The sequence below is a fragment of the Streptomyces kryoterrae genome, from assembly GCF_054072135.1.
The window spans coordinates 8,678,057-8,733,465 of sequence record NZ_CM133358.1 but is presented as its reverse complement, the minus strand read 5'-3'; the positions used below and the strand labels follow the sequence as shown (position 1 = coordinate 8,733,465).

Below are 55,409 nucleotides of genomic sequence, written 5' to 3'. Positions count from 1 at the left end.
CCAACGGGCTCTGGCTCGTCGTGGGTTGCTGCGCCGTGGGCACACTGCTCGTCTCCCTGATCCCCAGGAGCAAGCGCCTCGACGAGGTCCAGGCCGGCCAGGCGGCCGTCTGACACCCGACTTCGGCGCACGGTACGCGGGTGGGGCCCGCCGCTTCATCGAAGCGGCGGGCCCCACCCGCGTACCGGGGTGTCTCCCCGTGTGCGACGCGTTGAGAAGCGCTCGCCGGTCGGATGTGGGCCTTTCCGTCAGCGCCGAGGGTCAGACGGCACCGGTACATCGCGCCACCGCCGCACAGCACTGGGCCCGACCGTCCCTGGGGACCGAAGGGGAATGAGTTCGTCCAGCCGCGCGCCCCGAACGGTCCTGGACGCTCCCGCAGAGGGGGTACCCCCAGGTCCCCGGCGTACTCGCCCCCGAGGCGGCGACACACATCCCGTGCGTGGTCCGGGCCCGGGAGGCCGCCGACGGACACAGCCCTCTGCGACCTGGCCGCGTGAGTAGGCCGGAGGGAGGCGACGGGGGCCCTGAACCACCCACTGGTGGAACAGTGGCCCCGCGAGCGGACGATCACACGATCGAGCTGATCCGGCCGCGTGTGACTCCTTGGCGAGCGGCTCCCCCCGACAGACACCGGCCACCCCCCGACGGAGCGTCGGGGGGTGGCCGGTGGATCGGGCCCATGGTCGCCGGCTGACAGCTCGCCGGTTTGCCGCCCGCGCGCCTGCAAGGCAGCGGGACGGTCTTCGCCCTAGCCGAACTGGTGCTTGAGGAAGGACCCGGACCACGCCATCAGGTCGGACGGCACGTAGTAGCCCTTCTCGTCGTTGATGCTGTCCCAGTTCGCCGCGACGTCCTCGACGGTCGCCGGACCGTCCTGGTGGACGTATCCCTCGGTCGAGGCGATGAAGAGGCGTGCGAAGCGGCCGGCGCCGGCCGTGTAGATCTCCCCGTTGACCGGACAGCTCTCGTGTGCGAGGTACGCCACCATCGGCGCCACCGCCGCCGACGGCATGTGCGGCATACCGGGGACGGGCTGCGCGTCGTCCGGCTGCTCGCCCCCGCCCATGCGGGTCATCGCCGCCGGCGCGATCAGGTTGACCTTGATGTTGTGCGGCTCACCGGCCAGGCGGGCGCTGCGGGCCAGGCCGACCGTACCCGCCTTGGCCGCCGCGTACGACAGGTTGTTGTCGAGTCCGAACATGCCGCTGGAGGTGGTCAGTACGGCCCGCCCGTACCCCTGCTCGACGAAGTGCGGCCAGGCGGCCCGCAGCGTGTTGAACGAGCCGACGAGGTGTACGGCGAGGTGGCGCTCCAGGTTCTCCGCCTCGATCTCGGGCAGCCCGGCGTACCTGATGATCCCGGCGTTGTTGACGAGGACGTCGATACGGCCGAAGTCCTCGACCGCCCGGTTGATGATCGCCTCGGCACCGGACCGCGTGGACACGTCGTTGGTGTCGGCGACGGCCGTGCCGCCCGCGGCGGTGATCTCCTCGACGACGGTCTGCGCGGGGCCGATGTCCGCGCCGTCGCCCTCGATCGACCCGCCGAGGTCGTTGACGACGACCTTCGCGCCCCGCTCCGCCAGCAGACGGGCGTAGGCCCGGCCGAGGCCGCGGCCCGCGCCGGTGACGACGGCGACGCGTCCTTCGAAGCTGAACTCGCTCATAGGTGACTCCTGTTGTGCTGCGGTGGTGGGACGGGTCGCCGTCCGACGGGTACTACCAGGTGACGGGCAACTCGCTGATGCCGAAGGCGAGCGCGTCGGCCGGACGGAAGTCGAGCTCGTCACGGTCGACGGCGAGGCGCAGGGTCGGTACGCGCCGGTAGAGCGTGCCGTAGACGACCTGGAGCTCGATACGGGCGAGCTGCTGGCCGAGGCACTGGTGGATGCCCCAGCCGAAGGCGACATGGTGGCTCGCCTTGCGGGTGAGGTCGAGCTTCTCCGGCTCGGGGAAGGCCTCCGGGTCCCAGTTCCCGGCGGGCAGCGCGGCGATGATGCCGTCGCCCGCCTTGATCTCGACCCCCTCGAACTCGAAGTCCTCGGCGGCGATCCGGCGCTGCCCGAGCTGCGGGACGGTCAGATAGCGCAGGATCTCCTCGACCGCGTTCGCGACGGCCTTCGTGTCGTCGATCTCGCGCAGGTTCGCCAGCTGGCCGGGGTTGTCCAGCAGCAGCGCGGTACCCAGTGTGATCATGCTGGAGCTGGTCTCGTGCCCGGCGATCAGCAGGATCATGGACAGCATGACGGCCTCGGGAAGGGTGAGGTCACCGTCGTTGATCCGCGCGGCGAAGTCCGAAAGCACGTCCTCGGTCGGCTCCTCCATCTTCTCCTGGAGGAGTTTGGCGAGGTAGCCGCCCAGCGCCGCGTTGGCCGCCGTCTGCTGCTCGACCGTCTTGTCGCTCCTGGTGGCCCACTGGGCGTGTTCCTGGAAGAAGTCGTGGTCCGCGTACGGCACTCCGAGCAGCGCGCAGATCATCAGCGAGGGCAGCGGCAGCGACAACGCGGTCACCAGGTTCGCCGGCTTAGGGCCCGCGAGCATCTGGTCGATGAGCTCGTCGGTGAACTCCTGGATCTTCGGCCGCAGCGCCTCCATCCGGGGGCGTGTGAACGGGCGGGTCATCATGCGACGGATACGCGTGTGGTCGGCGCCGTCCGCGTTGAAGATCGTCAGCGGATGGTGGGGGGCCGACTCCGCCATGACGTGGTTCGGATACGGGAACCCGGGCTGCTTGTCGTCCGAGCTGACCCGGGGGTCCGACAGGATCGCCCGCTGCGCGGCATGACCGGTGACCAGCCAGGGGGTGCTGCCGTCCCAGATACGGACCCGGGAGACCGGAGCCTTTTCGTTCAGGGCACGCAGCCCGGGAGCCGGTGCGAAGGGGCACTTGGCGTCCCGGTCGTCCTGATAGAAGTACACCTGCTCGTCGGGGGCGAGCGGGGTCTCTGCCTCAGCCATGGATTCTCCTCAAGTGGTGGGGGCGGAACGCGCGCGGAACCGGGAGCGCTCTCCTCCTCGGTCCGTCACTCGGTCTGTCGCTGGGTCTATTCCTCGATGCGGATGGCGAGTGCCGGGCAGATGGCGGCGGCGTTGCGCACGTCCTCGGCCAGCTCGGCGGGCGGGTGCTCGTCCAGGACGACGACGATGCCGTCCTCGTCGCGCTGGTCGAACACCTCCATCGCGGCCGACACACACTGCCCGGCGGCGACGCACTTCTCCTCGTCGACGACAACCTTCATGGGAACTCTCCTGAACTTCAGTGGACGGGGGCGGGAGCGGGCTCGACGGGGGTCTGGAGTCCGTCGACGACTTCCTGGCGGCGCAGCCGGGTCTGTTTGGGCATGTTCCAGCCGAGGACGCCGGTGACCCGGCCGTCGACGCGGTAGCGGGCGACGAAGCGGCGGGCCGCCAAGTCGCCCTCCACGACGTCCACTTCGGCATCCGCCGGCAGGAAGCCGTGGACCTGGAGCTTGGCGTCGTACTGGTCGGTCCAGAAGTACGGCACGGGCGCGTACGGCTGGTCCTCGCCGAGGATCGCCCCGGCAACCGCCATCGCCTGCTCCGTGGCGTTGGTCCGGTTCTCCAGCCGGATCAGCCGCCCGAGCCCCTCGTGGTGCCAGCGGGCCACATCACCGACGGCGTAGATCCCCTCGGCCGCCCGGCACCGCGCGTCACACACCACGCCGTTGTCCAGGGTCAGGCCGCTGTCCGCCAGCCACCGCGTCGCCGGCACCGCACCGATCGCGACGACCACCACATCGGCCGGCAGCACCTCTTCCGAGGCCAGCCGCACCCCCGTCACCCGACCGCCCTCACCGGTCAGCCCGACGACACCCTCACCCAGCCGCAACGTCACCCCGCGCTCGGTGTGCAGCCCGGCCAGCACGCCCGACACCAACGGACCCACCTGCAACGCCATCGGCGCCGCCAACGGGCCCGCCAGCGTCACCTCCAGGCCGAGCGTCCGTGCCGTCGCCGCGATCTCCGATCCCAGCACACCCTCACCGACCACCACCAACCGCCGGCCCGGCACCAGATCCGCCCGCAACGCCAAGGCGTCATCCAGTGTGCGCAGCACATGCACACCGGCGAGGTCGCCCTGCCCGGGGAACCTCCGCGCCCGCACACCCGTCGCGATCACCACGGCGTCGGCGGCCACCTGCCGCCCGGACTCCGTATGAACCGTCCGCGACACCGGATCGAGACCGACCGCCGGATCGCCGAGCGCGAACTCGGCGTCCAGGGAATCCAGTTGCTCCTGCGCCCGCAACGCGGCCCGCGCCGGCTCCCACGCCCCGGACAGCACCTGCTTGGACAGCGGCGGACGGTCGTACGGAGCATGCGGCTCATCGCCCAGCACCGTCACCCCACCCACGTACCCCTTGCGCCGCAACGCCTCCACCGTGGACAACCCGGCCGCGGAGGCGCCCACCACCAGGACACGGCCCGTCATCCGGTCACCCCGCGGGTGCCGTTTCTGACGTCGTCGTCGATGCTCATGCGTGCTCCATTGCGGGTGTGGCTCGATACTTCGCTGAAAGTTATACCTGCCGGTCGGTACAAACAACCCTGCGTGGAGGAACGGCCGACAGCGACGCCCTCCGCCCGGGCCGCTCAGGCCAGATAGCGGCCACCGTTCGCACTGAGCGTCTGGCCGGTCACATAGCTCGCCTCCTCGGAGGCCAGATAGGCCACCGCGTAGGCGATGTCCTCGGGGGTGCCGGCCCGCTTCATCGGCATCATGGCGGCGACCGCGTCGACGTCGACGGGGCCCTGGCGCACCAGCGGGGTGTCGATGAACCCGGGCGGTACGTGGTTGACGGTGATCCCCTTCTCGATGTACTCGACCGCCAGTGCCCGGGTGAGGCCGATGACACCGCCCTTGGAGGCCGCGTAGTGGGCCATGGAGGGCGCGCCGGTCTGCGCGGACGACGAGGAGATGTTGACGATCCGGCCCCAGCCCGCCTCGACCATGTCCGGCACCAGTTCCTTGGTGACCAGGAACGGGCCCTTGAGGTTGATCCCGATCATGCGGTCCCAGGCCGCCTCGCTGATGCTCGTGAAGGGCTCGTAGGCGGTCGTTCCGGCGTTGTTGACCAGGATCGCGACCGGACCGAGCTCCGCTCGGGTGCGCGACGCCGAGGCCGCCACGGCCTCGGCGTCGGCCGCGTCACCGCCCACCGCGATCGCCGTGCCGCCCCCCTTGACGATCAGGGCGACGGTTTCCTCCGCGCCCTCGGTGTTCAGGTCCCAGACGGCGACCGCGGCCCCCTTGGCGGCGAGTACGGTCGCGATTCCACGGCCGATGCCACGGGCGCCGCCGGTGACGACCGCGACCTTTCCCTGCAGTGTCATGCGTGCTCCTTGAGTGATGTGCGGTGCCGACGGTTCACGCCCGGTCGGCGGCGATACAGGGGCGGAACAGGGGTTCCGTCAGCCCTCCAGGGCCTCGCGGGCCGCGGTGCGGGCGGCCACGGCCCGGGGGAAGCCGATGTAGCCACTGGAGTGGTAGATGACCTCGGCGATCTCGTCCTCGGTCAGTCCGTTCGTCCGGGCGATACGGACATGGGTCTTCAGCTCGGTCTCGGCACCGAGGGCGATGAGGATGCCCAGCGTCACCAGGCTGCGGTCCCGCGGAGCCAGTCCCTCACGGCCCCAGAGCCCGCCCCAGACGCCGAGCAGCCCGATGTCGACGAGGTCCTCGCCGAGGCGGCCGTCCCGCAGATCGATGTCGCCCTCGGGGAACACACCGGGCAGGGCGGCGCGCATGGCCTTCCAGCCGGCGGCCCGCAGATCGGCGGTCTCTTCGACACCCTTGTCGCTCATACCTGTACTCCCGTTGCGCGGCTTCACGTCCTTCAGCGAAAGTTAGATCAGACGGTCGGTACAATCAATGACCCGGCCGAGATTCACATCCATTGCCCGGACCCGCCCTCTCATCTACTCTCACTGAATATTCGACCGAGCGGTCGACATATGAATCAAGGCTCACGCGGGAGAGCACATGAGCGAGACGACGAAGTCGAGCCCGGACCAGAGCAGCGCAGGCAGCACGGACAGCACGGTCGACGTACTGGTCATCGGCGCCGGGGTCACCGGCATCTACCAGCTGTACCTGGCCCGGGAGGCCGGGTTCTCGGTGAAGCTGCTGGAGGCGGGGACCGGGGTGGGCGGTACCTGGTACTGGAACCGTTACCCGGAGGCGCGCTTCGACTCCGAGAGCTACACCTACGGCTACCTCTTCTCCAAGGAGCTGTGGGAGGAGTGGGAGTGGTCGGAGAAGTTCGCGGGCCAGCCGGAGATCGAGCGGTACTTCAACCACGTCGTCGACCGGTTCGACCTGCGCCGCGACATCTCCTTCGGTGTCAAGGTGACCGCGGCCGTCTTCGACGAGCCGTCCGGGACCTGGACCGTGCGGGGCAGTGACGGCACGGAGGTCCGGGCCCGCTTCGTCGTCGCGGCGACCGGCAACCTCTCGGTGCCGTTCATCCCGGCCATCCCGGGACGCGAGGACTTCCGCGGCGCGCAGCACCACACCAGCCGCTGGCCGAAGACACCCATCGACTTCACCGGGAAGCGGGTGGCCCAGATCGGCACCGGATCCAGCGGTGTACAGATCATCTCCGCGATCGCGGACGACGTGGCCCAGCTGACGGTCTACCAGAAGGACGCCGACTGGCTCACGCCGCTCAACAACGGGCCGATCACGCCCGAGGAGCAGGCGGAGCTGAAGGCGAACTTCGAGTCCATCCGCGACACGCTGAACACCTCGCCGAGCGGGTTCCTCCACCAGATCGTCATGCGTTCCGGCCTGGAGGACAGCCCGGAGGACCGCCAGGCGTTCTACGAGGAGCGGTGGAACGGGCCCGGCTTCACCAAGCTGACCGAGCACTACTACGACATGCTCTCGAACGAGACCGTGAACGCGGAGTGGTGCGCGTTCATGGCCGACAAGATCCGCAGCATCGTCAAGGACCCGGAGACGGCTGCGAAGCTGATCCCCAAGGCCCACGGCTACGGCGGGCGGCGGCCCCCCTTCGGGACCGGCTACTACGAGACGTACAACAAGCCGAACGTCTCCCTCGTCGACATCAACGAGACGCCGATCACCCGCATCACCGAGGACGGGATCGAAACCGCCGAGGGTGTCGAGGAGTTCGACATCATCATCTGGGCGACCGGCTACGACTTCGGCACCGGCGCCCTCAACCGGCTCGGCGTGCGGGGCCGTCAGGGCATCCCGCTGAAGGAGTACTGGTCGGACGGCCCGCGCACCTACCTCGGGGTCGCGACGGCCGGCTTCCCGAACTTCTTCTTCCCCGGCGGGCCGCACGGCGCGACGGGCAACAACCCGCGGTACGCCGGCGACCAGGTGGAGATCGTGACCGACGCGATCGTGCACGCGCGCGACCACGGTCACGACGTCATCGAGGTGACCGGGGCCGCCGAGGAGGAGTGGACGGAGAGTGTGAACAGCAGCACGATGTCGTCCTTCCTGGAGAGCAGCTACTTCTACGGGGGCAACATCCCCGGCAAGCCGGTCAAGCAGCTGCTGAACCCGAGCGGACGCTGGAAGCTCCAGGAGCTGATCCGCGAGGCGGTCCAGAACGACTTCCCCGCCCTCACCTTCTCCAAGGCGACGGAGCGGAAGAGCGAAGCCTGAGCCTGAGCACACGGAAAGCCGATGCTCGTGCCACCCGCCGGATCGGGTGGCACGAGCATCGGCTTTCCGTGACGCGTTGACATGTTGGTGCGTCGGCGCGTTGACACTTCGGCGTGTTACGGCAGGAAGGTCGTGACCCTCCGCTGGAACCGCCACGCGCCGTCGTGATGCCGCAGCGTGTCGTCGTAGCGGCCGACGAGCTGCACCGCCCAGCCCGACTCACCGCGCTGGAAGAACGCCAGGTTGCTGACCGCCGTGGCCTCCTCCTCGGTGTACGAGGTGACCACCGTGTTGGCCACCAGGTGCAGCTGCGGCTGGGTCGGCGCGAAGGCCGCGAAGCCCTCGCGGATCGCGTCCCGGCCCTCGAAGGTCGCGATACCGGCGATCTCGGCGACACCGTCGGGCACGAACAGCTCGGCGAGGTCGGCGTTGCGGCCGGTGTCCAGCGCCTGCGCGTAGGCGGCGATGGCGGTGTGCACACCGGTGGTGACCGACGCCTCGGCGTCGGCGGAAGTGGTGCTCATCTCTCTCCAAGGTCGAGTCGAAAGGGGGACACGCGGTCAGACCTGGTACGTCGTCTTCCGGCGCCGGAGCAGCCAGGTACCGTCGACCCTGGTCAGCTCGTCCTCGTAGTGGCCGACGACCTGCACCGCCCAGCCCGACTCACCGCGCTGGAGGAAGGCCACGTCGCTCGTGGCCGTCGCCTCGTCGTCGGCGGAGGAGGTGACGACCGTGTTGGTGACCAGGTGCAGCTGCGGCTTCTCCGGCGCCCAGCCCTTGAAGGCGGCGCGGAGGGCGTCATGCCCCTGAAGGGGGTCCGTGCCCGGCAGTTCCAGGACCCCGTCGGGCGTGTACAGCGCGACGATCTCGTCGGTGCGTCCGGCGTCCTGGGCCTGGGTGTGCGTCCCGATCACGGAACGGACGCCGGCAGCCACCCACGCCTGTGTGGATTCGCTCATCATCTCCCCAACAGTCGATGTTTCGACCACTGAGTCTATTGCTGAACGTGCACCAATAAAAAGGGCTGCGGCGACCCCAGTTCCAGTTGTTGACCGATCGGTATAATCTAAATAGCATGCCGACGACCGTCGACGAGGACCGTCGCGTGAGGAGGCGTTAGTCATGACGAAGCGTTGGAAGCAGCGTCCGCCGGGCTCGACCTGGGGTGACTGGGGCGAGGACGACGAACTGGGCCGGATCAACCTGCTCACCCGGGAGAAGGTCCTGCAGGGCGTGCGCGAGGTCGAGCACGGCATCGCCTTCAGCCTCAGCCTGCCGCTCGACTATCCCGGCGGGTCGGCCATGAACCAGCGCCGCTACCCGCCGATCCTGCGCCCCACCGAGGACCTCCAGCACAACCAGGACGTCTTCTACAACATCAGGGCCAGCGAACACTTCTCCCCCGACCTCATCGACGTGTGGTCCGACGACGTGGTCACCCTCTGGCTGCAGTACTCCACCCAGTGGGACGCCCTCGCCCACCAGGGCGCCGAGTTCGACGCCGACGCCGACGGCGTCGCCGAAGCCGTCTACTACAACGGCTACCGCGCCGGCACCGACCTCGTCGGACCCCAGGACGACGCCAAGGGCGACGGCAGCGGAAGCCTCGGCTTCGCCCGCCACCTCGGCCTCGAACACATGGCCCAGCACGGCGTCCAGGGCCGCGGCGTCCTCATCGACATCGCCCACCACCTCGGCACCGCATACCAGCCCGTCAACTACCGGCAACTCCGCGAGATCATGGACGCCGACAACGTCACCGTCGAACCCGGCGACATCGTCCTGCTCCACACCGGCTTCGCCACCCAGATCCTCGCCTGGAACAAGAACCCCGACCCCGTCGCGATCCACCGGACCGCCGCCTACCTCGACGCCCACGACCCCGAGATCCTCCAGTGGATCACCGACTCCCAGCTCGCCGGCCTCGTCGCCGACAACTACGCCGTCGAAGGCGTCGGCGTCGGCAACGAAACCGGCCCCCACTCCCTCCTGCCCATCCACCACCTCTGCCTCTTCAAACTCGGCATCCCCCTCGGCGAACTCTGGTACCTCAACGAACTCGCCGCCTGGCTGCGCGAACACCACCGCACCCGCTTCCTCCTCACCGCACCCCCACTCAACCTCCCCGGCACCCAGGGCAGCCCCCTCACACCGATCGCGACGGTCTGACACGGACTCCCCGAGGGAGAGGCCCCCAGGACTCGCTCCCGGGGGCCTCTCCCTTTTCCCTGTCCGTCCGTGCCGTCAGACCGCGGCGATCCGTCGCAGTGTCTCGGCGATCGTGTCCTGCGACGGCAGCCACACCCGCTCCAGGGAGGGCGCGTACGGCGCCGGAACATGCGGCGGGGCCACGCGTGTCACCGGAGCGTCCAGGTGCCAGAACCCCTCGTCCACGGCGAGCGCGGCCAGCTCGGCTCCGACGCCGAAGTCCCGTACGGCCTCGTGGGCGATGACCAGGCGGTTGGTCTTGGCGAGGGAGGCGAGCACGGTCTCCCGGTCCAGCGGGGCGACCGTACGCAGGTCGATCACCTCCACGCTCACTCCCTCGGCGGCCAGCACCTCCGCGGCGGCCAGGCAGTCCTGGACCATCCGTGACCAGGAGACCAGGGTGATGTCGGTGCCCTCGCGGATCACCTTGGCCTTGCCCAGCGGGATCAGGTGGTCGGCCGGCGGGCGCGGGCCCTTGAGTCCGTACTGGAGCCGGTTCTCCACGAAGACCACCGGGTTCGGGTCCTGGATGGCGGCGCGCAGGAGACCGTACGTGTCGGCCGGGTTGGACGGCATCACCACCGTCAGGCCCGGGATGTGGGCGAGCAGCGCCTCCAGGCTCTGCGAGTGCTGGCTGCCCGAGGAGCGGCCCGCGCCGAACTGGGTGCGGACGACGAGCGGCATGGAGGCCCGGCCGCCGGTCATGAAACGCAGCTTGGCGGCCTGGTTGAGGAGCATGTCGAGGGCGACCCCGATGAAGTCCATGTACATGATCTCGACCACCGGCTTCATCCCCGCCATGGCCGCCCCGACCGCCGTACCGAGGATGGCGCTCTCGCTGATCGGCGTGTCACGGACCCGGCCGGGGAAGGCGTCGGCCAGGCCTCGGGTGAGGCCGAAGACGTTGCCGCCCGCGCCGATGTCGATCCCGGCGAGGAACACGTCGGGGTCGGCGGCGAGTTCGTGTTCCAGGGCGAGGCGTACGGCGTCCATGGAGCGGAAGACCTCGCCCTCGGCGGGAGCCGGCTCGGGGATCGTGGAGCGCGGCGCCGAGACGAAGTCGTACAGGGTCTCGGGGGCCGGTTCGGGCAGGCTCCTGGCCCACTCCACCGCCGCCTCGATCTCCTTGTCGATCTCCTCGTCGACGGCGTCGGCCAGCACGGCCGGGACGCCGGCCGCCGCGAGGTGCCGGCGGGCGACCAGCAGCGGGTCGCGCTCCTTGGCGGCGGCGACCTCCTCGACGCTGCGGTAGCGCTCGGGGTCCCCCTCGTAGTGGCCGTGCCAGCGGTAGGTCTCGGCCTCCACGAGGACGGGCCCCGCGCCGCCGCGCAGGCGTTCCACCACGTCGTTCATCAGCCCCGCCACCGCGAGGACGTCGTTGCCGTCGACGTGCGCGTAGTCGATGCCGTACCCGGTGGCGCGGGCGGAGAGCGGGGCTCGGTGCTGTTCGGACGCGGGCGAGAACTCGGAGTAGTGGTTGTTCTCGCACAGGAAGACGACGGGCAGGTCCCATACGGCGGCCAGGTTGACGGCCTCGTGGAACATGCCCTGGGCGACCGCGCCGTCCCCGAAGAACGCCACGACCACGTCCCCCGCGGCGCGCAGCTTGGCCGCGGTGGCCACCCCGGTGGCGATCGGCAGGCCGGCGCCGACGATGCCGTTGGCGCCGTAGATGCCGAGGCCCGGGTCGGCGATGTGCATCGAACCGCCGCGGCCGTGACAGGTCCCGGCCTCCTTGCCCATCAGCTCGGCCATCATGGACGCCGTGTCCAGGCCCTTGGCCAGGACGTGGCCGTGCCCCCGGTGGGTGGAGGTGATTCCGTCGCCGGGGCGCAGCGGCCAGCAGGCGCCCACCGCGCTGGCCTCCTGGCCGATCGACAGGTGCAGGAAGCCGGGGATCTCCGTCGCCTTGTACAGGACGGACGCCCGCTCCTCGAAGCGCCGGATGCGTCGCATCCGGCGGTACATTTCCAGGAGCTGTTCCGCGTGCGCGGAGCCGGCGGAACCGGCCGAAAAGGCGTAGCCGGTCGTTGTCTGGTGGGGTGCCTCGGTCGTCATGCGCGTCCTCGCAATGATCGCGCGGGCGGTACAAGGCCGCGCCGCCGGAGTCCATCTTTTAATGTACCGTCTGGTCTAGCAAACTGGTCAAGCACAATAGAACGAGGTCCCGGACCCGCTTCCCCCCGGATGCGCCACCGGCCGTCCGGACGCGGACCCGGGGCCATGTCTCATCGGCACGTCGAAACGTCGACACATCAGGCGGGGAGAACCACATGCCACGACCACCGGGCCACGGGCCGGACTACGAGGTCCGACGCCAGAAGATCATCGACACCGCGGCGACCCTCTTCGCCCGTTACGGCTACGCGGCGACCTCCATCAACGAACTGGGCCGCGCGGTCGGGCTCGCCAAGGGCGCCCTGTACTACTACATCGGGTCCAAGGAGAACCTGCTGATCGAGATCCAGTCGCGGGTGATGGGCCCGCTGCTGTCCCGCGCCCGGGAGATCGCGGGCCTCGACGCGGACCCGCTGGTGCGGCTGCGGCTGCTGTCGGAGTCGCTGCTGACGATCATCTTCCGCAGGCTCGACCACATCTGGGTCTACGAACACGACTACCGCAGCCTCACCGGCGACTATCTCGACACGCTGCTCGGCCAGCGCGCGGAGTTCGAGCAACTGGTCCGGGGACTGCTCACGGAGGCCGTGGAGCAGGGCACCTTCCGCGCGGTCGAACCGCACCTGGCCACCCTGCAGTTCCTGAATCTGCACAACCACACCTACCAATGGGTGAAGCCGGACGGCGACTGGGACGCCTCGTACCTGTCCAGCGAGTACTGCGACACGCTCCTGCGGGGGTTCGGAGCACCCGGCGCCGCCCTGCCGGACGTGGAGCAGGAGGCCGCGGCCTTCAAGCGCGACCGGCCGGACCTGCCGCTCGACCCCGAGGCCGTGTGGCAGCCGGCCGCCCTGGCGAGCTGAGCCGGCCTGTACCACCAGCACGACCGATACGGCCGGTACAGCCGGTACAGGGGCCCGCGGCACGCGCCGCGGGCTTCTTCGTGTCCCGCACCGGCCTGCTCGTGCGACGCTCGCTCGTGTCACGCCTGCTTCAGCAACGCCCGGGCTATGACGTCGCGTTGGATCTCGTTGGTGCCCTCGCCGATCTCCAGGATCTTGGCGTCGGCGTAGAACCGGGAGATCTCCGACTCCCGTACATAGCCGTATCCGCCGTGGATCTGCACCGCCTGGGAGGCGGCCCGGTTGGCCACCTCGGAGGCGTACAGCTTGGCCATGGCGGCCTCCGTGCCGTACGGACGCCCCTGGTCGGCGAGCCAGGCGGCCCGGTAGACCATCCAGCGGGCGGCCTGGAGCTCCGTACCGATGTCGGCGATCTTGTGGGCGACCGCCTGGAAGGCCGACAGCGGGCGGCCGAACTGGTGGCGTTCCGTGGCGTGTTTGACGGCCAGCGTCAGCGCCGCCCTGGTCAGCGACAGACCCAGCGCGGCGACGCTGACACGGCCCTTGTCGAGGACGGCGAGGAACTGGCGCAGCCCGTTGCCCTCCTCGCCGATCAGATGGTCCTCGGCGATCCAGCAGTCCTCGAAGACCAGTTCCCGGGTGTCCATGGCGTGCCAGCCGAGCTTCTTCAGTTTGGCGCCGCAGCTGTAACCGGGCGTCCCGGTCGGTACGTAGAAGGTGGCGAACCGTTTCCGCCCGTCCTCGCCCTTTCCGGTCGTGGCCAGCAGGGTGACACCCTGGCTGATGTCGGTGCCGGCGTTGGTGATGAACATCTTGGTGCCGTTGATCAGCCAGCCACCGTCCGCCCGGCGGGCCGTGGTGGTGATGCCGGCCGCGTCGGAACCGGCACCTGGCTCGGTCAGGCCGAACGCCCCGATGGCCTCGCCCCTGGCCAGCGGGGCCAGCCAGCGCTGCTTCTGTGTCTCGGTGCCGTAGGTCAGGAGCGGCAGCGTGGCGATGGTCGAGTGCGCGTTCCAGGAGGAGGCGACCGACTGGTCGGCCGCGCCGAGCTCTTCCATCACCGCGACGTAGGAGACCATGTCGGAGCCGGCGCCGCCGTACTCCTCGGGCACGAGCATGCCCATCAGGCCGAGTTCGCCGAGCTTGGTGAAGATCTCGGTCGGGAACGTCTCGGTCTCGGACCACTGCGCGGCGTTCGGAGCGATCTCCTTCGCCGCGAACTCGCGGACCATCTCCTGGAGGTCCCGGGTCTCCTCCGGCAGGTCGAAATCCATGTCACAGTCCCTTCGGAGTCAGCAGCACCTTGAGGTGCCTGGCCCGGTCGGCGGCCAGGTCCGCGAAGACCCCGGCTCCGTCCGCGAGCGGAAAACGCCCGGTGACCAGAGCGGAGGCGTCCAGGCGCCCGGTGCTCATCAGGTCGATCACCCGGGGGATGTCGAAGTTGTAGCCGAGGGTCCCGACCACGGAGCGCTCGTAGAAGACCAGTTGCCCCATGTCGAACTCGACGCTGCCGTGCCCGACACCGGCCAGCACGACCCGTCCGCCGCGCCGGACCGTGGCGACGGCCTGCCCGGCGAGCGCGGGCACACCGGTCGCGTCGATGACGACGTCGGGGCCGATGCGGCCGGTCTTCAGGAACACCTCACGGCGTACGTCCGTCTCGCGCGGGTCGAACGCCTCGGTGACGCCGAGGCCGAGCAGCAACTCGCGGCGCCCTGCGAGGGGTTCGCTCACATAGAGCCCGGCGGCACCGGCGATACGGGCCGCGAGGACCACGGCGACGCCGATCGGGCCGCCGCCGACGACCAGGACGTTGTCGCCCGGCCGTACTCCCGCCCGGGTGACGGCGTGCAGGCCCACGGCGAGGGGTTCGGCGACGGCGGCCATCTCGTCGCTGACGTTGTCGGGCAGCCGGGTCAGCCCGGTGAGCGGCACGGTGACACGGTCGGCGAAGGCGCCGGGCGAGGCGAGGCCGACGGAGCCGCTCTTCGGACAGATGTGGTACTCGCCCCGGGCGCACCAGAAGCAGACGCCGCAGCTCCAGACGGGGTCGGCGGTCACCCGGTCGCCGACCGTGATGCCGGGTGTCGCGGTGCCCAACGCGACGACGGTGCCGCTGAGTTCGTGGCCGAGGGCGAGGGGTGGGGCGGCGCCGGTGAGGGGGTGCGCGCCGTCGCGGATCATGTGGGGGCCTTCGAGGAACTCGTGCAGGTCCGTGCCGCAGACCCCGCACCAGCTCACCTCCACAACGGCCTCGTGGGGACCTGGGTCGGGGGGGTCCGGTACCTCCTCCAGGCGCAGGTCTCGGGCGCCGTGCCAGCGCAGGGCTTTCATGCTTCTCCTCCTTTCGTGTCGTGGTGGTCGGTGCGGTGCGATGCGTTGCACGCTGCGGGTCCGGTGGGGGCTGGTCGCGCAGTTCCCCGCGCCCCTGCAAGGCGACCCCTTACGGGGCGCCTTGCCCGGGGCTCTCGAAGCGGGCCTTGCCCGGGCCGTGTTCCAGGAAGGACCGGAGGCCCGTCGTCGCGTCCTGCGTGCCGAACACCCCGGTGAACAGGGAGCGTTCGAGAGCCAGGCCGGCGGACATGGAGGTGTCGGTGCCGTGGTTGACGGCCTCCTTGATGGCCTCCAGGGCTGCCGCCGGTCCCTCGGCCAGGCGGTGGGCGTAACGGAGGGCGGTGGCGTGCACCTCCGGCGCCGGGACCACCTCGTCCACCAGGCCCAGTCGGAGTGCCTCGGCCGCGTCCACCCGGCGGCCGGTCATCAGCAGGTTCTTGGCGCGGGACGGGCCGATCAGACGGGTCAGCCGCTGGGTGCCGCCCGAGCCCGGGATGATCCCGAGCAGCACCTCGGGCTGCCCGAGGAGCGCGTCGTCGGCCGCGATGCGGTAGTCGGCGGCCAGGGCCAGTTCGAGGCCGCCGCCGAGCGCGTACCCGGTGATCGCCGCGACGACCGGCATGGGCAGCTGCGCGACCTCGTCGAAGGTGCGCTGCAGGGCACGGTTCCAGCCCCGCACCTCCTCGATGCCCATCGCGGCGAGCGCCTTGACGTCCGCCCCGGCGGCGAACAGCCGCTCACCGCCGTAGAGCACGACGGCCCGTACCCGGGGCGAGTCGGCCAGCTCGCGTACGCGGGCGGCCAGTTCGTCGCGCTGGGCGGTGTCGAAGGCGTTCATCGGCGGGTGGTCGAGGCGGACCGTGACAACGGGTCCGTCGGTGTCGAGACGGATGCGCGGCACCAGGGCCTCCTCAGCGGGGGAAACAAGGCGAACCCACCGGCGCGCAGATGGTTGTCGATGGGTTCGTGTCGTCGTACAGTTCGGCCAACAAGTTTTATAGACCAAGAGGTACACTAAATCATGGTAGCGGGCAACCAACCGGCCGGAACCCGCCTTTCCGCATGAGCGGTGGCAAGAAGCATTCGCCGTGCAGACACTGAGCGAGAGAGACCCGTGCACAATTTCGCGAGCATCCTCGATTACCACCTGACCCAGCGGCCCGAAGCCGTGGCCGTCACACAGGAGGACCGCATCCTGACGGTGCGCGAACTCCATGACCGGGTCAACCGGCTGGCCGCGGGCCTGACGGAGCTGGGCGTCCGGCGCGGCGACGTCGTCGGGCTGCTGCTCTACAACCGGCCGGAGTTCCTGGAACTCGTCTATGCGGCCAACCGCGTCGGGGCGGTCTTCCTCCCGCTGAACTACCGCCTGTCCGAGGAGGAATGGGCGTACATCCTGGGCCACTCCCAGGCGAAGGCGATCATCACCGAACCGGAGTTCGTCCGGGCGGCCGACCGGATCGCCGGGAAACTCAAGGATCTGGAGCACCGCGTCCTGGTGGACGGTGAACCGGAATCGGACGAGTGGACCCATTACGAGGCGCTGCTCGACCGGCACGAGGGCGCCCGGGTGGACCCCGTCGAGGTCGGGCCGGACGACCTCCAGCGGCTGATGTACACCTCGGGCACCACCTCACGCCCCAAGGGTGTGCGCATCACGTACGGCAATCTGCACGCGAAGAACGTGTCCCAGATCGTCCACTTCGGCCTCACCGCGGCGGACACCACACTCGTGGCCGGACCGCTCTACCACGTCGGCGGCCTCGACATGCCCGCCCTTCCGGTGCTGTACGCGGGCGGCGGTGTGGTCCTCCAGCGCAAGTTCGACGCGCCGGGTGTCCTGCGGGCCATCCAGGAGCACAAGGTCACCAACGCCTGGCTGGCCCCGGTGATGGTGAACGCCGTCCTGGAGGTGCCGGACCGGGAGTCGTACGACACCAGCTCGATGCGTTTCATCGTGGGCGGCGGCGAGAAGACCCCCGAGCCGGTGCTGCGGCGCATCATGACCGCGTTCCCGAACGCCTGGTTCGCGGATGCCTACGGTCTGACCGAGACGGTCTCGGGCGACACCTTCCTCGACCGCGAGCACGCCCTGTCCAAACTGGGCTCGGTCGGACGGCCCGTACCGCACACCCGGATCCGGATCGTCGACGACACCGACAAGGAGGCCCCGGCGGGCGAGCTCGGCGAGATCACGCTGCGCGGCCCGAAGGTCTTCGCGGGCTACTGGCGCGACGAGAAGGCGACGGCCGCGGCGCTGCGGGACGGCTGGTTCCACACCGGCGACATCGGACATGTCGACGAGGAGGGCTTCCTCTACATCGACGACCGCAAGAAGGACATGATCGTCTCCGGCGGCGAGAACATCGCCACCCCCGAGGTCGAACGGGTTCTGTACGAACACCCAGCCGTCTTGGAAGCCGCGGTCGTCGGTCTGACCCACCCGCGCTGGGGTGAGGTCCCGCGCGCCTTCGTGGTGTTCCGGCCGGGCACGGACGCCGGCGTCGACGAGCTGCGGGAGTTCTGTCAGGGGCGCCTGGCGAAGTTCAAGGTGCCGGCGCGTTTCGACGTCGTCGACGAACTCCCCCGCACCCCCTCGGGCAAGGTCCTCAAGCGGACGCTGCGCGACATCCCGGCGGAGAGCTGACCACCATCGCGGTCGCCCCGGCCCAGGCCTGGGCGAAAGTGGCGGTGACGGTGACGGCCGTACGGCGGCGGACCTGGACAGCCTGGAAGCGGAACCGGCCGGGGACGGCGGCAAGGCGCTGGTGCGGCCCGGCTCGGTCGACGATTCCACCGCCGTACGGACGGACCATGGTGGGGCGTCGTCGAGTGGACGGGCCGGCTCGACGTGGTGATCGACTGCGCCGGGGTCGGTCCGCGCTTCAGCCGGAGCGAGTGGGTCACCGACGAGGACTGGCAGCGTGTGATCGCCGTCAACCTCCAGGGCACCGTCCACTGCCGCCGGGAGGCCGGGCGGGTCATGCTGGAGCAGGGCTCCGGGTCGATCGTCAACCCCTCCTCGGTGCACGCGAGTACGGGGTTCGAGCAGATCGCCGCGTATGCGGCCGGCGAGGGCGGGGTCGAGGCGCTCACCGAGTCGCCGGCCGTGGGATGGGCGGACCGGGGGGGTGCGGGTGAACGCGCTCGCGCCCGGTTGTTTCCGTACGGATCTCAGCGCCGGCCTGTTGGACAGCCGCTGGGTGAGCGGGTTGTGCGGGGCACGCCGCTGGGAGGGGTGGGTGCGCCCGAGGAACTTGGGGGCGCGGCGGTGTTCCTTGCCTCGGACGCGTCGCGCTTTGTCACGGGGACGACTGTCACTGTGGATGGCGGCTGCACCGCCCGGCGAGAGACGCTGCGCGGCATGGGCGGTTCCCTGGCCGCGGGTCGATGAGGCTTGTCGCGCCCACGCGGCGGAGCCGCAGATCGGTACAGCCCCGCGCCCCTGTCGGGGGCGTTTCCGCTCAGCCGATTCCGAAGAGGTCCTCGGAGACCGCCTTTACCGCGTTCACCACCAGGGGGGCCACCAGTTCCAGGGAGGAGCTGCCGTCGCCGACGACCGAGATCGCGCCGATCGGGCCTTCGGGGCCGCGCAGGGCGAGGCCGACGCAGCCGAGGTCCGGGAAACACTCTCCGCGGTCGATCGCCAGGCCGTTGCGGCGGCGCACCGTGCGGAGTTCGCGGTGCAGGTGGTCGAGGTGGCCGATGCTGTGGTCGGTACGGCGCTCGATCAGCTGTGCGTACCGCGTGTCGATCTCCTCGGGGCTCAGCCAGGCGAGCATGGCCTTGCCGAGCCCGGTGCAGTGGGCGACCGCGCGGCCCCCGACCTTCGACGGGATGTCGACCGCCGCCCGGCCTCCGATCTTGTCCAGGTAGTAGATCTCGGGCCCGTCGAGCACGGCCAGGTGGACGACCATTCTGGTGCGAACGGCCAGGTCGAGGAGGTGGGGCGCGGCGGCCGACCGCAGCGCGCTGTGGCCGATCTCCCGGCCGCCCAGGCCGAGCGCCCGCTGTCCCAGCGTGTATCCGGCCACCGTGTGGCGCAGCCAGTCCAGGCGGACCAGCTGGTCGAGTATCCGGTGGGTGGTGGAGCGCGGGAGATGGGTCCGGCGCGAGACCGTTTCGAGTGTCAGATGGGTCTGCGGACGTTCGAAAAGGTCCATGATCAGCGTCACGCGCTCCATCATCGACGGAGGCAGCACCTGCCCGACGACCTCGGAGGGTCGCGAGTCCAGGCGAAGGGCAGACGTCATCGTCGGTGCCTCTCTGCTCAAACTGAAATCAATTCTAGTTCGGCTTCGGCGTCAAGGTACCAATGCCATGGGCCGCAGAGAAAGAGTCGTGCACCGACTAATTGGGGCGCTCGGTCTAATAATCCGGGACGTAAAAAGGTACCGCTCCCCGGAAGACTGCTTCCGGGGAGCGGTACGACGGCCGGTGTCAGCCCCGGGTGAGGTCCAGGGCGATGTCCACGATCATGTCCTCCTGGCCGCCGACGAGTCCGCGCCTGCCGACCTCCAGGAGGATCGTGCGGGCGTCGAGGCCGTAGCGCTCCGCCGCCGCCTCGGCATGGCGCAGGAAACTGGAGTAGGCGCCGGCGTAGCCGAGGGTGAGGGTCTCCCGGTCGACGCGCACCGGCCGGTCCTGGAGCGGGCGGACCAGGTCCTCGGCGGCGTCCTGGAGGGCGAACAGGTCGCAGTCGTGCTTCCAGCCCTGGAGGTTGGCGACGGCGATGAACGGCTCGATCGGGCAGTTGCCCGCGCCGGCGCCCTGTCCGGCGAGCGACGCGTCGACCCGGGCCACCCCCTCCTCGACCGCCACCACCGAGTTGGCCACCGAGAGGGACAGGTTCTCGTGCGCGTGGATGCCGATCTGGGTCTCCGGATCGAGCACGTCCCGGTAGGCGCGGATCCGGTCGCGCACCCCGTCCATGGTCAGCCGGCCGCCGGAGTCGGTGACGTACACGCAGTGCGCGCCGTACGACTCCATCAGCTTCGCCTGCCCGGCGAGGACCTCCGGGGACGCCATGTGGGCCATCATCAGGAACCCGGAGACGTCCATGCCGAGTTCGCGGGCGGTGGAGATGTGCTGGGCGGCGACGTCCGCCTCCGTGCAGTGCGTGGCGATGCGCACCGAGCGGACCCCGAGGGCGTAGGCCCGCTTGAGCTCGACGATCGTGCCGATGCCGGGCAGCAGGAGGGAGGTGAGGGTGGCTCGCTCGATGACGTCGGCCGCCGCCTCGATCCACTCCCAGTCGGTGTTGCTGCCCGGCCCGTAGTTGAGGCTGCCGCCGGCCAGCCCGTCGCCGTGGGCGACCTCGATGGCGTCCACGCCCGCCTGGTCGAGGGCCCTGGAGATCTTCGCCACGAACTCGGGGGTGATCCGGTGCCGGATGGCGTGCATCCCGTCCCGGAGGGTGACGTCCTGGACGTAGAGCCTGGGGGTGGCGGTCATGTGGTCACCTCGGTGGTCGCCTCGGAGGAGAATCGCTGGGCGATGCGCTCGGCGACGCGCAGGGCGGCCGAGGTCATGATGTCGAGGTTGCCGGCGTAGGCGGGCAAGTAGTGGGCGGCGCCCTCCACTTCGAGGAAGACGGAGACCTTGGTGGTCGCCTCGGAGGGGTCGCCGGTGAAGAGCGTGTGCACCGGGTCCTCGTCAGGGACCGGCGTGAACTGGACCCGCTGCTTGAGCCGGTAGCCCGGCACGTACTCGGCGACCGCCGCGACCATCTCCTCGACGGAGGCACGGATCGCCTCGTGGTCGGCGTCGCCGATCAGGCAGTACACCGTGTCCCGCATGATCAGCGGGGGTTCGGCCGGGTTCAGGACGATGATCGCCTTGCCGCGCCGGGCGCCGCCCACCTTCTCGATCGCTTCGGACGTCGTCTCGGTGAACTCGTCGATGTTGGCCCGGGTGCCGGGCCCGGCCGACTTCGAGGCGATCGACGCGACGATCTCGGCGTAGGGCACGGGGGTGACGCGGCTGACCGCGTGGACGATCGGGATCGTCGCCTGGCCGCCGCAGGTGACCATGTTCAGGTTGTCGACAGCGTTGTCGGCGGCGTTCAGGTGCTCGTCCAGGTTCACCGGGGGCACCACGAACGGGCCGATGGCCGCCGGGGTGAGGTCGACGAGGCGTTTGCCGTACGGGGCGAGCTTCTTGGCGTTCTCGACGTGGGCCTTCGCCGACGTGGCGTCGAAGACGATGCCGATCTCGTCGAAGCCGTCCATCCGGATCAGCCCGTCCACGCCCTCGTGCGTGGTGGGGACCTTCAGGCGGGCGGCGCGCGCCAGTCCGTCCGAGTCCGGGTCGATGCCCACCATCGCGGCCATCTCCAGGGTGTCGGACAGGCGCAGCACCTTGATCATCAGGTCGGTGCCGATGTTGCCGGAGCCGATAACGGCCACCTTGGTCTTCGTCATCCGTCTTCCTCAAGTCCCTTGGCGGAGAAGGTCGCTGTCACCGATCCCAGGCCCGGCATCTCGGCCCGTACGGTGCTGCCCGGCGGGGTGGGGACGAGCGGGCCCAGGGCGCCCGAGAGCACGACCTGGCCGGCGCGCAGCGGGTCGCCGAACTCCCGGGCGGTACGGGCCAGCCAGAGCAGCGCGGCAAGCGGGTCGCCGAGGCAGGCGGCTCCGGTGCCCTCGGACGCGAGCGCGCCGTCTGCGTACAACCGCATGGTCACGTCGCGGGGTTCGAACTCCTTGAGGCCGACGCGCTCGTCGCCGAGGACGAACAGGCCGCTGGAGGCGTTGTCGGCGACCGTGTCCGTGATCGCGATGTCCCAGTCGGCGACCCGGCTGTCCACGATCTCCAGCGCGGCCACGGCATGTCCGACCGCCGAGCGGACCCGCTCGATGTCGAGGTCGTCGTCGTCCAGGTCGGCGGCGAGCACGAACGCGATCTCCGCCTCGACCCGGGGCTGCAGCAGTCGTCCGCTGGGGACCTCCGGCAGCCCGGAGACGTCCATGTCGTCCAGCAGGACCCCGAAGTCGGGCCGGTCGACGCCCACCTGGCGCTGGACCGACTCGGACGTGAGCCCGATCTTGCGGCCGACGACCCGAGCTCCGGCGGTGATCCGGTCGCCGATGACGCGTTGCTGAACGGCGTACGCGAGGCCGATGTCGCTCGTGCCGAGCAGGTCCCGCACGGGGGCACACGGTTTGTGGTCCCGGGCCGCGCCGGCCAGTCGCGCTGCCGCCTCGGCGACGACGGCCGCGCGCTGCGCGACGGCCGTCGGTTCCCCAATGTCTGTCATTCGCATCCTCAGCTCGTACCGGGTCTCCAGCCTGAGCGGCCCCGGCGCGTGGCAGGCACGGACGTTCCGCTGAGCGGGACTGGGGTGTCGACCGGGGCGTCTCGGTGAGCGAGATGGCCGAACGCCGTCGCGGCGGCGGCTCGTTACCGTCGTCCGGCGCACCGCTGAACGGCTGGTGGCGAGAGGCTGTCGACCGTCTCCGTCCGGCGTCCCCCACCCTGTGGTCGCGGTCCCCCCACGCACCCCCACCAAGAACGTCGGCATTCATGAGGAGGTCATGGTGAGCATCAACGAAGATGTCTACGACGTGGTCGTCGTAGGGTCCGGCGGAGGTCTGGTCGGGGCGTATGTGGCTGCTTCGCGCGGCCTGCGCACGCTCGTCATCGAGAAGACCGACCGGGTGGGCGGCACCACCGCCTACTCCGGTGCCGGGCTCTGGTTCCCGGGCTCCGCACCGCTGCGGCGGGCCGGCGTCGACGACGGGGTCGAGGGTTCCCGGACGTATCTGCGCACCATCGTCGACGACCGTTCCCGGGAGAAGCGCCAGGACGCCTACCTGCGGGCGGGCGTCCAGCTGATCGACGAGCTGGAGCAGAACGAGTGGTTCAGGTCGTTCGTGTACGCGCCCGTGCCGGAGTACTACGCCGACGCCCCCGGCGCTTCCCCGGCGGGGCACACCATCTTTCCGCCGGAGATTCCCGCCGCCGAGCTCGGCGAGCACGCCCGGCTCGTGCGCGAGCCCGTCTCGATGGAGCGGTGGGGCGTCGACCAGGGTCCGGTGCTCAACGGTGGCCGCGCGCTGATCGGCCGGGCGCTGGCCGCGTTCCTGGAGACCGGCAACGGCACGCTCAAGCTCGACACCGCGCTGGAGAGCCTGATCGTCGAGGACGGCAGGGTCGTCGGGGTGAACGCCGTCAGCGAGGGTGAGCCCGTCCGGATCCGCGCCTCGCGGGGCGTGATCCTCGCCGCCGGCGGCTTCGAGCGCGACCCCGACCTGCGCAGGAAGCACCAGCCGCCGCTCACCGGCGAGTGGTCGCACGGTGCCCCGGGCAACACCGGCGACGCCCTGCTGGCGGGGATGGCGATCGGTGCCGCGACCGACCTGCTCGACGAGGCCTGGCTCGTGCCGGGCCTGGTGTGGCCGGACGGGCTGCCCGTCTTCCACACGGGCACGCGGGGCGGGATCTGGGTCAACGCCGCAGGTGAGCGCTTCATGAACGAGACCCGCCCGTACGACCAGGCCGGGCACGAGATCCTCCGGCTGCACAGGACGACAGGTGTCTCGCACATCCCCGCCCACTGGATCATCGACCAGCGCCAGCTCGACCGGGACAGCTTCGGCGGACCCGCCGACGAGCCGGTGCGCCCCGAGTGGTTCGAGTCGGGCGCGCTGAAGAAGGCCGACACCCTGGAGGAGGTGGCGAAGCTGATCGACGTACCGCTCGACACCCTGCGCGAGAGCATCGAGGAGTTCAACGGCTACTCGCAGACCGGGGTCGACGAGAGGTTCCATCGCGGTGAGTCGCCCTGGGACCAGATCGCCCACTACGTGCTGGGCTTCCCCGCCCTGCCCGCGCTGAACTACCCCGCGCCGCCCACGCCGGACTGGCCGAACCCGCTGCTGCTGCCGCTCGACACCCCGCCGTACTACGTCGCGACCATCCTCCCGGCCGACATCGGCACCAAGGGCGGCCTGACGACCGACGAGAACGCGCGGGTACTGCGGCCCGACGGCAGCGCGATCGACGGGCTCTACGCGAGCGGGAACACCGCGGCGGCGATGTCCGGACGCGTGTACCCGGGTGCGGGCACCCCGATCGGTTCGAGTCTCGCCTTCTCCTACCTCGCGGTGCTCGACATCGTCGGCGCGAAGGACTGACCCCACGGCTGTGCCCGGGACACCTGTCGTGTCCCGGGCACAGCCGCGTCCTCGTGTTCGTGTCCGCGTTCAGGGCGCGGCGATCAGTCGCGCGGCCAGGTGCAGGTCCGCCTCCGCCTGCTCGGTGGTGATCTCCTCGGTCAGCATGGACACGAACAGACCCCACCAGCTGTAGACGAGCAGCCGTACCCTGCTGCGCGCGGTCTCCGCGTCCGTGCGGCAGCCGAGCAGGTGCAGGAGGCGCTGTCCCAGGGCCCGCTCGACGATGTCGAACCGGGTCGGGACGACGCTCGCGTACTCCGTGAACGACGACACCGCCACCGCCGACGCCAGCAGGGGGCTGGCCAGCAGCTTTCCGCTCAGCGCGACGAGGGTCCGCGCCACCTCCGTCGCCGGGTCGTTCCCGTCGGCGGCGGAACCGGCGTCCCGGCCCCCGAGGAACTGCTCGATGTGCCACTCGAGAACGGACAGGAACAGATACGGCTTGGACGGGAAGTAGCGGTACAGCGTGGCGATCGCGACGCCGGCCTCCCTGGCCACGTCCTGCATCTGCACCCGGGCGAGCCCCTCGCGGGCGCCGAGTTCGGAGGCGGCGCGCAGGATGCGTACCCGGCGGGCGGCCTGGCGGCTCGACATGGGAGCGGCGGGTCGCCGTACCTCTGCGGGTCTCGCCACGTCGTCGGCCCCCCAGGTCGCATGTCGTCGAGTCTCCCCGCCGCGTCGCTCAGGAGGCTCAGGATGCGTCCGGGCGGGTCAGGAAGGCGAGCACCGCGCTCTCCCAGGCCGCCTTCTGCTCGATCATGGCCCAGTGCCCGCAGTCGGGCAGGACGTGCAACTCGGCCCTGGGGATGGTGCGCATCGGCAGCAGCGCGTTGTCCAGCGGGGTGACCCGGTCGTCGCGGCCCCAGGTCAGCAGCGTGGGTGCGGTGACCTTGTGGAGCGCCGCCCAGATGGGCTGGTCGGAGTGGGCCTGGGCGGCCATCATCGCGGCCATCGCCTGCCGGCCGTAGATACGGCGGGACGCCTCCAGCGTCGCCGGGTCGGTGGCGCTCGCCCAGCGCTCCTCGATCAGTTCGTCGGTGAGGAGGGCGGGGTTGTGCACCATCGACCGCAGCCACTGCACGAGGTTCTCGCGGGTGGGGTTCTCGGTGAACTCCACCAGCAGGTTGAGCCCTTCGCTGGGCGCCGGGGAGAGGATGTTGCGGCCCACTCCCCCGATGGTCACGACCCTGCGGAACAGGTCCTTGTGGGCGACCGCGAGGCCCACGGCCACGTATCCGCCCATGGAGTTCCCGACGACGTCCACCTGGTCGAGCCCGAGGCCTTCGAGGAAGCGCAGTACGGCCTTCGGGGCCGCCGCCATCGGGTTCTCGTCGGTCGGGTCGCTCACGCCGAAGCCGGGGAACTCCAGGGCGAGGGTGCGGAAGTGCTGGGCGAACACGGGCAGGTTGCCCCGGTAGTTGCGCCAGCCGGTCACCCCGGGTCCCGACCCGTGCAGCAGGAGCAGCGGCGGCCCGTCGCCCGCCTCGTGGTAGCGCAACACGCCCTCGTCCGTGGGGAGTTCGCGCAGGGTGTTCTCGTACGTCAGGGAGGTGAGTGTCATGGCAGCACCGTGCCACCGGGCAGTCGGCGCCCGTGGGTGGGCTCCCGATCAGTGGGACGGTCCCGGCGGTGGGTGGCGCGGGCTGTCTAGCGTCGTGGACGTAGCGATGCCGGGGGCTCTCGGGCCGCCCGGACCTGATCAATGCGAGGGGAGGACCTGATGGGTGTTCGCTCACTCGGGTACCTGCGTCTGGAGTCCAACGACATCGACAAGTGGAAGGCCTTCGGGGGCGACTTCCTCGGTCTGATGCCCGTCGAGGGCGGTGATCCCGAGTCCCTCCACTTCCGGATGGACGACTATCCGGCCCGCATCGTGGTCTCTCCGGGCGCCCAGCCCGGGATGACGGCGCTGGGCTTCGAGGTTCTCGACGAGCGGGAGCTGGCGGGGCTGGTCGCGGACGTCGAGAAGGCCGGCATCAAGGTGACGGCCGGTACCGAGGTGGAGGCCGCGGCGCGGAAGGTCACGGGCTTCGTCAAGTTCAACGACCCGGGCGGCAACCCGGTCGAGCTGTTCTACGGCACGACTCTCGACCATGTGCCGGTGCAGACCCCGCTGGTGTCGGGCTTCGTCACGGGCGACATGGGCTTCGGGCACGCGATCATCTCCGCCGAGGACGCGCGGGGCACGTTCGAGTTCTACGTCAACGTGCTGGGCTTCATCGAGCGGAACACGATGCGCTCACCGGGCGGCACGACCTGGTTCATGGGCTGCAACCCGCGGCACCACACCCTCGGGGTGACGCCGATGCCGGGTCCGGGGCGGCTGCTGCACTTCATGGTCGAGGGCGCGACGCTGGACGACGTGGGGCGCGCGCTGGACCGGGCCGGGAAGTACGAGGTCCCGATGATGCACTCGCTGGGCAAGCACACCAACGACCACATGGTGTCGTTCTACGTCTGGTCGCCGGAGAACTACGCCGTCGAGTTCGGCTGGAACGGCCTGAAGGTGCCCGAGCCGGTGCCCGTCTACGAGATCACCGACGGCGCGTTCTGGGGCCACCACTTCACACCGCCGCCGATGCCGGGCGGCTGAGCGGACCGCTTGGACACGACTGAGCCCCACGGCCTCCAGCGCACCGGAGGCCGTGGGGCTCAGTCGTCGTGCGGAAGGTCAATCGACGGTGATCGCCCTTTCCGGGCAGGCCCGTTCACCGTCGTGGGCCGCGGTTTCGAGGCCCTCCGGGACCTCTCCGCCGACGGGCAGCACGTAGCCGTCCTCGTCGAGGCGGAAGAGTCCGGGTGCCGCCGCCGCGCACCGCGCGTGTCCCGAGCAGGACGACGTATCGATGGTGATCTTCACGAACCACTCCTGTTCTACGGCTTGTTGGTCGACCCGGCGTCGACGGTGAACTGCAGGCCGGTGACGTATCTCGCCTCTTCCGAGGCGAGGAACAGGACCGCGTTCGACACGTCCCGGGGTTCCACGTACGGGGCGTGGGTGTTCATCGCGGCGAGGGCGAACATCGGTTCCCGCGCGGCGAGTTCCTCGATCGGTACGCCGACGGTGATGCCCGTGTCGCTGACGCCGGTGGGGTGGACGGTGTTCACCCGGATGCGGTGCGTGCCGAGTTCGTTGGAGAGGGCCTTCATCAGGCCGACCACGCCGTGTTTGGCGGCCACGTAGTGGGCGTACGGGACATGGCCGCGGATTCCGGCCGCCGAGCTGATCATGATGATCGAGCCGCCGTTGCCCGCCTGGATCATCCCCGGGAGGGCCGCCCGTGCCGTGTTCCAGGCGCCCTTGAGGTTGACGTCGACGACGACGTCCCAGGCCTCCTCGGTCAGCTGCCAGGCCGAACCCGAGCTCATGACGCCGGCGTTGGCGACGACCACGTCGAGGCGCCCGAACTCCTCGTGCGCGGCGTCGACGGCGGCCCGCATCTCGGTGATCGAGCGGACGTCGGCCTGGACGGCGACACACCGCCGGCCCGTCGCCCGCACCAACTCGGCGGTCTCCTCCAGCTGTTCCTTCGACGCGAGCGAGTAGGGCAGCGCGTCGCTGATGTCGTGGCAGACGTCGGTGACGACCACGTCCGCGCCTTCCTCCGCCAGCCGTACGGCGTGGGAGCGGCCCTGGCCGCGCGCCGCACCCGTGATGAGCGCGACCTTGTCCTCAACTCGCCCCATGGATACCTCAGTTCTTCGAGTGGTCGGTCGGGTCGGTCGGGTTCGTCAGATCCTCGGCGGCCTCGCGCAGTGCGCGCAGCCGGCGCTGGAGGAGTTCACGCTCGGCCTCGTCGTCGGCGCCGAGTTCGGTGAGGCGTACGTCCGTCTCGGCGATCTCCGTGAGGAGCCTGCCGTGGGCCTCCTCGCGGGTGAGCAGGTCCAGGTCGGTCCAGTCGGACCGCTCGGACTCCGGCCGCCCGCTCATGCGGGGAGGTTGTAGAGGCGGCGGGCGTTCAGCTCCACGATCTTGTGCACCTCGTCGTCCGGTACGTCGGCGAGGACCTCGGCGGCGTAGGCGCGGCTCTTGGGCCAGTACGAGTCGGAGTGCGGGTAGTCGCACTCCCAGGTGATCCTGTCGACGCCGACGTGGTGGCGGACCTCGACGCCGAAGCGGTCGTCGATGAAGCAGCCGTGGAAGTGCTTGTGGAACAGTTCCGAGGGCCGCACGCTCTGGTTGACGTTCTGGTAGAAGCGGTGCCGCTCCCAGGTGCCGTCACTGCGCTCCAGCAGGTACGGGATCCAGCCGATGCCGCCCTCGGACAGCCCGATCTTCAGCTTGGGGTGCTTGTGGAGCACCGGGGAGAAGAGCAGGTCGGCGGTGGCGTACATGGCGTTGGTGCCGAACAGGGCGATCGTCACCGCGAACGGCGCCTCCTCGGCCGTTTTCGGCGCCTTGCCCGAGGTGCCGAAGTGCAGGCACAGGGGCATGTCGGTCTCCTCGGCCGCCGAGAACACCGGGTCCCAGTGGTCGGTGTGGAAGGAGGGCAGGCCGCGCGGGGCCGGGTTCTCCGGGAAGGAGATCGCCTTGGCGCCCTTGGCGGCGGTCCGGTGGATCTCGGCGACGCAGGCCTCGACGTCCCACAGCGGCAGGATCACCAGGGGGATCAGCCGGCCGGGCGCGGTGGCGCACCACTCGTCCAGGACGAAGTCGTTCCATGCCTGGACGCACAGCAGCGCGAGCCGGCGGTCCTTGCCCTCCATGAAGACATGGCCCGAGAACCCCGGGAAGGACGGGAAGGACAACGCCCCCCAGACCCCGTCGAGGTCCATGTCACGCAGCCGGGCCTTCGGGTCGTAGCAGCCCGGGATCATCTCGTCGTAGCGCGTCGGTTCGAGGCCGAAATCCTCGGGGTTCTTGCCCGCCACGGCGTTGAGGCCGATGTACGGGTAGATCCGGTCCTCGTAGACCCACACCTCGGCGGGGGCCTGGCCCTCTCCTCGCGGCTGCTCGACGCTCCGGGGGCCCGCCTCCCGGTACTTCGCGGGCAGGCGGTCGGACCACAGTCGTGGGGGCTCGATCAGGTGGTCGTCGGTCGACAGCAACTTCATCCATGGCTGCAACGGCATCCTTGCGCTCCCTCGGTCTCGGAGACTCTCCAGCATCGACACATTGCGTGTACTGATCGGGTCTCACTCAGTGGAAATAGAAGATGAAACCCCTTACTTCTCCCGGATCATGGATGTGAGTCAGATCTCTCCACAGAGATTCAGGCTACTCTTTTATTCGACGGAAGGAGACCCCATGGGTCGAGTGCAGGACAAGGTCGTCTTCATCACGGGGGCGGCACGCGGCCAGGGCCGGGCCCAGGCGATCCGGCTCGCCGCGGAGGGCGCCGACATCATCGCGGTGGACCTCTGCGAGGACATCGCCACCAACGCCTACGCGCTGGCCACCGAGGCCGACCTGGACGAGACGGTGCGTCAGGTCGAGAAGCTCGGGCGGCGCATCGTCGCCCGCAAGGCCGACGTGCGCGACCCGGCGGCTCTCAAGGCTGCCGTGGCCGAGGGAGTGGCCGAACTCGGGCGGCTCGACGCGGTCGTCGCCCAGGCCGGGATCTGCCCGCTGGGCCCCGGTCAGACCGCCCAGGCCTTCCTGGACGCCGTCACCGTCGACTTCAACGGGGTGGTCCACGCCGTCGACGCGGCGCTCCCCCATCTGCCCGACGGCGCCTCGATCGTGGCCACCGGGTCCATCGCCGGGCTGATCCCGGCGACCACGGACAACCCGGCCAACGGTCCGGGCGGCCTGGGCTACTCCTTCGCCAAGCGCCAAGTGGCCGCGTTCGTCCACGACTTGGCGACGGTGCTCGCGTCCCGGCGGATCCGCGTCAACGCGCTGCACCCGACGAACGTCAACACGGACATGCTCAACAGCGACCTCATGTACCGCTCGTTCCGGCCCGACCTGGAGAACCCGACCCGCGAGGACGCGCTGCCCAGCTTCCCCGCGACGACCGGGTTCGGCATCCCCTACGTCGAGCCCGAGGACATCGCCGACACCGTGCTCTTCCTCGTCTCGGACGAGTCCCGCTACGTCACCGGTATGCAGATGCGCGTCGACGCGGCCGGGTATGTCAAGCGGCGCCCCCAACTGCCCACCTTCTGACGGGCGTTCACGCCCAGGGGGTTCATGCCCCGCCCGTCATGTCGATGACCACCTTCCCGGTCGTCCGGCGTTCGGCGACGTCGGTCAGGGCGGCGGCCACGTCGGCGAGGGGGTGCACGCGGGAGACCAGCGGGCGCATCCCGTCGCGGACCATCCCGGCGAGCGCCCGGTCGCCGGCGGCCACCGCGTCCGGGGCGTACTGGCGCAGCATACGGATCTCGAAGCCCCGTACGACCGCGTCCTTGAGCAGGACCAGGTTCAGCGGGATCCGTGGGATCTTCCCGTCGGCGTAGCCCACCGTGACGAACCGGCCGCCCCGCCGCAGTGCGCGCAGGGCGGCCTCCGCGTGGTCGCCGCCCACCGGGTCGACGACCAGGTGGGTGCCCTCGCCGTCGGTCAGTTCGCGGATCCGGGTCTTCAGGTCCTCGCGGACGTAGTCCACGCCCGCCACCGCGCCGAGTTTGCGGGCGACCGCCAGCCGCTCCTGACTCGACGCCGCCGCGACCACACGCATCCCGAGCCTGGTCCCGACGTCGACGGCCGCCGAGCCGACCCCGCCCGCGGCACCGAGCACCGTCGCCCACTCCCCCGCCGTGCCCTGCCCGACGGTGGTCAGGGCGTGGTAGGCGGTCGCGTACGTCACGTGGAACGCGGCGGCGTGGACCATGTCGAGCCCGTCCGGGACAGGACGCAGACCGGACACGGGCACCACGACCTGCTCGGCGAAGGCACCGGTCAGCACCGCCCCGGCCACGGGTGAGCCCACCGCAGGGCCGGACACCCCGGGTCCCAGCGCGGCCACGACCCCGGCGAACTCGCTGCCGGGCGTGAACGGCAGGGGCGCGGGGACCTGGTAGCGGTCCGCCACGAGCAGTACGTCGGGGAAGTTGACGGCAGCGGCGTGCACCCGCACCAGCACCTCCCCCGGCCCGGGTGCGAGGTCACCGAGTTCGACGACGCCCAGGCCGCTCGGGGGCCCGTACTCCGTACAGCGTGCGGCTCTCATCATCGTGTCCTCTCCGCAGGGGGCGCAGTGGGCATCGCCGGGTCCCGGGGCAGGCCCAGTACCTGTTCGGCGATGGTGTTGCGCTGGATCTCGGCGGTGCCCGCCCCGATGGACGAGGCCCGGGTGCGCAGGAAGCCCCACACCCAGCGCCCGCGCTGCACGGCGTGCGGATCGCTGCGGCCGAGGATGCCGTAGGCGCCCAGCAACTCCAGGGCGAACTCGTGCAGTTCCTGCTCGAAGGTCACGATGAACAGGCGTGACGTCGAGGACGCCGGTCCGGGCTCGCCTTTCGCCATGATGTCGGCGATGGTCCGCATCCCGGTCAGGCGCATGATCCGCACCCGGATCTCGAAGTCCGCGAGGCGGTCGCGCACCAGGGGGTCGGAGGTCGCGCCGCGCTCACGCGCCAGCTCGATCAGCTCGTCGAGGACGCGCCGGTACAGCGCCGCCTGGTTCATCGCGCCGGCCGCGCGTTCATGGCCGAGGCTGGTCCGTACGAGGGGCCAGCCGCCGTTCTCCGGGCCGATCCGGTCGGCCACCGGCACGCGTACGTCGTCGAAGAAGATCTCGCAGAAGTGCGCGTCACCGGTCAGGTCCCGCAGCGGGCGCACGCTCACACCCGGGGCGCGGGCGTCGATCAGCAGGTAACTGATGCCGTCCTGGCGGGAGTTGGGGTCTCCTGTGCGGACGAGGGTGAAGAGGATGTCGGCGATGTCGGCCGAACTGTTCCACACCTTCTGCCCGTTCACGACGTACACGGCACCGGAGTCGTCGGGTCCGCCGTCCTCCCGTCGCGCGGTCGTACGGAGCGCGGGCAGGTCCGATCCCGCCTCCGGTTCCGAATAGCCCTGCGCCCAGACGGAGTCACCTCGCAGCATGGGGCGCAGGAAGCGTTTTTTCTGTTCGGGGGTGCCGTACTTGATGAGGGTCGGTGCCGCGATACCGAGTCCGGTGCCGAGGGGTCCGGGCACCCGGGCTCGCGCGTACTCCTCCTGGTAGATCACCTGTCGGGCGAAGTCCAGTTCCATGCCGCCGTATGCGCGTGGCCAGCTCGGACCGGCGTATCCGGCGTCGAACAGGGTGGCCAGCCAGGCCTTCTGCCACGGCAGTCGCTCGGCGGGGTCCTTCGGACGGCGGCCGGGATGACGGTCCGTCAGGAAGGTTCGGAGGCGGGCCCGGAACTCCTCGTCGGTGAGCACCTCTTGGGCCGGCGAGGTCACCTCGGGGCCATGCGGATGGCGCCGTCGAGGCGGACGGTCTGGCCGTTGAGGTACGGGTTCTCCAGCATCTCGACGGCGAGGCGGGCGTAGTCGTCCGGGGTGCCGAGGCGCTTGGGGTGCGGGACGGAGGCGGCGAGGCCGTCTCGGATGTCCTCGCGGAGTCGGCCGAGCATGGGGGTGTCCATGACGCCGGGCGCGATGGTGTTCACCCGGATCTGCCAGCTGGCCAGATCACGGGCGGCGACCAGGGTGATGCCGTGCACGCCCGCCTTGGCGGCGGTGTAGGAGGTCTGGCCGATCTGGCCGTCGAACGCGGCGACCGACGCGGTCAGGACCATCGCGCCACGGTCGCCGTCGACGACGTCGTTGGCGGCGAGGCGGGCGGCGGCCAGGCGCAGCACGTTGTAGGTGCCGATCAGGTTGACCCGTACGACCTCGGCGAACGTGTCGAGTTCGCCGGGGTTGCGGTCGCGGTCGATGATCCGGGTACGGTCGCCACCGCGGCCCGCGCAGTGCACGACGAAGCGCAGCGGGCCGAGTTCGGCGGCGGTGTCGAGGGCGGCGGTGACCGCGGCCTCGTCGGTGACGTCGGCGCGGACGAAGCGGGCGGCGTCACCGAGGTCGGCGACCGCCTTGACGCCCTGCTCCTCGGAGATGTCGGCGAGGACGACCTGGCCGCCACGCTCGATGATCCGGCGGGCGGTGGCCAGGCCCAAGCCGGAGGCGCCTCCGGTGACCAGCGCCGATGAACCGTCGATGTTCATTCCCCACTCCTCACGGGACACTTCTCAAGAAAGCGGGACGGGGTCACAGTCCCAGGGATTTACTGATGATGGTCTTCAGGACCTCGCTGGTGCCGCCGTAGATACGGGTCACCCGGGCGTCCGCGTACAGCCGCGCGATCGGTGATTCGAGGATGTAGCCGTAGCCGCCGTGCAGTTGGAGACAGCGGTCGACGACCCGGCCCTGTGTCTCGGTGCAGAACAGCTTGGTCCTGGCCGCGTCGACGGGGCTCAGGTCGCCGGCGACGAGTGCCGTGATCGCCGCGTCCAGCAAAGCCTGGGCCGCCGTCAACTCGGTATCCAGGGCGGCGAGTTCGAACTTCGTGTTCTGGAAGTGCGCGACCGGTTTCCCGAAGACGGTCCGGTCGCGTACGTAGGTGACGGTCAGGTCGATCGCGGCGCGGGCCTGGGCGACGGCGCCGACCGCGATGGCCAGCCGTTCCTGGGCCAGGTTGCGGCCGAGGAGGGCGAAGGCCGCGCCTTCCTCGCCGAGCAGGTTGGCGACGGGGACGCGGACGTCGGCGAAGGACAGCTCCACGGTGTCCTGGACCTGGAGGCCGATCTTCTCCAGCTTGCGCCCGACGGTGAACCCGGGCATGTCCTTCTCCACCACCAGCAGGGACAGCCCCGCGCGCCGGTTGTCCGGATCGGTGGCGGTGCGGGCCACGACGATCACCAGGTCGGCGTGGTGGCCGCCGGTGATGAACGTCTTCGCCCCGTCGAGGACGTAGTGGTCACCGTCGCGGACAGCTTTCGTCGCGACGCCGGCCAGGTCCGAGCCGGTGCCGGGTTCGCTCATCGCGACCGCGGTGTACAGCTCGCCCGAGGCCAGCCCCGGGAACCAGCGGGCCCGCTGCTCGGCGTTGGCCAGCCCCGTGAAGTACGGGACGACCACGTCGAGATGGGTGCGCAGGCCGCCCAGTGTCACGCCGGCGCGGGCGCACTCCTCCTGGATGACGACGTTGAAGCGGTAGTCGTCCTGCCCGCCTCCGCCGTACTCCTCGGGGATCGCCGTACCGATGATGCCGAGCTTGCCGAGTGCGGTGAACAGCTCACGGGGGACGAGTGCGGCGCGGCGCCAGTCCTCGTACACCGGGAGCACTTCGCGGGCGATGAAGTCACGGACCAGGAGACGGAAGTCCTCATGATCCTGTTCGAACAGGGTCCGGCGCATCGCAGCTCCTTCAGTGGACCCTATTCAGTATACGTAATTACCTTCCTCGGTCCAGAGCGATCAGGAAAGTGGCAGTACACAGCCGTACACGGTCACGCCTTGTCAGTGCCACCAGGGAATGAGTGCATCCAAATGCCGGCCCATCCGGTGGCGGGCGACCCCGGCGTCACCCTGCACGATCGCGTCGAGGATGCGCTGGTGCACGTGCTGGACCTCCTCGGCCGCCGTGTCACCGGGCAGCGGACGGTCGTGGCCGGAGGCATGGCGGCGGAACAGTTCGGTGATGATGGAGAGGAAGAGCGACAGCACCGGGTTGTCGGCCAGGGCGGCCAGTTCGGAGTGGAACAGGTCGGCCTTGCGGAGTTCGTCGGCCGGGCCCTCGGTGGGCCAGCGGACGGCCTTGGTGAGGCGTTCGACGACCTCGGTGTCGCCCCTGGCGTGCCGGGCGGTCACTCTGGCGATGATGCCGAGTTCGATGGCGTTGCGGACGATCCGCAGGTCGTCGGCCGTGACGCCCTGGTATTCGAGGAAGAGGGCCATCGTGTCGATGCTGGCCTGCGGTTCCGGCGCGGTGACGACCAGTCCGCCGCCGGGGCCCCGGCGCATCCGGGCGACCGAGTGGTACTCCAGGAGCCGGACGGCCTCCCGCAGCACGGCACGGCTGATGCCGTAGCGGGCCAGCAGGTCGGTCTCCGAGCCGAGCACCATGCCGATCTGCCAGCCGCGCGCCGCGATGTCGTCGTGGATCCGGGCGGCCACCACCTCGGCGAGCTTGGCCCGCAGACCCTCGGCGAGTTCGGGCTCGACCACGTTCCCCGCGATCCGCTGTCCGCGGTGCACCCGGTGCTTCTCGATCCAGGCGGCGACCGACTCCAGGTGGGCGGTGAGTTCGGTCTGCGCGCGGGCGCCGTCGTCGGCGATCACTGCCTCGACGACCGCGCGGTGGGCCCGGTGCGAGGTCTCCTTCGCCGCGTGCATCTCGGCCTTGGTGACCCGGCGGGAGGTGTGCGCGTACCGGGCGGTGAGGCGGGTGAGCACGTCGATGAACAGGTGCAGCACCGGGTTTCCGGAGAGCTGCCCGAGCACCGGGTGAAGGGGGTCCTGCGAGTGGACCGACGGGTCGTCCCAGTGGGCGAGTTCGCCTTCGAGCGTGGCGCGGAGGGTGGCGATGCCCTCTTCGGTGATGCGGTCCGCGGCGAGGCCCGCCGCGATCGGTTCGAGGAGCCGGCGGGCCTGGAGCAGGTCGGTGACGCTGGTGCCGACGTACTCGAGGTAGATCACCATGGCCCGGGTCGCCGGCCCCGCGTCGGGGGCGCAGACGATCAGGCCGCCGTTCGGGCCGCGCCGCATCCGGGCGACCTGGTGGTGCTCGACCAGGCGTACCGCCTCGCGCAGCACCGCACGGCTCACGCCCAGGCGCTCCCGCAGGTCCACCTCGGAGCCCAGGGACTCGCCGACGGGCCAGCCCTGGCGGATCACGGTCGCCTCGATGCGGTGCGCGGTCTGTGCGGCCAGCTTGCCGACCGGGACACCGGCCTCGCCGTCGGCGGGTTCGCGGTCGACGGCAGTCGCCATGGGGCCAACTCCTCAGCGGGGATATTGCGGATCCCCAGTCTATTCGTCGGTGGCGCGGGTGACGTGCGAGCCGGGTGCCGGACGCCGAGATCGGATCGGTGTTTCCCGTTGCGCTCCTGGTCTCTGGCGATAGGCCATCAGCACGGTTAGAGTACCCTCATTTCGAGATCGTGCGCGTGACGACGACGTTAAGGAGCCGGCAGCGATGCGACTGGAGTCCACCCCCGAACTCGAGGCGTTCCGGAGGAAGGTGCGGGCCTTCGTCGCCGAGCACGCGCCGGGCGTCAAGACCCACTCCGGTGTGCGCGCACCGGAACCCACGCTGATGCCGGCGATCCGGGAGTGGACCGCGAAGCTGTACGAGGCGGGCCTCCTGGGCATCGACTGGCCCGCCGAGTACGGCGGCCGGCCCGACGCCCATCCCCTCGAACCGTTCGTCGTCGCCGAGGAGATCGCCCTCGCCCGCACCTGGCCGCCCGTCGGCGCGGCCTCGCTGGCCTCGGGCGCCTTGCTCGACTTCGGCACCGACGAGCAGCGGGCACGTTTCCTGCCCCGCATCCGTGCCTGCGAGGACGTGTGGTGCCAGCTGTTCAGCGAGCCGGAGGCGGGGAGTGATCTGGCCTCGCTGCGGACCCGGGCGCGCCGGGAGGGCGGGGCCGACGACGACGGCGCCGTGTTCGTCGTCGACGGCCAGAAGGTGTGGACGACCAACGGTCAGCACGCCGACATGGGGTACCTGTTGGCGCGCACCGACGGTGACGCGCCCAAGCACAAGGGCATCACCGCGTTCGCGCTGGACATGCGCAGCCCGGGGGTCGACATCCGGCCGCTGCGCGAGATCACCGGGACCACCGACTTCAACGAGGTGTTCCTCGACGGCGTCCGGATTCCGGCCGCGAACGTCATCGGCCGGGTGAACGACGGCTGGCGGGTGGCGATGAGCAGCCTCGGGCGGGAGCGTTCCGGGGTGGCCGCGCGCGGCGCCGAGTTGTCCGCCGTACTGGACGACCTGGTGCGGCTCGCGGAGGAGACACCGGTCGGTGGCCGGCCCGCGCTGGAGGACTCCGCCACCCGGCAGACGATCGGGGAGCTGGCGGCGCGGGTGCAGGTGAACGCGGCGATGATCTCGCTGGCGCAGTCTCGGATGCTGCACGGTACGGAGGGGGTTGGGGATGCCCTGCTGGGCAAGATCTTCTTCAGTGAACTCAACCATGATCTGGCCGAGTTCGGGCTGCGCCTGCAGGGAACGGACGGGTTGCTCGTCGAGGGCGACGCGGGGGTTGTGGCGGGTGGGTGGTGGCAGGACGCGCATCTGTACGCGCGGGCGTACACCATTGCCGGCGGGGCCAACGAGGTTCTGCGGACGCAGGTCGCAGAGCGGGGGCTCGGGTTGCCCCGCTGAGCGTTGCGCTGGAAGGGCATCGATGGGTTGTCGATCGGCTGCAGCGCCGTCGTGGCTTGTCGCGCAGTTCCCCGCGAGCCTGAACGCAGCCCCTTACTGGGCGCCACTCGTCAGCGTCGCGCCCCTCTGGGTCACAACAGCTCGATGATCGTCGCGTTTGCCGTGCCGCCGCCCTCGCACATCGTCTGGAGGCCGTACCGCAGGCCCTGTTGGCGCATGCGGGCCAGCAGCCGGGTCATCAGGATGGCGCCCGAGCCGCCGAGGGGGTGGCCTACGCCGATCGCGCCGCCCAGGGGGTTGAGGCGTTCGGGGTCGGCGCCCGTCTCGGCCAGCCAGGCCAACGGGACGGGGGCGAACGCCTCGTTGACCTCGTAGACACCCATGTCCTCGATGGACAGCCCGGAGCGGCGCAGTACCTTCTCGGTCGCGGGGATCGGGCCCAGGAGCATGGTGATCGGGTCCGCGCCGCTCACCGCACCGGTGTGGTAGCGGGCGATCGGGGTGAGGCCTAGGTCGCGGGCGCGTTCCGGGGTGGTGATGAGCAGGGCGGCGGCGCCGTCGGAGATCTGGGAGGAGTTTCCGGCATGGATGACGCCGTCCTCCTTGAACGACGGCTTGAGCCCGGCCAGCGTGTCGGGGGTCGTGCCGCGTCGCAGGCCCTCGTCGACGGTGAACTTGGTGCCGTCGGCCTCGATCGGCACGATGTGGTCGTCGAAGACGCCCGAGTCGATCGCCGCTGCGGCCTTGGCGTGTGAGGCGGAGGCGAACTCGTCGAGCCGGTTGCGGCTCAACTTCCAGCGTTCGGCGATGAGTTCGGCTCCTGTGCCCTGGCTGAACTCGAAGCCGTCGTAGCGGGCGATGGCGGCCGGTCCGTACGGCTGTCCCGTGGTCCGGTGCGAGCCGAGCGGCACCCGGCTCATGGTCTCGACGCCGCCGGCCACCACCATGTCGTACTGGCCCGACATGACGGCGTGCGCGGCCTGGTCGACCGCCTGCTGACTGGAGCCGCAGGCCCGGTTGACCGTGACGGCCGGGACGTGTTCGGGCCAGCCGGCGGCGAGTACGGCGAACCGGCCGACGTTGCTGGACTGGTCGCCGATCTGGGTGACACAGCCCCAGACCACGTCGTCCACCGTGCCGGGGTCGATGCCGGTGCGCTCGACGAGGGCCTTGAGTACCTCGGCCGACAGATCGGCCGCGTGCACCGAGGCCAGCGAGCCGTTGCGCTTGCCGATCGGGGCGCGTACGGCGTCGACGATGACGGCGTCTCGCATGGGAAAGTCCTCTCAGTCGGTGGGGAGTTGCGCTGCGGCGCCACTGCCGAGCAGCGCGTCGACGCCGTCGACCTGCCAGTCCCTGAACACGGCGCGGGTGTCCGCGCCGACCGCGGGTGCGGTCGTCGCGGGGCGGGTCGGGGTGTCCGAGAAGCGGGGGGCGGCGGCCGGCTGGACGACACCGTCCGGTGCGGTCAGGGTGGAGCGGGCGGCCAGGTGGGGGTGAGCTGCCGCCTCGGTGAGGCTCAGGACGGGGGCCACGCAGGCGTCGGTGCCCTCGAACAGGGCCGCCCACTCGTCGCGGGTGCGCTCCGCGAACCGCTTTTCCAGCAGGTGTCGCAGCTGCGGCCAGGTCGAGCGGTCGTGCTGCCGGTCCGGGTCGACGCCCAGGTCGAGCAGCTCGACCAGACGCCGGTAGAACTTGCGCTCCAACGCGCCGACGGCCACATGGCGGCCGTCCCGGGTCGCGTACACGGCGTAGAAGGGCCAGCCTCCGTCGAAGCGGTTGACCCCGCGCTCGTCGCTCCACTCGCCGCGCCCGAGTTTGGCGAAGGTGCTGGCGAGAAGGTGGGAGGTGCCGTCGACGATGGCGGCGTCGACGACCTGGCCCCGGCCTGTGCGTGCGGCGGCGTGCAGGGCGGCCAGGACGCCGATCACCAGGTAGCAGCCGCCGCCCCCGAAGTCGCCGACGAGGTTGAGCGGGATGCGTGGCGGCCCGCCCGCCTCCCCGATCGCGCCGAGGGCGCCCGTCACCGCGATGTAGGTGATGTCGTGTCCGGCGGCGGCTGCCAGCGGGCCGTCCTGGCCCCAGCCGGTCATCCGGCCGTAGACCAGGCGGGCGTTGCGGGCCAGGCAGTCGTGCGGCCCGACGCCCAGCCGTTCGGTGACACCGGGGCGGAAGCCCTCGATCAACACGTCGGCGCGTTCGACGAGTTGGAGGAGCGCGGCGGCTCCGGCCGGTTGCTTCAGGTCGAGTACGACCGACCGTTTCCCCCGGTTGAGTACGTCCGCCGGTCCGCCCGCGTCCGGTTCGTCCGCCCGCCCGGGCCGGTCCACCCGGACGACCTCCGCCCCGAGGTCGGCGAGCAGCATCCCGGCGAACGGCCCCGGCCCGATGCCACCGAGTTCGACGACCCGGCAGCCGACGAGAGGTCCCGTCGTCATGGTCACCCTCTCCACTCAACTTAATTACGGACACTCATTTTAGGGCGGAGTGCGAGGTCTCAGCGGCCCTTCCAGACCGCCGCCCGCTTCTCGGCGAACGCGGCGGCCCCTTCGCGGGCGTCCTCCGACCGGAAGACGGGAGCGGCGATCTCGAACTGCCGCGCCCACCCCTCCTCCAGCGTCCAGTCCGGAGCGTGGCTCGCGATCTCCTTGGTGGCCGCGACGGCGAGCGGGCCGTTCGACGCGATCGTCGCGGCGAGGGCGAGCGCGCCGTCGAGGGCACCGCCCTCGTCGGTCAGCCGGTTGACGAGGCCGACCTCGGCCGCCCGTACCGCGCTGATCGGTTCGCCGGTCAGCAGCAGTTCGAGCGCGATGGCGTACGGGATGCGGCGCGGGAGGTGGAGGGCCGCGCCGGCGCGGGCGACCAGGGACCGTCGCACCTCGGGGACGCCGAGGCGCGCGGTGCGGGAGGCGACCACCAGGTCGCAGGCCAGCAGGAGTTCGAAGCCGCCGGCCAGGGCCCAGCCCTCGACCGCGGCGACCAGCGGTTTGCGCGGCGGTGTCAGGGTGATCCCGCACAGTCCGCGGCCCTCGATCGCGGGTGACTCGCCGCGCAGCCACGCCTTGAGGTCCATCCCGGCCGAGAACGTGTCGCCGGCTCCCGTGAGGACGCCCGCCCGCAACTCGTCCGACTCGTCGAGCTCGTCCACAGCCGCCGCCACGCCGGCGGCCACCCCGGCGTCCAGCGCGTTCTTCACCGCCGGGCGATTGATCGTGATGACCTGGACCGCGCCACGGCGCTCCACCAGCACCTCGTCGGACACGTCTACCTCCTCGAATCGTTCAACTGATCGCCGGTCACGGCGAATTGGGCCAGTTCATGGGCGACCATGCCGTCCAGGTCCCCGGCGGGCGGTGCCGGGAGGTCGACCGCGCGATCGCGGGTCGGCAGCAGGACGACGGCCGTACCGGGCGTGGTCACCTCACCGCGCTGGTTCTCGCAGCGCACCTCGATGTGCACCTCGGCCCGCCCGTCCACCCGCCGTTTGTCGGTGACCGTGCCGCGCACCCAGGTGGTGTCGCCGAGATAGTTGAACCTGCGGTGCTCGCAGCGCAGTTTCCACAGCCAGCCGTCGTCGCCGATCCAGTCGGTGAGCAGATGACACAGCCAGGTCTCGCGCATCCCGCCGTAGTCGTACGAGTTCGGCAGTCCGAGTTCCTTGGCCCGCTCGGGTTCCCAGTGCAGTCGCTGCACGGTGTCCGGCACGTTCAGCGGGTTCGGCGGATACAGTCCCGGGGCCTTGCGCCGGACGCGCGCGGCGATCCCGAAGGCCCCCGGCGGGGTGAGCTGCATACCCCAGCCCAGATGCCAGACGACCACGTCCGTGGTGGTGAGCGGCCCCTTCACCCGGGGCTGGAGCTCGTCGCCGATCTCCACGTCCTCCCAGAAGCGGGGTTCGGCGCCGCGCCGGGTCTCGGCCGCGTAGGCGGCGTCGATCTCGGCGAGTCGGCCGGCGGTGTAGGGCTCCTGCGCCAGGTGTTCCTTGGCCCGCTTCTTCGACGTGTGCCGTTCGGCGTTGATCCAGGTGCCCCGCCGCAGGGCGTGCATCTCACCCCGCCCGTTGGCGTAGAGGTAGTCGCGGACGACGTGTGCCGTGCGCCCGCCGAAGCTGCTGCGCTTGAGATGGACGCCCACCTGGGTCTGCAACACCCGGCACCGGTCGCCCAGTTGGAGCGGGCGCCACCACTCGAACTCCATCACCGCCTGGTAGGAACCGAGTCCGGCGAAGGGGTCGCCCTTCAGCAGTGCCTTGGTCTCCGGGTCCGGCTTCGGGGCAGCGTCCTCCCCCATCGTGTAGAGGAAGGTGGGCGGTGCGACGAGCGCGCCCCAGCGGGTCCGGGCCGCGTGCTCCGGGTCGCAGTACAGGGGGTTGTCGTCACCGTAGCCGTACGCGAAGTGGCGCACGCCGTCCCAGGTCACCTCGTAGTTGTGCGGGGGGTTGTGCTGCGGCTGGGGGACGCCCAGGCGGCGGCGGGAGCGCTCGACCGCCTCGTCGGTCAGTACGCCGAACCGCTCGGCGGGCTTCTCCCGCGTGCCCGTCTGTGTGTCCGTCTGTGTGTCCGTCTGTGTGTCCGTCCGGGGGCCGGTCATCGCTGTTCCTCCTTTACGCGCTCCTGCTGTGCGAGGCGGACGCGGACCAGTTCCAGCAGATCCACGCGGCTGACCTTGCTCGACGGGGTGCGGGGCAGCGCGTCGACGACGACGATGTGCGCCGGCACCTCGTACGGGGTGAGCCGGGAACGGCAGAGGGCCACGAGTTCGGCGGTGTCCGGAACGGGCAGGTCCGGCTCGGTCTCGACCGCCGCGACCGGCACCTCGCCGAGCCTCGGGTCCGGCAAGCCCGCGACGGCCGCCTCCCGGACGGCGGGGTGGGTCTCCAGGACGCGTTGGACGGTCTCCGGCTGCACCTTGAAGCCGCCGCGGATGATGGCGTCGTCCGCACGGCCCTCGATCCAGACGAACCCGTCGGCGTCGATCCGGGCGAGATCGCTGGTCCGCGTCCAGGCCCGGCCGCCCCGGGTGCTCTGCTCGGTGCGGACCTCCAGGCTGCCGGGCCTGCCGGCGGGCAGCTCGACTCCGTCCTCGCCGGTCACCCGCAGTTCGACACCGGCGAAGGCGCGTCCGGCGCTGCCCGCCTTCCGCTGCCACCACCGCTCGTGCAGCGGCAGCGTCCAGCCGGCCACCGCTCCGGCGAACTCGGTGGCTCCGTAGGTCATCAGGACGGGGATTCCGTACGTACGGAAGAACGCGTCGGCGAGTTCCGCCGGGCAGGGCGCGGTGCCGGAGGTGACGACCTGGAGGCTCGCCAGCCGCTCCTTCGGGACACCCGCGTCGAGTACGGCGCGGATGGCTGCCGGTACCAGGCTCGCCGCGCGCAGCCGGTGGCGCTCCACGGCGTCCACCCAGGGGTCGACGGCGAACCGGGGCATGAGAAGCATGCGGCGCCCGGTGGCGAGACAGGCGAGCGCCCGCCACAGGCCGCTGATGTGCACGAGCGGGGTGGCCACGAGCGCCGCCGACCTCGACAGCAGCCGTGTGTCCTTCGGGGTCTGGCCGCCGGAGACGAGGGCCTGGTCCAGCTGTCCGATGCGCAGGTGTACGCGTTTCGGTGGGCCGGTGGTACCCGAGGTCAGCATCTCCACGGCGACGTCGGGGCCGGCTGTGGGTGCCCCGGGGGACGGGGTGCCGCCCGCGATCCTGATGGTGCCGTCGGTGCCGGCCTCCAGGGCCGCGCCGCGACCGGTCACCGTGCTCAACACGCCCTCGCGGGACAGGACTTCGGCGCCGGCGACGAGGACGGGCGGCTCACAGCGCGCGATGTCGGCGGCGAGGCGCGCCGCGGGCTGCAAGGGGCTCAGCATCACCAGACAGCGCCCGGAGGCGATCACCGCGGCGACCACGGCCACGTGCTCGGGCCGGTTCTCCAGGACGACACCGACGCGGCCACCGGCGGGCAGCCCCAGCGCGTCGAGCACGTCGCCGACATCACGCGCGGTCTCCTGGATCTGCCCCCAGGTCCACCAGTCGCCCTCGTACTCGATCGCCTCGGCGTTGGCCGGGGCCTCGGTCAGCAGCCGGGACAGGCGGTCGCGAATTCCCACGGGAGGAGCCCTTTCGTCACCAGACCAGAGCTATAAAGTACACTTAATTGATGAGGGGTAGGTCAACGATCGCCACAATTGCCGTCCGAAGTGACGAGAACCATGTGATTCAGTGACCTGAACTTGCGTCACAGAGGTCACAGACGCCGTGCCGGGGGGCCGTTCCGGATTCCGACCAGGTCCGCCAGTCGGGCGCGGTGCGTCGCCGGGCTGCCGAAGAGCTGCTCGGACGACTTCGCGCGCTTCAGGTACAGATGTGCGTCGTGTTCCCACGTGTAGCCGATGCCACCGTGGATCTGGATGTTCTCCTTGGCGGCATGGGTGAAGGCGTTCGCGCAGTACGCGGCGGCGAGCGCGGCGGACACCGGCAGTTCGTCCGGTTCCCCGGCCGCCACGGACATCGCGCGGTAGGCCGCCGAGCGGGCGGCCTCGACCTGGAGCAGCATGTCGGCGCACTTGTGCTTGACCGCCTGGAACGACCCGATGGGGCGGCCGAACTGAACCCGGACCTTCGCGTACTCCACCGCGGCGTCCAGACAGGCCTGCGCCCCGCCGACCTGCTCGGCGGCGAGCGCGACGGCCACGAGGTCGACGACGGCCCGCAGATACTCCGTGGCGTCCCCCTCCGGGCCGACCCGCGCCGCGGTCACCCCGTCGAGGTCGATCCGCGCCAGGCGCCGCGTCGGGTCGAGTGTCTCCAGCCGGGTACGGGTCACCCCGGGCGCGTTGCCGTCCACGGCGAACAGGCCGGGACCCGTGTCGGCGCGGGCGGCGATGAGCAGCAGGTCGGCGCTGTGGCCGTCGATCACGAACATCTTCGTGCCCGACACCCGCCAGCCCGTGTCGCCCTTTTCGTCGCGCGTCGCCGAGGCAGCCACGTCCTCGACGCGCCACGACCCGCCGGCCTCTGCCAGCGCCAGGGTGCCGGTCAGCGAACCGTCGGCGATCGCGGGCAGCCAGCGCGCCTTCGCGGTGTCGTCGCCGGACGCGGTGAGGGCCTGGCCGGCGAGGGCCACGGTGGCGAAGTACGGGGAGGGCAGCAGGACCCGCCCCAGCTCCTCCAGGACGATCCCCAACTCGACCGGGCCGCCGCCGAAACCGCCGCACTCCTCCGGCAACGCGATTCCGTGCAGGCCGAGTTGGGCCGCCATCTGCCGCCAGAGCACCGGGTCGTGGCCCTCCTCCGACTCCATCGAGCGGCGCACCGCCTCGCTCGGTGCCTTGTCCGCGAGGAAGCGGCGCAGCGTCGAACGAAGCGCCTCGTGCTCCTCGGTGAAGGTGGTGAAGGTGTTTGGGATCGGTGCCACGTACGTCGTGTCCTTCTCTGTCACTGAGGTGTTTTCGACCGCAGGTAGGAGGCGAAGTCCGGCATCCGGGCGCGGTCCACGATCTCGATGCGCAGGCCGGAGGGAGCCAGGTGGTAGGCGAAGATCGACGGTTCTCCGTCGATCACGGCGCAGGCCTCCAGGGCGAAGCCCGCCTCCGCCAGCCGTTTCGACGTCGTCGGGACGTCGTCGCAGAAGTAGCCGAGGTGATGCGTGGCGATGTGCTCGGCCGCGGTCCACGGTGTCCCGGGGATCTCCTGGACGAGTTCGATGTGCGGGGCGTCGAGCGAGTACGCGAAGCGCAGGGGCAGTACCCGTTCGCCGTCGGCGAGGCGGACCGGCAGTTCGGCGTACATGGTCTCGGTCCACCGGTAGCCGGCGACCTCGGTCATCCGGCTCTTCCACTCGTCGACGTCCGGGACCACGATCCCCGTGTGGTAGAGGTCGGCCGCGCTGAGCGGACGGTCCGTAGCGGCGCTCACCAGGTGAGCCGGAGCTGCTTGATGCCGTACATGTTGCCGTGCGCCTCGATGTCCTGGCCGGGCTCGACCTCGTAGTCGGGGATGCGCCGGTGCCATTCCTCAATGGCCACGTTGAGTTCGAGGCGGGCGAGGTGCGAGCCGAGGCAGCGGTGGGGGCCCGAGCCGAAGGCGATGTGGTTGGTGGTGTCCCGGTGCAGGTCCACTTCCAGGGGGTTGTCGTACCGGCCGGGGTCGCGGTTGGTGACCGCGACCGGGAGCATCACCATGTCGCCGGCGCGGACCGGGCAGCCGCCGATCTCGACGTCCCGCGTCGCCTTGCGGGCCGGGACGACGGGCGAGTAGACGCGCAGGATCTCCTCCACGGCGGTGGAGATGAGCGAGGGGTCGGCGACGATCGCCGCACGCTGCTCGGGGTGCGTGGCGAAGTGGTAGAGCGCCCAGCCGACAGAGATCGGGACGGTGTCGAAGCCCGCCTGGAAGAACAGGACACAGAACGCGTGCATGTCCCTGTCGCTGATCTTCTCACCGTCGATCGTCCAGGTCATCGCACGTGACAGCAGGTCGTCGCGCGGGGACTCACGGCGCAGGGCGATCTGCTCGTCGAAGTAGTCGGACACGGCGTTCATGGCCGCCAACTGCCGCTGCCCGTCCGGGTCTTCGCCGTAGGTCAGATGCAGCAGGTCGTGTGTCCAGTGAAGGAACTGGCCGAGGTCCTCCTCGGGCAGCCCCATCAGGTCCATGAAGATCCGGGTCGGGAACTGGCGGGCGAAGGCGTCGAGGACGTCGGCGCTTCCGGCGTCCTTCAGTCCGTCGATCAGGCCGCCGGCGATCCTCCGGATCTTCGGTTCGTCGGCGGCGGCGGCCTTCGGGGAGAAGTGCTTGCCCAACAGCCGTCGCCACTCGGTGTGCTGGGGCGGGTCCAGCATCTCCGGGATCCACAGGAACCGCGGATTCGGGTTGAGCACCGTCACCGACTCGCTGGAGAAGGTCCGCCAGTCCTGGAGCGCCCGCTGGATCGCCTCGCTCTCGGTGACGACCCAGTAGCCTTGCGCGATGGTGCTCCGGAACCCGGAGTGGGTGACGGCGAGTTCGTCCCAGCGCTGTTGATGGCTGAGCACCGGTCCGCCGAGCCGGTTGTCGAAGTGGTAGGCGGGGACTCCCTCGTGGGTTCCCTCGGGTTCGAGTGTCGTGCTCATCCCGGCTCCTCTCGTCGTACGTTCGTCACGTCGTCCGCCGTCACGCCGTACGGGGGTCATGTCGTACGAGGTCACGTCCTACGGGGTCGTCTCGTACAGGGGTCACGTCGCCGCGCCATCGATCTTGAGCGCGATGAGCTCCTCCTCGCCGATGCCGAGCGAGCGCAGGACGTCGTCGGTGTGCTCAGCGAACAGGGGCGCCCGGGTAAGGGTGGCCGGGGTCTCGTCGAACTGGACCGGGTTCGCGACCAGTTCACGGTCGACCCCCTCGGCGTCCACCACGGGGGCGATGAGACCGTTGGCGCGCAGCGCCGGATCCTGGCCGACCTCCCAGGCACTCTGCACGGCCGCCCACTGGCCCTCGCCCCGGGAGAGGATCTCCACCCACTCGTCGTACGGGCGGGACTCGATGAGCCCGGCGACGATCTCGGCGGCCTCGCCGGCGTTCGCCATCAACTTCTCGGTGCTGTCGAAGCGTTCGTCGAGGGCGAGTTCCTCGCGGCCGGCCAGCGTGCAGAACTCGGCCCAGTACCGGCCGGGTTGCAGCATCGACAGTTCGATCCAGCGGCCGTCCGAGCTGCGGTAGGCCCCGATGAGGGGGTTGGTGGCCGAGCCGTACCGGGGTTGGATGTTCACCGGGAGCGGGCCGCCGTTCATCAGCGCCATGTTGACCGTGAACTGTGTCGCCCAGGCGCCCACGCCGAGCAACGACACGTCCACGACGGACGGTTCGCCGGTCGTGGCGCGGGAGTAGAGAGCGGCGGCGATGCCTCCGGCGATGGTCATGCCGCCGATCGCGTCGCCGTAGGCACCGGCGGGCATCCGGATCATCCGCTCCGCGCCGGCCGGGGTGACACCGGCGCCGCTGCCGCCGCGCGCCCAGAAGGCCGTGCTGTCGTAGCCGCCCTTGCGCGCCTCCTCGCCACGGGCGCCGAAGCCGCTGCCCCGGACGTAGATGATGTCCGGGTTGACCGCCCGGACGTCCTCGACATCGATGCGCAGCTTCGCCCGTGCGTCGGGCAGGAAGTTCGTGAGGAACACGTCGCTGTCGCGGATGAGTTCGTCCAGCACGCGCCGCGCGGACGGTTTCTCCAGGGCGAGACCGACGCTGCGTTTCCCGCGGTTGGGACCTTCCACGATCGGGAAGAACGACGAATCCTTGCTGACGGCGTCGTACCCGAGCACCCGCACCAGGCCGCGCTGGCCGTCGCCCCGTTCGGCGTGCTCGATCTTGATCACGTCGGCACCCCAGTCCGCGAGGACGGCACCCGCCGCCGGGACGAAGGTGAACTGTGCGACCTCGAGAACCCGCACACCTTCCATGGGCCTCTGCATCGGACCAACTCCTCCGAGCCTGAACGCTCCTGAAACGCTATTGCGCATACCCAACCAACGAAGAACGCGCTCCAGTATGGACCGAGGGCCATAAAAAGTATACTGTTTTCGTCATGCTGGATTTCTCGATCGAACCCGATTTCCAGGCCAAGCTGGACTGGGCGACGACCTTCGTACGTGAGGAGGTCGAGCCGCTCGACCTCCTGTTCCCGCACGGGGGCGACCCGTACGACACCCGCAACGAGAAGGCCCGTGCGATCCTGCGGCCGCTGCAGGACAAGGTCCGGGCGCAGGGCCTCTGGGCCTGCCATCTCGGCCCCGAACTGGGCGGCGCGGGGTACGGACAGGTCAGGCTCGCGTACCTCAACGAGATCCTCGGCCGCTCCTACTGGGCCCCGACGGTCTTCGGCACCGCCGCCCCGGACACCGGCAACGCCGAGATCCTCGCCATGTTCGGCACCGAGGAGCAGAAGGCCCGCTATCTGCGGCCGTTGCTCGACGGGGACATCGTCTCCACCTTCTCGATGACCGAACCGCAGGCGGGCGCCGACCCCAAGGAGTTCGTCTGCCATGCCCGGCGCGACGGGGAGGACTGGGTGATCGACGGCGAGAAGTGGTTCTCGTCCAACGCCCGTTACGCCGCGTTCCTCATCGTCATGGCCGTGACCGACCCGGACGCGCCGCCGCACGCCCGCATGTCGATGTTCATCGTGCCCGCCGAGACGCCGGGCATCGAGATCAAGCGCAACGTCGGCACCATGGACGAACGCGACAACCTCGACGAGGGCATCCACGCCTACATCCGCTACGACCAGGTCCGGGTCCCGCTCGACGCCATGCTCGGCGGCCCGGGCGAGGGCTTCAAGGTCGCCCAGGCACGCCTCGGCGGCGGCCGGGTGCATCACGCGATGCGTACGGTGGGCAAGTGCACGCGCGCCTTCGACATGATGTGCGAACGGGCGTTGTCCCGGCGTACACAGGGCACCCTGCTCTCGGAGAAGCAGGCGGTGCAGCAGTTCATCGCGGACTCCTGGGTGGAGTTGCAGCAGTTCCGGCTGCTCGTGCTGCACACCGCCTGGCTCATCGACACCCAGCCGCACGGCGCGGCCCGCACCCAGATCGCGATGTGCAAGGTCCAGACGGCCAAGGTGCTGCACGACATCATCCAGCGGGCCCTGCATGTGCACGGTTCGCTCGGCACGACCAACGAACTGCCGCTCGCCAAGTGGTGGATGGCCGCGCCGAACCTCGCCCTCGCCGACGGCCCCACCGAGGTGCACCGCACCACGATCGCCAAGCGGCTGCTGAGGAACTACCGGCCGGCGGAGGGCCTGTTCCCGAGCGAGCACATCCCGCCGAAGCTGGAGTCCGCGCGCAAGCGGTACGCGCACATCGTCGAGGACGACAGCCTCAAGGGCCGGGCGGACGTATGAGTGGGTCCCGCGATGCCAAGTCCATCGCCCCGGCCGACCTGTTCGACCTGTCCGGCAAGGTCGCGCTCGTCACCGGCGGCAGCCGGGGTCTGGGGCGCGAGATGGTGCGGGCGTTCGCCGCCGCCGGTGCGGATGTGGTGATCGCCAGTCGCAAGGCCGACGCCTGCGAGGCGGTTGCCGCGGAGGTACGCGGCCTGGGCCGGCGCGCGCTGCCGGTCGCCGCGCACGTGGGGCACTGGGACGACCTCGGGCGACTCGCCGATGCGGCGTACGAGGAGTTCGGGAAGGTCGACGTCCTCGTCAACAACGCGGGGATGTCGCCGTTGGCGCCCTCGTCGGCGGAGACCAGCGAGGAGTTGTTCGACAAGGTGATCGGGGTCAACTTCAAGGGGCCGTTCCGGCTCGCCTCGCTGATCGGGGAGCGGATGGCGGCGGGGGACGGCGGCTCGATCATCAACGTCTCGTCGTCGGGGGCCTTGTTCCCGCAGCCGCGGTTCGGTCCCTATGCCGGTGCGAAGGCCGCGTTGAACGCGTTGACGACTGTGTTCGCTCTGGAGTACGGGCCTGCCGTGCGCGTCAACACGATCTCGGCCGGGCCTTTTCTGACCGACATCTCCAAGGCCTGGTCGGCGGAGAAGCGGGAGAGTACGCGTAGTGCGGTGGGGCGGCCCGGGCGGCCGGAGGAGATCATCAGTACGGCGCTCTATCTGGCCAGCGACGCGTCCAGTTATACGACCGGGGCGCTGATTCGGGTGGATGGCGGGCTGTACTAGGTCCGCGCCCCAGTCGGGGCGCGGGTCTGCCCAACCGTTCAGCCCAGTAGTTCGGTTGCCTCCGCCAGCAGGACCGGCAGCGCCGGCAGCATGCGCCGGTGCATGTCGGTCAGGTGGTCGGCCTTGCGGCCACGCTTGATCAACAGAGCGGTGGCGGCCGACTCCTTGTACTTCGTCAGCGCCTCGAACCACCGTAGGTCCGGGAGCCGTTCGCCCCGCGCTTCCTCGTAGGTGTCGATGAGTTCGGCCTTGCCCGGCATGCCGGTCGGCTGCTCCGACAGGGACGCCGGGTGGTGGGCCTCGTCCGTGAAGAAGGTCAGCCAGGTGATGTCGACCCGCGGGTCGCCGAGCGACCAGATCTCCCAGTCGATGACCGCGTTGACGGAATCCGCGTCGCACAGTGTGTTGCCGAGCCGGTAGTCGCCGTGGGTGAACACCGGCATCAGCGCGGCGGGAACGGTCGCTCGCAGCCGGTCCTCGACCGCCTCGTAGCCGGTGCGCAGGTCTTCGGGGACCGTCGTGAAGGCCCGGGTCCAGCGGTTGATCTCAGCGCCGGGTGTGACCACCGGCTCCACGGCGAGGGCGGTCCGTTTGGGGTCCGCGCGGTGCAGGTGGGCGAGCATCCGGGCCGCGTCGAGGGCACGGGCCCGCACCTGTGCGGCGGGCAGTGCGCCCCGGGGCACGAGTACCGGCTCCACACACTCCCCGGGTACCAACTCCATGCCCACGAACGGCTGTTGGGCAGGGGGCGCGCCCTTCTCCCAGAACAGCACCTTCGGTACCCGTACGCCGGGCACGCCCGCCAGCACCTGCATGAGCCGCGCCTGGCGCAACACGTCCCGGTTGCGGACCGGTTGGAGGCCGGGCGGGGCAACTTTGAGGACGACACGCTCGTATCCGGCGGGGACACCCGACAGTTCGGCGACGTAGGTGAGGCTCGATGTGCCGCCGGTCAGCGGTTCGACCGACTCCACCGTGCCATCGGGAGCCCAGCCGCGCAGTGCCGTGGCTGTGCGCTGCGTCAACTCCGGTATCGGATCGGTGCTGTTGGCGACGGTGCTCATGGGCCGGTCTCTCATCCTTGTCGGCCGACGGCCTGGCGGCGGCGTACGTCGGTCAGCGGGTCAACGGTCGGCGGTCAGGGCCTCGACGATGTCGCGGCGCACGAGCTTGCCGGTCGGGGTGCGGGGCAGTTCGGGCCAGCGGGTGATGCGCTCCGGCGTCTTCGAGCCGCGCAGGGTGCCGCGCACCTGTGCGCGCAGGTCCCCGGCGTCGAGCTCCGCGCCGTCCCGGACCACGACCACGGCCTCGATGCGCTGGCCCCACTCCTCGTCCGGGACTCCGACGACGACCGCGTCCAGCACATCCGGGTGACGCAGCAGGACGTCCTCGATCTCGGCGGGCGCGATGTTCTCGGCGCCCCGGATGATCGTGTCGTCGGCCCTGCCCTCGATGTGGAGATAGCCGTCGGCGTCGATCCGCCCCTGGTCGCGGGTGTGGAAGAACCCGCGCTCGTCGACCGCGGAACCCTGCCCCGCGTACTCCCCCGACACCTGGTCGCCGCGCACCCAGATCTGCCCCGGCCGGCCGGGGCCGACGACCGCGCCGGACGTGTCACGGACCTCCAGCTCGACGCCCGGCACGGGCAGACCGGCCGAACCCAGCCTGGCCCGTACGGCGGGATCGGCGCTCGCGACGGCTGTCCGGTGCTCCTGCGGGCCCAGGACCGTGATGGTGGACGAGGTCTCCGTCAGCCCGTAGGCGTTCACGAAGTCGACGTGCGGCCAGGCGCGCAGCGCGGTCTCGATCACCCGTACGGGCATCCTGGCCCCGCCGTAGGCGAGCGCGCGCAGCGAGGGCACCGATCGGTCCAGGCCGTCGGTGTCCATGATGCGGGCGAGCATCGTCGGCACCACCATCGCGTTGGTGACGCGCTGCCGCCGTACCAGGTCCAGCCAGCCCTCCGGGGTGAACTGGTCGAGGCTCAGGGCGCGGCGCCCCGCGTACAGGTTGGTCAGCACGTTGGACACGGCGGCGATGTGGTAGGGCGGCACGCTCACCAGGGCCGCCTCTTCCGGGCCGGCGCCGGCGAACTCCACGGTGCCGAGTACGTACGACACCAGGTTGTGGTGGCGCAGGACCACGCCCTTCGGCGTCGAGGTCGTGCCGCTCGTGTAGATGAGGACCGCCGGGGACTCGGGTGACGGCTCCGGTTCCTCGCCGCCCGGAGCGGCCGCGGCCTCCGCCGCCCGGGTGAGCCACTGGTCCGGGCTGCGTACGGCGAGCCCTGCCCGGCGCAACGCCTCGCCGTGTTCCGGGCCGGCGATGCCCAGGGCGCGGGGGTGGTTGGCCAGCAGTGCGTCCAACTGCGCTTCGCCCAGGCGGTAGTTGACGGGGATCAGCGGGACTCCGGCGCGGGCCGCGGCGAACAGTGCGACCGGGAGGGCCGGGCCGTTCACCGCCAGGTACACGATCGCGTCGGCGTCGGCCGAGCGCACCAACCGCGCCCCGCCGATGGCCAGTTCACGTAGTCGCGGGGCGGTCAGTCCGTCGTCCGTGCGCCCGATCACGACACGGTCGCCGAAACCCTCGGCGGCCATGTCGACCAGCATCGATATGTTCATCGGCCGCCCCGCCTCAGTCCGAGGCCGGGAGCGGCTTGGCACTCTTCATCGGCATGGGGACGCCGTTCACCGCCAGCGTGCCCTGTCCCTGCTTGGTGCAGAGCAGTTCCAGGCCGAGGTCCTCGTCGGCGTACCGCTTGCCCAGCAGGGAACCGCCCATCAGGTCGGGGTCGGCGGTGCCGGTGGCTACGGGCCCCGGTCCGTTCGCCTCGGCCATGGCCGCTCCGCCGCAGGTGACCTCCAACTCCTGCTCTGGGCAGCGGACGACGATCACCGCCGTGGTGTCGACCGTACTGGCGAGCATCTGCCCCACACGTGGCCTCATCGCTGGTCCCTCCGCGGATCCTGTTCCGTTCCGATGCTTCCGTCCTGATGCCCGGAGACCATAAAAAAGTATACTACTTACCTCGATCACGTCGAGATGACGAACCAAGACAGCGCGACGAACGGAGTGCCGGATGGAACTCAAGACCGTCCTGTTCGAGGTGGCCGACCACGTCGCCACGATCACCCTGAACCGGCCCGAGGTCATGAACGGCTTCAACCAGCGGATGCTGGAGGAGTTCTCCGCCCTCTGGGAGACCGTCAAGACCGACGACGACGTGCACGTCGTCGTGTTGCGGGGCGCGGGCGAGCGGGCGTTCTGCACGGGCATGGACGTGAAGGAGGGCATCGACCGCCACCCCAACGTCTGGTCGCAGACCGACCCCGGCGAGTACCTCTCGCCGAAGCTGAACCAGGTGTGGAAACCCCTGGTCTGCGCGGTGCACGGGATGGCCGCCGGCGGCGCCTTCTACTGGCTCAACGAGGCCGACATCGTGATCTGCTCGGACGACGCCACCTTCTTCGATCCACACGTCAGCTACGGACTCACCGCGGCCCTGGAGCCGATCGGCCTCGCCCGGCGCATCCCGCTCGGTGAGGCGCTGCGCATCGCGCTGCTCGGCCTGGACGAGCGCGTGTCGGCGGCCCGCGCCCTGCAGATCGGCCTGGTCAGCGAGGTGCTCCCGCGTGCGGAACTGTGGGGCCGCGCCGACGGCATCGCCCGCGTCATCGCCGCCAAACCGCCCGCCGCGATCCAGGGCACCGTCCGGGCGATCTGGGAGTCGCTCGACTCGACGCGCACCCAGGCACTGCGCACCGGACTGTCGTACACACAGATCGGCAACCCCGTCGGCAAGGCCGAGGTCGACCGCGCCGATGTGCCCCGGCGGCAGTGGACACTGCGCTGACACTCCCCTAGCCTGAACAAAAAGAGTGCACTTTATAGAGTGCGCGATGGGGAGGCTTCCATGTTGTTCGGTATGCCCTGGCCCGGCCGGGACGTCGCGCGGGAGGCCGAGCCGGCCGGCGTCGGCGCCTTCTGCGCGGGGGAGTTCGTCGATCACGACGCCTACCTCACGGTGGCCGACATCGTGGCGAACACCGAACACGCCCTGGCGGGGCCTGCCATCGCCTACGCGTTCGCCCGCACCCCCTACGCGCACGCCACCGCCCTGCGCCAGTTGCACGCGCAGGCGCCGGGCCGGCTGTTCCTCGGTCTGGGCAGCGCCGCGTTCAGGATCAACCGGGACTGGCTGGGCGTGCCCGCCGAACGTCCCGTGGCCCGGATCGCCGAGACCGTCGGCGCGGTGCGGGCGTGGCTGCATGCGGAGAACGGCGAGAAGGTCAGCTACTCCGGGGAGTTCTACTCCCTCGACGCCGATGTCCGGGCGCCGGTGCTCGGCCGGCTGGACATCCCGGTCCTGCTCGCCGCGTTCAACACCGGCATGGCCGCGACCGCGGGCCGGGTCGCCGACGGTGTCGTCGGGCACGGGCTGTTCACCTCCTCCTGGTGGAACGACGTCGTACGGCCCTCGGTGGAGCGCGGTGCGGGCGGCGGCGACGCGGAGTCGCGTTTCCTCGAACACGGCTGGATCATCACGGCGGTCGACGACTCCGCGCCCGAGCGCGCCGTCGCGGACGCCCGCCGGATGATCGCCTTCTACCTCACGGTGAAGACGTACGACCCCTATGTCGCCCACCACGGCTGGGAGGAACCGGTCGCCCGGCTCCGCGCCGCGTTCCGGACGGGCGACACCGACGCCATGGCCCGGGCGGTCACCGACGAGATGGTCACCGAGATCGCCGTCTGCGGGACGACCGCCGAGGCGAAGGACACCCTCGCCCGCCGCGCCGGCTCACTCCCCCGCGACGTCGGCTACTTCGCGCCCCCGAGCTTCATGGTGAGCGGGCGGCGGCGGGCCGCGTACTCCCGGGCCGCCCTCGCCCTGATCGGCGCGGTACCGGACACACCGGAGGTACCGGAACGCCCCTGACACCCACACGCGGACGACCGGCCCCCGGAGCACGGACACTCACGCTCCGGGGGCCGGTCAATGCGCAACCGTCTGTCAGCCGCAGGCCAGGCGCGGTTCAGGCGTCCTGGGGAAGCGGCGCGAGCTTCCTGCTCTTGTCGAAGTGCACGACGTCGGCCAGTGTGCCGCCGAGGATGGCCGCACG

Annotated in this window: 54 protein-coding genes (2 of these 54 running past the window's edge); 14 read left to right on the top strand and 40 right to left on the bottom strand. The window is 70.5% G+C overall.

Translation table 11 applies throughout. The features are described from left to right. Positions 1 to 113 carry the final stretch of an MFS transporter gene (locus ACW4TU_RS38880; RefSeq protein WP_457421194.1) on the top strand. 1,351 nt of this gene lie to the left of the window's left edge, so 113 of the gene's 1,464 nt are visible here — the last part of the coding sequence; the start codon falls outside the window, past its left edge; it ends in the stop codon at positions 111 to 113. Between the two features lie 638 nt (positions 114 to 751). Here the strand turns inward: ACW4TU_RS38880 and ACW4TU_RS38875 are convergent. The 6 genes from ACW4TU_RS38875 to ACW4TU_RS38850 form a co-directional block, all read right to left on the bottom strand. Further along, positions 752 to 1,669, bottom strand: a complete 918-nt coding sequence (locus ACW4TU_RS38875) for an SDR family NAD(P)-dependent oxidoreductase (protein ID WP_457421192.1) — start codon at positions 1,667 to 1,669, stop codon at positions 752 to 754. A 52-nt stretch (positions 1,670 to 1,721) separates the two neighbouring features. Next, positions 1,722 to 2,960, bottom strand: coding sequence for a cytochrome P450 (locus ACW4TU_RS38870; RefSeq protein ID WP_457421190.1), 1,239 nt, complete (start codon positions 2,958 to 2,960; stop codon positions 1,722 to 1,724). A gap of 86 nt (positions 2,961 to 3,046) precedes the next feature. Continuing rightward, positions 3,047 to 3,241, bottom strand: coding sequence for a ferredoxin (locus tag ACW4TU_RS38865; RefSeq protein WP_457421188.1), 195 nt, complete (start codon positions 3,239 to 3,241; stop codon positions 3,047 to 3,049). A 17-nt stretch (positions 3,242 to 3,258) separates the two neighbouring features. Next, complete coding sequence (locus ACW4TU_RS38860; protein WP_457421186.1) at positions 3,259 to 4,455, bottom strand: NAD(P)/FAD-dependent oxidoreductase; 1,197 nt, start codon at positions 4,453 to 4,455, stop codon at positions 3,259 to 3,261. 161 nt (positions 4,456 to 4,616) lie between these two features. Beyond that, positions 4,617 to 5,357, bottom strand: coding sequence for an SDR family NAD(P)-dependent oxidoreductase (locus ACW4TU_RS38855; RefSeq protein WP_457421184.1), 741 nt, complete (start codon positions 5,355 to 5,357; stop codon positions 4,617 to 4,619). Between the two features lie 78 nt (positions 5,358 to 5,435). After that, on the bottom strand, positions 5,436 to 5,828 hold the full coding sequence (locus ACW4TU_RS38850) for a carboxymuconolactone decarboxylase family protein (protein WP_457421182.1): 393 nt from the start codon (positions 5,826 to 5,828) through the stop codon (positions 5,436 to 5,438). Between the two features lie 178 nt (positions 5,829 to 6,006). Between ACW4TU_RS38850 and ACW4TU_RS38845 the strand changes: the two genes are divergently transcribed. After that, positions 6,007 to 7,665, top strand: a complete 1,659-nt coding sequence (locus ACW4TU_RS38845; protein WP_457421180.1) for a flavin-containing monooxygenase — start codon at positions 6,007 to 6,009, stop codon at positions 7,663 to 7,665. Between the two features lie 116 nt (positions 7,666 to 7,781). Here the strand turns inward: ACW4TU_RS38845 and ACW4TU_RS38840 are convergent, their stop codons facing one another. Both ACW4TU_RS38840 and ACW4TU_RS38835 read right to left on the bottom strand, forming a co-directional pair. Beyond that, the gene (locus ACW4TU_RS38840) at positions 7,782 to 8,189 is read right to left on the bottom strand and encodes a nuclear transport factor 2 family protein (protein WP_457421178.1); all 408 of its coding nucleotides are present in this window, start codon (positions 8,187 to 8,189) and stop codon (positions 7,782 to 7,784) included. Positions 8,190 to 8,225: 36 nt separating this feature from the next. After that, positions 8,226 to 8,627 (bottom strand): nuclear transport factor 2 family protein, encoded by a 402-nt coding sequence (locus ACW4TU_RS38835; protein ID WP_457421176.1) that lies wholly within the window; start codon positions 8,625 to 8,627, stop codon positions 8,226 to 8,228. A 160-nt stretch (positions 8,628 to 8,787) separates the two neighbouring features. Between ACW4TU_RS38835 and ACW4TU_RS38830 the strand changes: the two genes are divergently transcribed. Beyond that, complete coding sequence (locus ACW4TU_RS38830; protein ID WP_457421174.1) at positions 8,788 to 9,834, top strand: cyclase family protein; 1,047 nt, start codon at positions 8,788 to 8,790, stop codon at positions 9,832 to 9,834. A 75-nt stretch (positions 9,835 to 9,909) separates the two neighbouring features. Here ACW4TU_RS38830 and ACW4TU_RS38825 read toward each other — a convergent pair whose 3' ends face one another. Then, positions 9,910 to 11,931, bottom strand: a complete 2,022-nt coding sequence (locus ACW4TU_RS38825) for an alpha-ketoacid dehydrogenase subunit alpha/beta (protein WP_457421172.1) — start codon at positions 11,929 to 11,931, stop codon at positions 9,910 to 9,912. 215 nt (positions 11,932 to 12,146) lie between these two features. Between ACW4TU_RS38825 and ACW4TU_RS38820 the strand changes: the two genes are divergently transcribed. Further along, positions 12,147 to 12,854, top strand: a complete 708-nt coding sequence (locus tag ACW4TU_RS38820) for a TetR/AcrR family transcriptional regulator (protein ID WP_164415294.1) — start codon at positions 12,147 to 12,149, stop codon at positions 12,852 to 12,854. A 119-nt stretch (positions 12,855 to 12,973) separates the two neighbouring features. On the opposite strand, the gene ACW4TU_RS38815 is transcribed toward ACW4TU_RS38820, so the two are convergent. From ACW4TU_RS38815 to ACW4TU_RS38805, 3 genes are all read right to left on the bottom strand, one after another. Then, on the bottom strand, positions 12,974 to 14,128 hold the full coding sequence (locus ACW4TU_RS38815; RefSeq protein ID WP_457421170.1) for an acyl-CoA dehydrogenase family protein: 1,155 nt from the start codon (positions 14,126 to 14,128) through the stop codon (positions 12,974 to 12,976). A 1-nt stretch (position 14,129) separates the two neighbouring features. Then, positions 14,130 to 15,188 (bottom strand): 2,3-butanediol dehydrogenase, encoded by a 1,059-nt coding sequence (locus ACW4TU_RS38810; RefSeq protein WP_457421168.1) that lies wholly within the window; start codon positions 15,186 to 15,188, stop codon positions 14,130 to 14,132. A gap of 109 nt (positions 15,189 to 15,297) precedes the next feature. Next, positions 15,298 to 16,026, bottom strand: a complete 729-nt coding sequence (locus tag ACW4TU_RS38805; RefSeq protein WP_457430537.1) for an enoyl-CoA hydratase/isomerase family protein — start codon at positions 16,024 to 16,026, stop codon at positions 15,298 to 15,300. Positions 16,027 to 16,302: 276 nt separating this feature from the next. Here ACW4TU_RS38805 and ACW4TU_RS38800 point away from each other — a divergent pair, with 276 nt between their 5' ends. Both ACW4TU_RS38800 and ACW4TU_RS38795 read left to right on the top strand, forming a co-directional pair. Further along, complete coding sequence (locus tag ACW4TU_RS38800; protein ID WP_457421166.1) at positions 16,303 to 17,835, top strand: acyl-CoA synthetase; 1,533 nt, start codon at positions 16,303 to 16,305, stop codon at positions 17,833 to 17,835. A gap of 204 nt (positions 17,836 to 18,039) precedes the next feature. Then, the gene (locus ACW4TU_RS38795; RefSeq protein WP_457421164.1) at positions 18,040 to 18,582 is read left to right on the top strand and encodes an SDR family NAD(P)-dependent oxidoreductase; all 543 of its coding nucleotides are present in this window, start codon (positions 18,040 to 18,042) and stop codon (positions 18,580 to 18,582) included. Between the two features lie 70 nt (positions 18,583 to 18,652). Here ACW4TU_RS38795 and ACW4TU_RS38790 read toward each other — a convergent pair whose 3' ends face one another. The 4 genes from ACW4TU_RS38790 to ACW4TU_RS38775 form a co-directional block, all read right to left on the bottom strand. Next, entirely contained in the window at positions 18,653 to 19,375 is a 723-nt protein-coding gene (locus ACW4TU_RS38790; protein WP_457430535.1) for an IclR family transcriptional regulator, read from the bottom strand. A gap of 253 nt (positions 19,376 to 19,628) precedes the next feature. Beyond that, positions 19,629 to 20,642 (bottom strand): 4-hydroxy-2-oxovalerate aldolase, encoded by a 1,014-nt coding sequence (gene dmpG / locus ACW4TU_RS38785; RefSeq protein WP_457421162.1) that lies wholly within the window; start codon positions 20,640 to 20,642, stop codon positions 19,629 to 19,631. Continuing rightward, positions 20,639 to 21,610, bottom strand: coding sequence for an acetaldehyde dehydrogenase (acetylating) (locus tag ACW4TU_RS38780; RefSeq protein WP_457421160.1), 972 nt, complete (start codon positions 21,608 to 21,610; stop codon positions 20,639 to 20,641). Before ACW4TU_RS38780 ends, dmpG begins: the two co-directional genes overlap by 4 nt. Then, positions 21,607 to 22,446 (bottom strand): 2-keto-4-pentenoate hydratase, encoded by an 840-nt coding sequence (locus ACW4TU_RS38775; protein WP_457421158.1) that lies wholly within the window; start codon positions 22,444 to 22,446, stop codon positions 21,607 to 21,609. The genes ACW4TU_RS38780 and ACW4TU_RS38775 overlap by 4 nt, the downstream gene beginning before the upstream one ends. Before the next feature lie 277 nt (positions 22,447 to 22,723). Here ACW4TU_RS38775 and ACW4TU_RS38770 point away from each other — a divergent pair, with 277 nt between their 5' ends. Continuing rightward, positions 22,724 to 24,325, top strand: a complete 1,602-nt coding sequence (locus tag ACW4TU_RS38770; protein ID WP_457421156.1) for an FAD-dependent oxidoreductase — start codon at positions 22,724 to 22,726, stop codon at positions 24,323 to 24,325. Between the two features lie 69 nt (positions 24,326 to 24,394). On the opposite strand, the gene ACW4TU_RS38765 is transcribed toward ACW4TU_RS38770, so the two are convergent. Beyond that, on the bottom strand, positions 24,395 to 25,000 hold the full coding sequence (locus ACW4TU_RS38765; protein WP_457421154.1) for a TetR/AcrR family transcriptional regulator: 606 nt from the start codon (positions 24,998 to 25,000) through the stop codon (positions 24,395 to 24,397). A gap of 58 nt (positions 25,001 to 25,058) precedes the next feature. Further along, positions 25,059 to 25,928 carry an alpha/beta fold hydrolase gene (locus ACW4TU_RS38760; RefSeq protein WP_164415314.1) on the bottom strand — a complete coding sequence of 290 codons (870 nt, stop codon included), beginning with the start codon at positions 25,926 to 25,928 and terminating at the stop codon, positions 25,059 to 25,061. Positions 25,929 to 26,087: 159 nt separating this feature from the next. Here ACW4TU_RS38760 and ACW4TU_RS38755 point away from each other — a divergent pair, with 159 nt between their 5' ends. Next, positions 26,088 to 26,960, top strand: coding sequence for a VOC family protein (locus ACW4TU_RS38755; protein WP_457421152.1), 873 nt, complete (start codon positions 26,088 to 26,090; stop codon positions 26,958 to 26,960). Positions 26,961 to 27,038: 78 nt separating this feature from the next. On the opposite strand, the gene ACW4TU_RS38750 is transcribed toward ACW4TU_RS38755, so the two are convergent. Genes ACW4TU_RS38750 through ACW4TU_RS38735 form a run of 4 tightly spaced genes read right to left on the bottom strand, consistent with a single transcriptional unit; the run spans position 27,039 to position 29,440 of the window. Further along, positions 27,039 to 27,227, bottom strand: a complete 189-nt coding sequence (locus ACW4TU_RS38750) for a ferredoxin (protein ID WP_457421150.1) — start codon at positions 27,225 to 27,227, stop codon at positions 27,039 to 27,041. Positions 27,228 to 27,241: 14 nt separating this feature from the next. Continuing rightward, positions 27,242 to 28,054, bottom strand: a complete 813-nt coding sequence (locus tag ACW4TU_RS38745) for a mycofactocin-coupled SDR family oxidoreductase (protein WP_457421148.1) — start codon at positions 28,052 to 28,054, stop codon at positions 27,242 to 27,244. 7 nt (positions 28,055 to 28,061) lie between these two features. Next, entirely contained in the window at positions 28,062 to 28,298 is a 237-nt protein-coding gene (locus ACW4TU_RS38740) for a hypothetical protein (RefSeq protein WP_457421146.1), read from the bottom strand. Continuing rightward, positions 28,295 to 29,440 (bottom strand): amidohydrolase family protein, encoded by a 1,146-nt coding sequence (locus ACW4TU_RS38735; RefSeq protein WP_457421144.1) that lies wholly within the window; start codon positions 29,438 to 29,440, stop codon positions 28,295 to 28,297. Before ACW4TU_RS38735 ends, ACW4TU_RS38740 begins: the two co-directional genes overlap by 4 nt. Before the next feature lie 175 nt (positions 29,441 to 29,615). Between ACW4TU_RS38735 and ACW4TU_RS38730 the strand changes: the two genes are divergently transcribed. Further along, positions 29,616 to 30,479, top strand: coding sequence for a mycofactocin-coupled SDR family oxidoreductase (locus tag ACW4TU_RS38730; protein ID WP_457421142.1), 864 nt, complete (start codon positions 29,616 to 29,618; stop codon positions 30,477 to 30,479). Positions 30,480 to 30,501: 22 nt separating this feature from the next. Here ACW4TU_RS38730 and ACW4TU_RS38725 read toward each other — a convergent pair whose 3' ends face one another. The 5 genes from ACW4TU_RS38725 to ACW4TU_RS38705 all read right to left on the bottom strand — a co-directional run bounded on the left by ACW4TU_RS38725 (position 30,502) and on the right by ACW4TU_RS38705 (position 36,236). Beyond that, positions 30,502 to 31,488, bottom strand: coding sequence for an NADPH:quinone oxidoreductase family protein (locus tag ACW4TU_RS38725; protein WP_457421140.1), 987 nt, complete (start codon positions 31,486 to 31,488; stop codon positions 30,502 to 30,504). Next, a complete protein-coding gene (locus tag ACW4TU_RS38720) occupies positions 31,485 to 32,705 on the bottom strand; it encodes an acyl-CoA dehydrogenase family protein (protein ID WP_457421138.1) in 1,221 nt (406 codons plus the stop codon). Before ACW4TU_RS38720 ends, ACW4TU_RS38725 begins: the two co-directional genes overlap by 4 nt. Continuing rightward, complete coding sequence (locus ACW4TU_RS38715; RefSeq protein WP_457421136.1) at positions 32,702 to 33,469, bottom strand: SDR family NAD(P)-dependent oxidoreductase; 768 nt, start codon at positions 33,467 to 33,469, stop codon at positions 32,702 to 32,704. Before ACW4TU_RS38715 ends, ACW4TU_RS38720 begins: the two co-directional genes overlap by 4 nt. A gap of 43 nt (positions 33,470 to 33,512) precedes the next feature. Then, on the bottom strand, positions 33,513 to 34,661 hold the full coding sequence (locus tag ACW4TU_RS38710; RefSeq protein ID WP_457421134.1) for an acyl-CoA dehydrogenase family protein: 1,149 nt from the start codon (positions 34,659 to 34,661) through the stop codon (positions 33,513 to 33,515). Positions 34,662 to 34,763: 102 nt separating this feature from the next. Then, positions 34,764 to 36,236 (bottom strand): FadR/GntR family transcriptional regulator, encoded by a 1,473-nt coding sequence (locus tag ACW4TU_RS38705; protein ID WP_457421132.1) that lies wholly within the window; start codon positions 36,234 to 36,236, stop codon positions 34,764 to 34,766. Between the two features lie 205 nt (positions 36,237 to 36,441). On the opposite strand from ACW4TU_RS38705, the gene ACW4TU_RS38700 reads away from it, so the two are divergent. Then, on the top strand, positions 36,442 to 37,638 hold the full coding sequence (locus tag ACW4TU_RS38700; protein ID WP_457421130.1) for an acyl-CoA dehydrogenase family protein: 1,197 nt from the start codon (positions 36,442 to 36,444) through the stop codon (positions 37,636 to 37,638). 131 nt (positions 37,639 to 37,769) lie between these two features. Here ACW4TU_RS38700 and ACW4TU_RS38695 read toward each other — a convergent pair whose 3' ends face one another. From ACW4TU_RS38695 to ACW4TU_RS38655, 9 genes are all read right to left on the bottom strand, one after another. Next, the gene (locus ACW4TU_RS38695; RefSeq protein WP_457421128.1) at positions 37,770 to 38,912 is read right to left on the bottom strand and encodes a thiolase family protein; all 1,143 of its coding nucleotides are present in this window, start codon (positions 38,910 to 38,912) and stop codon (positions 37,770 to 37,772) included. Between the two features lie 12 nt (positions 38,913 to 38,924). After that, positions 38,925 to 40,076: a CaiB/BaiF CoA transferase family protein gene (locus ACW4TU_RS38690; protein WP_457421126.1), complete on the bottom strand. Its 1,152-nt coding sequence runs from the start codon at positions 40,074 to 40,076 to the stop codon at positions 38,925 to 38,927. A gap of 59 nt (positions 40,077 to 40,135) precedes the next feature. Beyond that, a complete protein-coding gene (locus tag ACW4TU_RS38685; RefSeq protein WP_457421124.1) occupies positions 40,136 to 40,900 on the bottom strand; it encodes a crotonase/enoyl-CoA hydratase family protein in 765 nt (254 codons plus the stop codon). Positions 40,901 to 40,902: 2 nt separating this feature from the next. Further along, positions 40,903 to 42,228 (bottom strand): FAS1-like dehydratase domain-containing protein, encoded by a 1,326-nt coding sequence (locus ACW4TU_RS38680; RefSeq protein WP_457421122.1) that lies wholly within the window; start codon positions 42,226 to 42,228, stop codon positions 40,903 to 40,905. Further along, positions 42,225 to 43,739 carry a class I adenylate-forming enzyme family protein gene (locus tag ACW4TU_RS38675; RefSeq protein WP_457421120.1) on the bottom strand — a complete coding sequence of 505 codons (1,515 nt, stop codon included), beginning with the start codon at positions 43,737 to 43,739 and terminating at the stop codon, positions 42,225 to 42,227. Before ACW4TU_RS38675 ends, ACW4TU_RS38680 begins: the two co-directional genes overlap by 4 nt. Before the next feature lie 137 nt (positions 43,740 to 43,876). Next, positions 43,877 to 45,046: an acyl-CoA dehydrogenase family protein gene (locus ACW4TU_RS38670; protein ID WP_457421118.1), complete on the bottom strand. Its 1,170-nt coding sequence runs from the start codon at positions 45,044 to 45,046 to the stop codon at positions 43,877 to 43,879. A 20-nt stretch (positions 45,047 to 45,066) separates the two neighbouring features. Next, on the bottom strand, positions 45,067 to 45,546 hold the full coding sequence (locus ACW4TU_RS38665; RefSeq protein WP_457421116.1) for a VOC family protein: 480 nt from the start codon (positions 45,544 to 45,546) through the stop codon (positions 45,067 to 45,069). Beyond that, positions 45,543 to 46,742 (bottom strand): cytochrome P450, encoded by a 1,200-nt coding sequence (locus tag ACW4TU_RS38660; RefSeq protein ID WP_457421114.1) that lies wholly within the window; start codon positions 46,740 to 46,742, stop codon positions 45,543 to 45,545. Before ACW4TU_RS38660 ends, ACW4TU_RS38665 begins: the two co-directional genes overlap by 4 nt. 102 nt (positions 46,743 to 46,844) lie before the next feature. Next, entirely contained in the window at positions 46,845 to 48,077 is a 1,233-nt protein-coding gene (locus ACW4TU_RS38655; protein WP_457421112.1) for a CaiB/BaiF CoA transferase family protein, read from the bottom strand. Positions 48,078 to 48,190: 113 nt separating this feature from the next. On the opposite strand from ACW4TU_RS38655, the gene ACW4TU_RS38650 reads away from it, so the two are divergent. Continuing rightward, entirely contained in the window at positions 48,191 to 49,510 is a 1,320-nt protein-coding gene (locus ACW4TU_RS38650) for an acyl-CoA dehydrogenase family protein (protein WP_457421110.1), read from the top strand. Further along, a complete protein-coding gene (locus ACW4TU_RS38645) occupies positions 49,507 to 50,283 on the top strand; it encodes an SDR family NAD(P)-dependent oxidoreductase (protein ID WP_457421108.1) in 777 nt (258 codons plus the stop codon). Before ACW4TU_RS38650 ends, ACW4TU_RS38645 begins: the two co-directional genes overlap by 4 nt. Before the next feature lie 38 nt (positions 50,284 to 50,321). Here the strand turns inward: ACW4TU_RS38645 and ACW4TU_RS38640 are convergent, their stop codons facing one another. Genes ACW4TU_RS38640 through ACW4TU_RS38630 form a run of 3 tightly spaced genes read right to left on the bottom strand, consistent with a single transcriptional unit; the run spans position 50,322 to position 53,232 of the window. Next, complete coding sequence (locus tag ACW4TU_RS38640; protein WP_457421106.1) at positions 50,322 to 51,347, bottom strand: phosphotransferase family protein; 1,026 nt, start codon at positions 51,345 to 51,347, stop codon at positions 50,322 to 50,324. A gap of 60 nt (positions 51,348 to 51,407) precedes the next feature. After that, entirely contained in the window at positions 51,408 to 52,907 is a 1,500-nt protein-coding gene (locus tag ACW4TU_RS38635; protein WP_457421104.1) for a class I adenylate-forming enzyme family protein, read from the bottom strand. 13 nt (positions 52,908 to 52,920) lie between these two features. After that, complete coding sequence (locus tag ACW4TU_RS38630; RefSeq protein ID WP_457421102.1) at positions 52,921 to 53,232, bottom strand: hypothetical protein; 312 nt, start codon at positions 53,230 to 53,232, stop codon at positions 52,921 to 52,923. A 133-nt stretch (positions 53,233 to 53,365) separates the two neighbouring features. Between ACW4TU_RS38630 and ACW4TU_RS38625 the strand changes: the two genes are divergently transcribed. Next, entirely contained in the window at positions 53,366 to 54,139 is a 774-nt protein-coding gene (locus tag ACW4TU_RS38625) for an enoyl-CoA hydratase/isomerase family protein (RefSeq protein WP_457421100.1), read from the top strand. Positions 54,140 to 54,199: 60 nt separating this feature from the next. Next, positions 54,200 to 55,225, top strand: coding sequence for an LLM class flavin-dependent oxidoreductase (locus ACW4TU_RS38620; RefSeq protein WP_457421098.1), 1,026 nt, complete (start codon positions 54,200 to 54,202; stop codon positions 55,223 to 55,225). A gap of 97 nt (positions 55,226 to 55,322) precedes the next feature. Here ACW4TU_RS38620 and ACW4TU_RS38615 read toward each other — a convergent pair whose 3' ends face one another. Beyond that, positions 55,323 to 55,409 carry the final stretch of an amidohydrolase family protein gene (locus tag ACW4TU_RS38615; RefSeq protein ID WP_457421096.1) on the bottom strand. Its footprint extends 1,191 nt past the window's final position, so 87 of the gene's 1,278 nt are visible here — the last part of the coding sequence; its start codon lies beyond the right edge, outside the window; the stop codon is at positions 55,323 to 55,325.

Coding starts and splice junctions, on each gene's coding strand:
- ACW4TU_RS38875 (WP_457421192.1), bottom strand. CDS start 1,669: ATGAGCGAGTTCAGCTTCGAAGGACGCGTCGCCGTCGTCACCGGCGCG.
- ACW4TU_RS38870 (WP_457421190.1), bottom strand. CDS start 2,960: ATGGCTGAGGCAGAGACCCCGCTCGCCCCCGACGAGCAGGTGTACTTC.
- ACW4TU_RS38865 (WP_457421188.1), bottom strand. CDS start 3,241: ATGAAGGTTGTCGTCGACGAGGAGAAGTGCGTCGCCGCCGGGCAGTGT.
- ACW4TU_RS38860 (WP_457421186.1), bottom strand. CDS start 4,455: ATGACGGGCCGTGTCCTGGTGGTGGGCGCCTCCGCGGCCGGGTTGTCC.
- ACW4TU_RS38855 (WP_457421184.1), bottom strand. CDS start 5,357: ATGACACTGCAGGGAAAGGTCGCGGTCGTCACCGGCGGCGCCCGTGGC.
- ACW4TU_RS38850 (WP_457421182.1), bottom strand. CDS start 5,828: ATGAGCGACAAGGGTGTCGAAGAGACCGCCGATCTGCGGGCCGCCGGC.
- ACW4TU_RS38845 (WP_457421180.1), top strand. CDS start 6,007: ATGAGCGAGACGACGAAGTCGAGCCCGGACCAGAGCAGCGCAGGCAGC.
- ACW4TU_RS38840 (WP_457421178.1), bottom strand. CDS start 8,189: ATGAGCACCACTTCCGCCGACGCCGAGGCGTCGGTCACCACCGGTGTG.
- ACW4TU_RS38835 (WP_457421176.1), bottom strand. CDS start 8,627: ATGATGAGCGAATCCACACAGGCGTGGGTGGCTGCCGGCGTCCGTTCC.
- ACW4TU_RS38830 (WP_457421174.1), top strand. CDS start 8,788: ATGACGAAGCGTTGGAAGCAGCGTCCGCCGGGCTCGACCTGGGGTGAC.
- ACW4TU_RS38825 (WP_457421172.1), bottom strand. CDS start 11,931: ATGACGACCGAGGCACCCCACCAGACAACGACCGGCTACGCCTTTTCG.
- ACW4TU_RS38820 (WP_164415294.1), top strand. CDS start 12,147: ATGCCACGACCACCGGGCCACGGGCCGGACTACGAGGTCCGACGCCAG.
- ACW4TU_RS38815 (WP_457421170.1), bottom strand. CDS start 14,128: ATGGATTTCGACCTGCCGGAGGAGACCCGGGACCTCCAGGAGATGGTC.
- ACW4TU_RS38810 (WP_457421168.1), bottom strand. CDS start 15,188: ATGAAAGCCCTGCGCTGGCACGGCGCCCGAGACCTGCGCCTGGAGGAG.
- ACW4TU_RS38805 (WP_457430537.1), bottom strand. CDS start 16,026: ATGAACGCCTTCGACACCGCCCAGCGCGACGAACTGGCCGCCCGCGTA.
- ACW4TU_RS38790 (WP_457430535.1), bottom strand. CDS start 19,375: ATGATGGAGCGCGTGACGCTGATCATGGACCTTTTCGAACGTCCGCAG.
- dmpG (WP_457421162.1), bottom strand. CDS start 20,642: ATGACCGCCACCCCCAGGCTCTACGTCCAGGACGTCACCCTCCGGGAC.
- ACW4TU_RS38780 (WP_457421160.1), bottom strand. CDS start 21,610: ATGACGAAGACCAAGGTGGCCGTTATCGGCTCCGGCAACATCGGCACC.
- ACW4TU_RS38775 (WP_457421158.1), bottom strand. CDS start 22,446: ATGACAGACATTGGGGAACCGACGGCCGTCGCGCAGCGCGCGGCCGTC.
- ACW4TU_RS38770 (WP_457421156.1), top strand. CDS start 22,724: ATGGTGAGCATCAACGAAGATGTCTACGACGTGGTCGTCGTAGGGTCC.
- ACW4TU_RS38760 (WP_164415314.1), bottom strand. CDS start 25,928: ATGACACTCACCTCCCTGACGTACGAGAACACCCTGCGCGAACTCCCC.
- ACW4TU_RS38755 (WP_457421152.1), top strand. CDS start 26,088: ATGGGTGTTCGCTCACTCGGGTACCTGCGTCTGGAGTCCAACGACATC.
- ACW4TU_RS38745 (WP_457421148.1), bottom strand. CDS start 28,054: ATGGGGCGAGTTGAGGACAAGGTCGCGCTCATCACGGGTGCGGCGCGC.
- ACW4TU_RS38740 (WP_457421146.1), bottom strand. CDS start 28,298: ATGAGCGGGCGGCCGGAGTCCGAGCGGTCCGACTGGACCGACCTGGAC.
- ACW4TU_RS38735 (WP_457421144.1), bottom strand. CDS start 29,440: ATGCCGTTGCAGCCATGGATGAAGTTGCTGTCGACCGACGACCACCTG.
- ACW4TU_RS38730 (WP_457421142.1), top strand. CDS start 29,616: ATGGGTCGAGTGCAGGACAAGGTCGTCTTCATCACGGGGGCGGCACGC.
- ACW4TU_RS38725 (WP_457421140.1), bottom strand. CDS start 31,488: ATGATGAGAGCCGCACGCTGTACGGAGTACGGGCCCCCGAGCGGCCTG.
- ACW4TU_RS38715 (WP_457421136.1), bottom strand. CDS start 33,469: ATGAACATCGACGGTTCATCGGCGCTGGTCACCGGAGGCGCCTCCGGC.
- ACW4TU_RS38710 (WP_457421134.1), bottom strand. CDS start 34,661: ATGCGCCGGACCCTGTTCGAACAGGATCATGAGGACTTCCGTCTCCTG.
- ACW4TU_RS38705 (WP_457421132.1), bottom strand. CDS start 36,236: ATGGCGACTGCCGTCGACCGCGAACCCGCCGACGGCGAGGCCGGTGTC.
- ACW4TU_RS38700 (WP_457421130.1), top strand. CDS start 36,442: ATGCGACTGGAGTCCACCCCCGAACTCGAGGCGTTCCGGAGGAAGGTG.
- ACW4TU_RS38695 (WP_457421128.1), bottom strand. CDS start 38,912: ATGCGAGACGCCGTCATCGTCGACGCCGTACGCGCCCCGATCGGCAAG.
- ACW4TU_RS38690 (WP_457421126.1), bottom strand. CDS start 40,076: ATGACGACGGGACCTCTCGTCGGCTGCCGGGTCGTCGAACTCGGTGGC.
- ACW4TU_RS38680 (WP_457421122.1), bottom strand. CDS start 42,228: ATGACCGGCCCCCGGACGGACACACAGACGGACACACAGACGGACACA.
- ACW4TU_RS38660 (WP_457421114.1), bottom strand. CDS start 46,742: ATGAGCACGACACTCGAACCCGAGGGAACCCACGAGGGAGTCCCCGCC.
- ACW4TU_RS38655 (WP_457421112.1), bottom strand. CDS start 48,077: ATGCAGAGGCCCATGGAAGGTGTGCGGGTTCTCGAGGTCGCACAGTTC.
- ACW4TU_RS38650 (WP_457421110.1), top strand. CDS start 48,191: ATGCTGGATTTCTCGATCGAACCCGATTTCCAGGCCAAGCTGGACTGG.
- ACW4TU_RS38645 (WP_457421108.1), top strand. CDS start 49,507: ATGAGTGGGTCCCGCGATGCCAAGTCCATCGCCCCGGCCGACCTGTTC.
- ACW4TU_RS38640 (WP_457421106.1), bottom strand. CDS start 51,347: ATGAGCACCGTCGCCAACAGCACCGATCCGATACCGGAGTTGACGCAG.
- ACW4TU_RS38635 (WP_457421104.1), bottom strand. CDS start 52,907: ATGAACATATCGATGCTGGTCGACATGGCCGCCGAGGGTTTCGGCGAC.
- ACW4TU_RS38630 (WP_457421102.1), bottom strand. CDS start 53,232: ATGAGGCCACGTGTGGGGCAGATGCTCGCCAGTACGGTCGACACCACG.
- ACW4TU_RS38625 (WP_457421100.1), top strand. CDS start 53,366: ATGGAACTCAAGACCGTCCTGTTCGAGGTGGCCGACCACGTCGCCACG.
- ACW4TU_RS38620 (WP_457421098.1), top strand. CDS start 54,200: ATGTTGTTCGGTATGCCCTGGCCCGGCCGGGACGTCGCGCGGGAGGCC.